Origin of the sequence: Pedobacter sp., assembly GCF_045627485.1 — a bacterium.
Classification (GTDB): domain Bacteria; phylum Bacteroidota; class Bacteroidia; order Sphingobacteriales; family Sphingobacteriaceae; genus Pedobacter.
This window is the reverse complement of record NZ_JAZQNU010000061.1, coordinates 1-43,478: the sequence shown is the minus strand read 5'-3', so window position 1 is coordinate 43,478 and position 43,478 is coordinate 1. Positions and strand designations below refer to the sequence as shown.

Genomic DNA, 43,478 nt, shown 5'->3' with positions numbered 1-43,478 from the left:
TGGCTGTATTGCTGTCGGAGCAAATGGCTCCATAAAGGCAGCAGCAGGCAAACTGGGGATAGACCTGGCTTGGCAAGACTTGCCAAATGGCATGAGGCAGTAAGACAGTCGGGCTTTAAGTCGTTTAACACCATATCAAGATCTATTCAATATCATTATCAAACCATATTGAATTACTTCGACGGCCGATCCACAAATGCCTCAGCTGAATCATTCAATGCAAAAATAAAAGCTTTCAGAAGTCAGTTTAGAGGAGTAAGAAGCATCGAGTTTTTCTTGTACCGCCTTACCCAACTTTATGCATAAAATCACCTTGCTCCACAAGTTTTTGACTTGATCCATTTTCATTGAGGGCCTTATAACACAAGCTGATGCCATATTTTTGGTAAACCTGTGGCAATTCTATTTAACTATCTTTTAATTAATCTAGGTGACCTTTTATGCGCTTTATATGCGCTACTGATGGAAGTATTTTATAAATTTGAAAGAAAAAATTATGGGCATAAGTGAAATATTAAAGAGTGCACACTCTGGTTGGCGTTACATCGTTATTGTATTACTGGTTGCAGCTATTGCTACAGCAATTTCAAGTTGGTTGAACAAGAAGCCTTATACTGAAGGTAACAGGAAGTTAAATGTATTTACATTGATCAGTGCACACATTCAGGCTCTATTGGGCTTGATTCTGTATTTTATGAATGGATGGTACAAAGTAGATAGCGCTGTTCCTATGGGCCGTTATTGGAAGATGGAACATATCAGCATGATGATTTTTGCAGTCATTTTAATAACTGTTGGAAATGCACGCTCTAAAAAGTTTTCTGACCCTGTAGTTCAACACAGAACGATTGCAATTTATTATACGTTAGCATTGATTATTATTTTTGGTGCTCTTTATGCAATGGTAAATGCAGATCCAACCAGAACTTTTTGGGGTATTTCTTAATATAATTTCGGTTTATAAGATTTATTTATAAATTTGTTCTACATGATTAACAAAAAACATACTTGGCAATGGCATACTAACTCTAAAAGGAGTTGCGTCGTAGCTTTGTGTACTTTATAGTTTATCAACCTAAACCAGAATCACATTGAAAAACCCGACGTATTACGTTGGGTTTTTTTGTTTTAAAGGAAATTGCATAATATTAATAAGCCTAAAGAAATAATAGGAAATAGATACGGTGCTGTTAATATAAGTTATATGATCAAAGAAAAATTTTCCATTCATACCACATTTAAAAAGAGATTGGCAGATACCATTACGCCAGTAAGTATCTATTTGCGATTGAGAGACGTTTATCCAAACAGCATCCTACTGGAAAGTTCAGATTACCATAGCAGGGAGAATTCTGTAAGTTACGTATGTGCTGATCCGGTGGCTGGCATTACCTTAAATGATGGTGTTTTATCAAGCTATTATCCGGATGGGAGCCAGGACGTAAAAACCGAATTTAACCTGTTAAAAGAAATTGATGCTTTTAAAGCCAGGTTTGAACGTAGTGGTACGTTAGACAAACGGTATATCTCCTCTGGTTTATTCGGATATTTTACCTGGGATACGGTACAGCATTTTGAAGATATTACCTTACAATCCAGCGTGCCAGATGGCGATCGCATCCCTTCCATGCAGTATCATGTATACAGGTATATCATTGCAATTGACCATTTCAGAAATGAAGTGACGTTATTTGATAATAATTTCGATGGTTCAGTAAATGCAGACCTGGAAAAGATAGAATACTTGATTCAAAACAAGAATTTTCCTGAATATAGTTTCAGGACCGTTGGTGAGGAAAGTTCTAACCTGAGTAATGAGGACTTTATTGGTGTGGTGGATAAACTGAAGAAACATATCCTTCGTGGCGATGTCTTTCAAATCGTTCCATCAAGAGCGTTTAAACAAAGTTTCTTGGGTGATGAATTTAATGTTTACCGTTGTCTGAGATCCATCAATCCTTCTCCATATTTGTTTTACTTTGATTATGGGAATTTCAAATTGTTTGGTTCATCGCCAGAGGCACAGATAACCATCAAAAACCAAACAGCTAATATTTACCCGATAGCCGGAACATTCAGACGTACTGGTAATGACGAAGAAGACGCCCTGTTGGCAAAACAACTTGAAGATGATCCAAAGGAAAGCGCGGAACACGTAATGCTGGTAGACCTCGCTAGAAACGACCTGAGCAGGCATTGCAACCAGGTAGAGGTTAAATCTTTTAAAGAAGTGCAGTACTATTCACACCTGATCCACCTGGTATCAAAAGTGTCAGGCAAGTTACAGACCGAGGTCTCTGCGATAAAGGTGGTAGCAGATACCTACCCTGCTGGAACCTTAAGTGGTGCCCCAAAGTATAAGGCCATGCAACTGATTGATGAATACGAAGGCCAGGGGCGTAATTACTACGCGGGGGCAATCGGTTATATGGGTTTTGATGAGGAATTTAACCATGCCATTATGATCAGGACCTTCATGAGTAAAAACAATGAACTTCATTACCGTGCGGGCGCCGGAATTGTTGCAGATTCTATTGCGGTGAACGAATTAAATGAAGTGAACAATAAAATAGCCGCCTTGCGCAAAGCCGTGGAAATGGCCGAAGGCATTTAAATGATAAAAGATATGCAAAAGAAAGTTTTAGTCATCGATAATTATGACTCCTTCACCTATAACCTGGTTCATTTAATCAACGAAATTGGTTACGAAGTAGAAGTATGGCGCAATGACAAATTTGAGCTTGAAGACGTGGCGCAGTATGATAAAATTTTGCTGTCTCCCGGGCCTGGCATACCTGAAGAAGCTGGTTTACTGCTGGATGTGATTAGGACTTATGCGCCCACAAAAAGCATCTTTGGCGTCTGTTTGGGCCAACAGGCTATTGCGGAGGCCTTTGGAGGTAAACTGCTAAACCTTGGCCGCCCCATGCATGGTATTGCAACCGCTATTGATGTACTGGATAAAGCTGAACTTACCTTTACAGATTGCCCTTCAGAAATCAATGTTGGCCGTTACCATTCCTGGGTGGTGGACAATAATGGCTTTCCTGCTTGTTTAAAAGTAACGGCTACAGATAAAGACGGACAGATTATGGCCCTACGCCATCACGAATTCGACGTACGCGGTGTACAATTCCATCCTGAAAGTGTTTTAACGGCCTTTGGCAAACAAATGATAAAAAACTGGTTAGATCATGAATATACTAGATAAAATCGTTCTTCGTAAGCGGGAGGAAGTAGCGTTAAGTAAAATGGAGGTTTCCATCAGGGAGCTGGAGGCTGCCGCAAATTTTAACCGTACTCCCTATTCTTTTAAAACATTTTTATTAGATAAAAATCGCAGTGGTATCATTGCAGAGTTTAAGAGGAAGTCGCCCTCTAAGGGCATTATTAATAATACCTCCACTGTGCAGGAGGTGACCACAGCTTATGCTGATGCTGGTGCTTCTGCACTATCGGTATTAACGGATACAGAGTTTTTTGGTGGTCACCGTGACGACATCATCAAAGCCCGTGCTGCAAACACTATCCCAATCCTGCGCAAGGATTTTGTGATCGACGAGTACCAGTTATTCGAAGCCAAAGCCATGGGTGCTGATATTGTATTGCTTATTGCGGCGATCCTCACCCCAAAAGAAATTATAAGCCTAACGGCCAGGGCAAAAAGTATGGGTCTAAATGTGCTTTTGGAAGTGCATAACGAGGTAGAATTGCAGCGCAGTGTTTGCGAGGGTTTAGATGCCATAGGCGTGAACAACCGTAACCTGGGCGATTTTACAGTCAACATACAAACCTCGTTTGACCTGGTTGACCAGATTCCTGCCGACTTTCTGAAAATTTCTGAAAGTGCAATTAGTGACACTGAAACGATTAAACAACTGAAAGCTGTTGGTTATCATGGCTTTTTGATAGGAGAGAATTTCATGAAAACAACTGATCCAGGGCTTGCTATGCGACGCTTTGTCAACGAATTAATCTCGGTATAACTTTTGTATCTTTGTAAAATACGATGGGAAAACAGAAAATTTATGATACTGCTGTTAAGCAGGAAAGAGCTGTACTTGTTGGTGTAATCAGACAGGGTGAAACAGAAGCAGAGACGAAAGAATATCTTGATGAGCTGGCTTTTTTGGTAGATACTGCCGGTGGAAAAGTAGAACACGTTTTTACACAAAAAATGATGCGTCCGGAACGCTCCACTTTTGTTGGGTCAGGAAAGCTTCTCGAGATACAGGCCTATGTGAAATCTGAAGAGATTGACATGGTGGTATTTGACGATGAACTTTCGCCGTCGCAACTAAGAAATATAGAAAGAGAACTACAGGTTAAAGTGCTGGACAGGAGTAACCTTATCCTGGATATTTTTGCCGGACGTGCTCAAACTGCGCAGGCAAAAACACAGGTAGAACTGGCACAACTTCAATACTTATTGCCGCGTTTAACACGTTTATGGACCCACTTGGAACGCCAGAAAGGTGGTATCGGGATGCGTGGTCCGGGTGAAACCCAGATTGAGAGTGACAGAAGGATGATTTTAGAAAAAATATCCTTGTTAAAAGAAAGGTTAAAGCTCATTGACAAACAGAATGAAACGCAGCGTAAAAACCGTACCCAATTAATTAGGGTAGCATTGGTTGGTTATACTAACGTGGGGAAGTCAACGATCATGAACATGCTTTCCAAATCGGAAGTATTTGCCGAGAACAAATTATTTGCAACACTGGATACCACAGTGCGTAAAGTAGTGATAGACAACCTGCCCTTTTTGTTATCAGACACCGTTGGTTTCATTCGCAAATTGCCGCATCACCTGGTAGAGTGTTTTAAATCTACGCTTGATGAGGTACGCGAGGCAGATATTCTGATCCATGTGGTTGATGTATCACATCCAAATTTTGAGGATCAAATAAATGTGGTTAACGAAACCCTTAAAGATTTAGGTGCCAGAGAGAAAGAAATTATTATGGTGTTCAATAAAATTGATGCCTATGCAAGTCCGGAGCCTTTAACATTAAGCGAATTTAAGAAAAGCTGGATGGCGCAACATAATGATCCAACCATGTTTATCTCGGCAACCCGGAAAGAAAATTTAGAAGAATTTAAGCAATTATTATATGATAAAGTTGTTGCTTTGCATACACAACGGTATCCTTATGATAAGTTGCTCTATTAATATAAGATCAGTAGAATATGGAAAGTAAAAGACAACAGAAATTTGCGGGCGTGCTGCAAGAAGAGCTCGCAGCAATTTTTCAAAAAGAGGGAGCCGCATATTTGCCGAATACACTGGTAACCATTACCAAAGTAAGGGTATCATCTGATCTTGGTGTAGCAAAAGTATACTTAAGCTTATTCAACACCAGCAATACCGCTTTGGCAATTGCTGAAATAAATTCACATGCAGGCGAGATAAGGTACAAGTTAGGTGCACGGATTCGTCACCAGGCCAGGATTATTCCGTCGTTAACTTTCTTCCTCGATGATACCAATACCTACGTGGAACAAATGGATAAAATTTTCGATAAGATTTCTAAGGAAAGAAAAGAAGATCCCAAAGACGACGAAGAGGCTTAACCAATGTCGCCGAGTACTGCATTCAACACCTATTTAAAATTAAACGGCCATCGTATTTCGAAGGTCGTTGATTTTAATACTGTTACAGACAAGCTGTATCCGTTTGATTTTACCAGTAAGAACACTTCCTTAACGGCCAACATTCTAGCGGATACGACAAGCTTCTCCAAATGGGTTAACCAGGAGCTTAGCGAAAATGATTGCAAGTATGGCATTGGTGGGTATAATGAACACCGTACCATTTATGCGCGCAGTGTGCATTTTGATACCGCTGAAGAGCCCCGGCGCTTACACTTGGGTGTAGATATCTGGGGGAAAGCTGCTACACCCGTATACAATTTTCACGATGCTACGGTGCACAGCTTTCAATTTAACGATCATTACGGTGATTATGGCGCAACTATAATCCTGAAATATAATTTTGATGGGTTAATTGTTCACGCTTTATACGGGCATTTGGACCTTGAATCCCTGAGTGGCTTACAGATGGGCCAGTCTATAGCTGCCGGAACGTTGTTTGCCCGTTTTGGTGCAGCCGAGGAAAATGGCCACTGGCCACCACACCTGCATTTTCAACTGATCTTCGATATGAAGGGGTTATATGGCGACTATCCTGGTGTATGCCGTCTGTCTGAAAGCGAACAATACCTGGCTAACAGTCCTGATCCTGCTTCCATATTACAATTTACTTTCCCCTCAAGCTTTGATTAAAAAATGAGTAAATTAGGGCATGAGAAAGATCTTTATTGCTGTTTTTCTGCTTTTAAATGTTACTGTATTTGCACAGCCTCAGCTAAAGGGAGGCCTGGAAGCTTATATCCTGTCAAATCTAATCTACCCGGCGTATTCGCTTCAAAATTGTATCGATGGCCAGGTAAAGATTGCGTTTAAATTGAACCAGGCTGGTGAAGTCACTTATTCGACCATACAAGCAGGCGTGGGTACTGATCTGGATGACGAGGCCTTGCGTTTAATTCGAAGCAGTACAGGTAAATGGATCATTCCTTCAGGCTACGACACCACTTCCCTTGCCGTGGTACCTGTAAATTTTAAATTAGACGCGGTTAATTGCCGTAATAAAACCAAGGCCTCTGTTAGACAGGCCATCGATACCTACCAGGCACAACAGGGGCTGGAGGACGCTATTTTAAACTATTATAGGAATAAAGAAAATGGGAAGGCCGATGCCGCTGAAGAGGAACGGTATATTGCCCTTAAAAAAGAGGGTGGTTATGATGAGGCTTACATGAAACACCGAATAGAAATGGGCCAAAAGAAGTTAAAGCAAAATGATAAACAAGGGGCTTGTGAAGACTTCCAGTTTGTGAAATACATGGGGTACAACCTGGCCGACGAACTGTTGAAACAGCACTGTGCCACCAATTTTACACAATAACCTTTATTGCATCTGGTATAATTTGGGCAGCAATGCGGTTTACTTTGCCCATATATTCTCCATCTACCTGAAAATGCACCTGGCGTTTAGTTTGAATGGTTAGCTCGCGGGTTTTAAATATTTCAATTTTTTCGTGGTTAAAGGGAAGAGAGGTAAAGTTGATTTTCAGGATTTCCATCACCGAATATTCTTTTATCAGGATAACCTCAAAAAAGTCATCGTCAAGTAGCCCATCCGGGTTAATTTTTATGCCTGTTCCATACATTGTTGCATTAGCTATCACAACCATTGCGGCCAACGATTTAATTTCCGTGTCGTCTGTTTTGAAGGAAACCTCCATTTTATGCCTTCTTCTGAATGCATACCATGCTGCCTTGGCGTATGCCCACATTCCCCTTTTAGGTAGGTCGTCAAAGCGTTTAACCACATAGGCATTGTAACCAATATCTGCAAGGTGTATACACAATTCACCATTCACAATCACTACATGTATACTTTTGGGTGTTCCAGTCAGGATCAGTTCGAAAGCTTCTTCAGGATTTGTAGGTATCCCTAATTCACGCGCCATTCCATTTGCAGAACCAGCAGGTACCAGCCCAAGGGGCGTGTTGGTGTTCAACAGACATTCTGCTACCAGTCGAAGGGTACCATCACCGCCTACGGCAATTACTTTTGTTGGGTTTGAATTTTTAATGGTTGCTTTGATGTCATCTATTTGGCAGCTAGGAGGGAGCTTAAAGATATCAAATAGCAGGTCTCTGCTAGAAAAAAAATCGGCGATAAGCGCATTGTAGTCGTTATCGTGGTTTCCCGAACTGGGATTCACTACGAACAGTAATTTTTGTTCCAAATGTGGTTATCGTTATAATTGTAAAATACAAACAACTGCGGGGTATACGCTGTTTTAAATATAATGAATAAATCTGTTAGTGTTAAAGTTTATCATGGGTACGGGCATACACATAATTTGGTGGTTTATGGCCACGTTTTTAAGTACAGGGCAAAGGTAAACCAGGTCTATAGTAACCACCTTATTGTTAATGTAATTAACCTCTTAAAGCTTTTTGTGGTTAAGCCGCTGCCATTTGCTAGGGTTAGGCTACACTTTGAAGGAGAAATCGTTGAGCGAAAAACAGAATACGACGGTTTTTTTAGATTTGAATGGGAAGCAAAAGAAAATGTGGACGCGGGCTGGCATACCGTTAAGGTAGAAACTTTAGGTGATGCGGGTGAGGTGGTTGCAGAATGCGATGGAAAGTTATATGTACCTCATATTACACAATTTGCCTTTGTGTCTGATATTGATGACACCGTAATGGTTTCTCATTCAGCCACAATTTTACGCAGGCTTCGCGAATTATTTATCAAAAATCCTCATACCCGTAAAACTTTTCTTGATACCCAGCTGCACTATTCCATGCTGGCAGAGTCTCATACCACCAAAGATCAGCCAAATCCCTTCTTTTATGTATCCAGCAGTGAATGGAATTTATATGATTACCTGATTGAAACTTTTACACACAATAAACTACCAGAAGGTGCTTTTCTACTTAACCAGCTCAAACAATGGAAAGACCTGCTTAAAACAGGCAAAACTGGTCACGACGGCAAGTTAGTCCGGGTTATGCGGATCATTGATGCATTTCCGAAGCAGCGATTTATTTTCTTCGGCGACAACTCTCAACAGGATCCTGCTATCTATACCACCATAGCAAATAAATACCCTGAAAACGTTACCGCCATTTATATTCGTAATGTGGTGGCGGGTAAAGCTGCCGTAACGGCGCAATTGCTTGAAGATGTTGAACGAAAAGGGGTGCGCACCTGCCTTTTCCAGCACAGCGAGGAGGCTATAGCACATTCAAAAAAAATAGGTTTGATCAATTAGCCAAAGCATATTGTGTAATATTGTACATGGTTTTCAGTTTGCCTCAAGATGCGCTTCTATTTCCCGATCCGGCACTTGCCGACCCTGATGGCTTATTGGCTATAGGTGGCGATTTGAGCCCAGAAAGGCTCATTATGGCCTACGAAAATGGGATTTTTCCGTGGTTTAGTGAAGGCGATCCTATTTGCTGGTTTTCTCCACCAGAACGTTGTGTCATCTTTCCAGAAGAAGTAAAGGTGAGTAAAAGCATGAAAAAAGTGTTTAAAGACGGTACCTTCAACATCAAAATGAATACTGCTTTTGCAGAGGTGATCAAACATTGTGCATCGGTGTACCGCAAGGGACAAGGGGGTACCTGGATCACCAATGATATGCAAAAGGCTTACATCAGGTTACATGAAGCAGGTGTGGCACATAGTGTAGAGGTCTGGCAGGGAAACGAGCTTGTAGGTGGATTATATGGATTGAAAATTAACCATGTATTTTGCGGCGAGAGTATGTTTAGCCTGGTCAGCAACGCCTCCAAAGCAGCACTCATCTGGTTATGCCGGAAACCCGAGTTTCAACTCATCGATTGCCAGGTGCCTAACGACCACCTGTTTAGTTTAGGCGCAAAACTAATTCCGCGTGCTGATTACCTTAAATATTTGAAACAAGTTTAACCTATTTTAGGAGTTCACTAATATCCTCTTTACTTAAAGATTTGAAAAAGCTTTCTTCTGTAGTAATCAATGAGCTGGCTAATCGTTTTTTTCTGTTTTGTAAAGACAGAATCTTCTCTTCTACTGTATCTTTAGCAATGAACTTATAGATAAAAACTTTTTTGTTCTGTCCAATCCGATGGGTTCTGTCTATAGCCTGTTGTTCAACTGCCGGATTCCACCAGGGATCTAAAATAAATACATAATCAGCCTCTGTTAGGTTCAAACCTACACCTCCAGCTTTAATGGAAATCAGAAATACCTTTAATTCCGGATCATTTTGAAAGCCAGCAACAATTTCCCCCCGGTTTTTAGTAGCACCATCTAAATAGGTATATGGAATGGTTTCCTGCTCCAGGTATTGTTTAAAAATGCTAAGGTGTTTCACAAACTGTGAAAAAATCAGCACTTTGTGACCGCCTTTTAAAACGTTATCAAGTGTGTTTATCACGTTTTCAAATTTCCCCGAGTCTGAAGTATAGTTATTATCTATCATGGCAGGGTGGTTGGCCAATTGTCTTAATGCCGTAAGGCCTTGCAGCAGCTGCACCTGCTTTTTTGCATAGGTGCCATCATCCATACTGCTAAGCAGGTCATTCCGGTAAGCCGATTTCGTTTTTTCATAATAAGCTGCCTGGTCTTCACTCATATCACAGTATATAACCTGTTCCGTTTTGGGAGGCAGCTCCTCGGCAACCTGCTCCTTGGTACGCCTCAGCACAAAAGGTTTAATAATGGCCTGTAACTTACGGGCCTTCTCTTCATCTTTTTTCTTCTCAATTGCCTGCACATATTGGTCGTTAAAAAACGCTTGTGTGCCCAATAAACCAGGGTTTAAAAAGGTAAGTTGTGTCCATAAATCGGCTACAGAGTTCTCCACTGGGGTACCGCTCAAAATTAGGCGGTGCTTAGCCTTCAGTGCTCTTACCGCTTTGAATGATTTGGACGAAGGGTTTTTGATATTCTGACTTTCATCCAGAATGATGTAATTGAAATAGAACTCTTTTAGTAAAGACACGTCCACACGGGTAATACCATAGGTGGTAATCACTACGTCGTATTTGATGAATTTGTCTACTGCTTTATCCCGGTTGGTGCCGGTATGCGCCAGGATTTTTAATTTGGGGGTAAACTTACGTGCTTCATTTAACCAATTGTAGATTAAGGAGGTTGGCATAATGATGAGGGATGTACCAGGTGTGTCGGCTTGCTCATTATCTTCCTTAAGTTTTTGCAACAAGGCAAGCGTTTGTATGGTTTTACCTAAACCCATGTCGTCGGCCAGGCAACCTCCAAAATTATAGGCCCGGAGGAAGCTAAACCAGTTATAACCGGCTTTCTGGTAACCTCTCAACTCACCTTTAAAATTAACAGGCATCTGTACGTCATCAATGTTTTCAAAGTCGTTCAAACGTTCCAATTTACGATTCAGGGTTACATTGGCCAGGCTATCATCCGAGAGGTCATTAAGCAGGCCGATGTGGTGTTTTTTAAGCTTTAAGCTTTTAGACCCGTCTGCCAGACTAAACAAACTTCCGTATTTAGTAAACCACTGTTCCGGAATAATGGCAATGCTGCCATCCGGTAAGGGGAACTCCCTCTTTTTATGTAAAATATATGGTTTTAACGCTAAAAACGGGATAGGGAAAATACCGAAATACACAATGGCGTTAATGTCGAACCAATCATTTTTTTCGCTAATCTCGAAGTCTATTTTATTCGTGGCAAATAAAAAGCGCTTATGACCAGTGGTCTGTTCAATTTCATAACCCTTGGCCTGTAAATCTTCCAGGTGTTCATTTACCCAGTTAATTACCCCATAGGCTTTATCTTCATCGGCATGTGGTTTACTTAATTCCAGGTTGTAAAAAAGCGCACTGGTTTTTTTTAGCCCGGCTTTAATCAATTCGTTAAATTTCGCTTTTTCCCAGTCGGCCTTGCGTTTAATGCGGGTAAATATATAGCTATCCTCATGTTTGGAAATCCGTACACTTACTTTACGTTCCGCATCCATCGGGAAAATATATTCACCGTACTTAAACAACAGCTGCAGTTGCGAGACTCCGCCTTCTACATAAATTACTTTAAGCAATGGCACGGGTTCATAATGTTCGGTTTTAATATCAAAACCTTCTGCATAAACATGGTACCGTTCAATCAGCGGCGCAACAAATTTCTCGAAATAAGCTTCTTCACTACTTTTTGGGATAGTGATATAGCGTTTATTTAAAAAAGGCTGCAGTTTTTTACCCTCAATATCCTGCTCAAAGAAGTAAAGCATATCCTCCAGCAGTAGCCATGCAGGCTGGTTGCTCACAACCTGGGCATCTTTAAACATAAAATCTATGCGCGTACCCTGGTACTTTATTGTAGGGAAATAACGGGTTTCAAAAGCATTTTTTCTGAAATGAAAGAGGACTGTTGCTGCATCTTCAGCAATTGTAATTTTTCGTTCTGCCGGCCAGCCATCTTTACCCATTAAATAAAGACCGTCTGTGATTGTTAATACAGATAAAACTTCTGCCAACCTTTTCTCTATTCTTGGCCGTACTTTATTGTAGAATTTATCATCAAAAAATTTACTGAAGAACTCGGTAGGTCTGATTTGTTTCTTATGGTACTTCTTGATAATAAAATCCTGTTCAATTTCATCGAGTGTTTTAATCAGCTTACGATCCAGGTCTGTCAGGTAACTTGAAAATTCTTCAGCTGTATGGCTAAACAAACGTTGGTGAGTTAGAGAAAAGTCGCCTTGAGGATTTAACTGAACCATGTGGGGCTCAATTAAATACCCCATATATTCATGTTTGCATAAAGAATAAACAATTTGGCATGGTTTGGCGCTATCTACACGTAACATATGAAAAGGTTAAAAATCAATAGAGGATTAGCAGATTAAAACCTTTAAACATACACAAATTGACAAGCTTTTTTAAGTCTTTCAACTAGAAATCGTAAAAAAAAATGGCGTTTCGCCAGGGAAAATATTATTAATGCAGGCGTCGGTTTTTTTAACTTAAATTTTTATTTAGAAGGGCCTTAGAAGGGGGTTAGAAGGGCCTTTCAAGGGCCTTTGAACGGCTACAGCCCTGCTAACACCCTTCTAACGGCGGCATATCACCCATTTATGGCCCCATAACCTGACAAGTCCTGTCTGAAATATGGTGCCCTGTAAACGGCAGTCAGGAAAACGCATGGTCCAGACATAACAGTTGCTTTACTGACAGTTAAGTCCTTGTCGTTTTTTGAAGGATGGAAAAGAAGGATGAGTGTGTGATGGAAAGTGGGTATTGGGCTTCCAACCCGTAGATCTATTAATACGGTTATATGACTGGTAAAGGCTTAATCTCCTTTGTCTGGCGTTAGCAACACCACCGGAAACCGGTGGTGTGCAACGTGCCTTAAATATGGAATTTTATTCCCTGTGCCAGGGGTAGAGTATCAGAATAGTTAATGGTATTGGTTTGGCGGCGCATATAACCTTTCCAGGCATCAGAACCACTTTCTCTGCCACCGCCGGTTTCTTTTTCGCCACCAAAGGCGCCACCGATTTCTGCACCTGAAGTGCCGATGTTTACATTGGCAATACCACAATCAGAACCACCTGCCGCTAAAAACAGCTCCGCTTCCCTTAAGTTTAAAGTCATGATGGCTGATGACAGACCTTGCGGTACGCCGTTTTGCAAACGGATCGCTTCGTCTAGCGTTTTATATTTGATGAGGTATAAAATTGGCGCAAAGGTTTCTTCCTGTACGATGTCGTAACTGTTCTCTACTTCAGCTACACAAGGTTTGACATAACAGCCTGAGGCATATTGTTCTCCTTCCAGCACGCCACCTTCAACGATGAAATTGGCACCTTCGGCTTTGCCTTTTTCAATAGCATTTAAGTACATGTCTACTGCTGCCTTGTCAATAAGTGGGCCTACATGGTTATTCTCATTCAACGGATTGCCAATTCGAAGTTGGCCATAAGCTTTAATTAACTTTTCTTTAAACGTCTCGTAAATATCCTCCTGAATGATCAGCCTTCGTGTAGAAGTACAACGTTGTCCGGCAGTACCTACGGCACCAAAAACAGCACCAATTAAGGACATGTCAAGGTCAGCATCTTTAGATATGATAATCGCATTGTTGCCACCTAGTTCCAGGATGCTTCGGCCAAAACGACCAGCAACGGCTGTGGCTACTTTTCTACCAACAGGGGTAGAACCTGTAAAGGAAACCAATGGAATTCTGCTGTCGTTATTTAACAAGTCGCCAATTGGGTTACCGATAACCACACTTGAAATTCCTTCGGGCATATTATTGGCTTTTAACACTTGTGCAAGAATGTGCTGACAGGCAATGGCACACACCGGTGTTTTAGACGATGGTTTCCATACACATACATTTCCACAAACCAGGGCAAGTGCTGCATTCCAGCTCCATACCGCAACCGGAAAATTGAAAGCAGAGATTATGCCTACAATACCCATTGGGTGCCATTGCTCGTACATACGGTGTTGCGGGCGTTCAGAATGCATGGTTAGTCCATATAACTGTCGGGATAAACCTACCGCGAAATCGCAGATGTCTATCATTTCCTGCACTTCACCTAAGCCCTCCTGTAAACTTTTTCCCATTTCATAAGAGACCAGGGTACCCAGGTCTTCTTTGTTGGCACGTAAGGCATCGCCCAGCTGGCGTACCACATCACCTCTTTTTGGTGCAGGAATATTGCGCCAGTATAAAAAAGCTTCCTGTGCGGTTTTTATCACATGTTCATAGTCTTGTTCGCTGGCAACCTGTATGCGCGCAATTTGTTCTCCACCAACCGGAGAATAACTGGTAATGGTGGCGGCACCTGAAATTGGTCCGTTCAGACTTCCCGTACTGAAAGCCGGGTTTTCTGCTAATACGCCTAAGTTTTGTAGTACGGTGCTGATTTCTTTTTGCATAGCGAGAATGGTTTTTATAACAAATGGATATAAACAAAGATGCTCATTTGAGGTGTATAAAAAAAAGGCAAAGCCGGTTTCTTGACCCCTGTATTACCAGTTTTAAAGATAACTTTGTTTATTTTTGTAAATAATTCTGAACAACCCAAAGGCATTTAATGCGAGTAAATAAATCTTTAAAATTCTAATAATTACTAATTTATAGGTTAATTGTAGCGTTAGGCATTTAAATATTGAAAATATTTTAGCCTTTTACGTTTAATTAGCGTAAACTTATAATGTGTTTTTAGACAACAAGGGAAATGTTCTTTAATTAATCAAATACATGGAAGAGGAATTTAACTTCGACTTTAACGATGATGCACAGCGATCGGTAGAACGTTACGAAGAAATGATACGTAATCAGGATCAGTATTTTTTCGATGCCCAGGCTTTTGAAAACATCATTGATTATTATATAGAGAAAAGTGATCCGGTTAAAGCATTGCAGGTAATCGAATATGCCTTAAACCAGCATCCTTATGCGGCGATATTTTTCGTCAAACAAGCACAATTATATTTTGTAACCAACCAGTTGGACCGGGCTTTTGAGTCTCTTGAAAAAGCAGAGTTGCTGGAAGCATCCGAAGCAGAGATCTTTATTCTACGCGGTAATATCTATTCCAGCCTGGATCAGCATGAACTGGCGTTGGAAAACTTTAAAAAAGCATTGGAATTCGCAGAAACGATTGACGATGTTTTGTTGCAGATTGCTTATGTCTACCAGAATATGCTGGATTACGAAAGCGCAATCATATATATTAAACGTAGCCTGGAAATCAATATGGAGAACAAAGACGGCCTCTATGAGCTTGCTTTTTGTTATGACATATTAGATAAGCAGGAGGAAAGCATCCAGTTTTATACGGAGTATATTGATAACGATCCTTATAGTTACGCGGCCTGGTATAACCTGGCGAATTCATATCACAAGCTTGATTTGTTCGAAAAAGCAATTGATGCCTATGATTATGCCATCTTAATTAAAGATAATTTCGCCTCTGCTTACTACAATAAAGGAAATGCCCTGGTGCAGCTGGATCGCTTTGCAGAAGCGATTGAAGTGTACAAACATACTTTCGAATACGAAAAGCCTAATGCTGATACCTATTGTGCCATTGGCGAGTGTTATGAAAAGCTTGAAATGATGGATGAGGCCCGTTCGTATTATAAAAAATCAGTAAAGATGGATCCGAAATTGGCTGATGCCTGGTTTGGTATCGGTGTAACACTGAACTTTGAAGAACGATATTTCGAATCATTACATTTTTATAAAAAGGCATTAGACCTGGATGGTGTTAACCCGGATTTCTGGTTCGCTATGGCTGATGCTTATTATAAACTTGGGCAAATGGACAAATCTGTAGATGCCTATCACCAGGTTTTATTATATAACCCTACAGATGTGGAAGCCTGGCTTGACTATTCTACTGTCCTTTACGAACAGGGAAAGCTGATCGATGCTTCAGAAATTATCATGGAGGGAATAAAAAATAATCCGGATGCCGCAGAACTATATTACCGCATGGTGGCCTATTTGTTTGCAATGAAGGAAAACGATGAAGGTTTCGCATACCTGGAGACGGCTTTAAGTATTGAGCCAGAAAAGCATTACATTTTATTTGAATACCTGCCTCAACTACAGGAAAACGGATTGATATTAGAAGTTATTAACCGTTATATCAAATAAAGAACGTCTTTTCGAAAATCATCTCTTAAAAAGTCTATTTTTTTTTCACCTTTGCAGTATATATGAATTACCCTTTAAATAATATACCCGAACGTCCAGTAAAACCTCGTAACAAAGGTATAACAATGGTTATGGACAAAGGTTTAAGCTTAAGACAAACAGAAGATTTTATTGATGTTGCCGGTGTTCACACTGATATTGTTAAATTAGGATGGGCTACTTCTTTTGTTACCCCAAACCTGAAAGAGAAATTAGCCATTTATAAAAGTGCAGGAATTCCTACTTATTTTGGCGGAACCTTATTTGAGGCATTTGTGATCAGAAACCAGTTTGATGATTATCGCCGCGTATTAGATCAGTTTGGAATGGAGTATGCAGAAGTTTCTGATGGCTCGATTTTTATTGAACACGAGGAGAAGTTAGAATATATCGCAAAACTGGCTAAACAGGTAACTGTAATTTCTGAAGTAGGCTCAAAGGATGCAAAGAAAATCTTCGCCCCATACAAGTGGATTAAACTAATGAATGCAGAAATTGAAGCTGGTTCATGGAAGGTGATTGCTGAAGCTCGTGAAGGTGGAAACGTTGGTATTTACCGTGAATCAGGAGAAGTTAGGGAAGGTTTAGTTGATGAGATCTTAACACAGATTCCTGAAGAAACCATCATTTGGGAAGCCCCACAGAAAGAACAACAAGTTTGGTTTATAAAACTGATTGGTACCAATGTAAATCTTGGAAATATTGCTCCTGCGGAAGTTATTCCATTGGAAACGATTCGCCTTGGCTTAAGGGGAGATACGTTTGACCATTTCCTTAATTTATCTAAATAAGCGTTTTAAACGTTTACCGAAACATTATGGTTAAAACATTTGGTTTAATCGGCTACCCTTTGTCACATTCTTTTTCTAAAAAGTTTTTTACTGAGAAATTTGATAAGGAGGGTATTGCAGATTGTCAGTATGAACTGTTCCCCCTTACCGACATTAGTATGCTTACGCAGCTATTAACTAATAAGGGGCTGACAGGCTTAAACGTGACGATCCCTTATAAAGTAGCCGTTATTCCATTTCTCAATGAAATGGACGATGCTGCACGCCATATTGGTGCGGTAAATTGCATTTCCATTAATCACGATAAAAATACACCCTATTTAAAGGGATATAATACTGATGCTTACGGTTTCGAAGAATCTTTGAAACCCTTGTTGTCACAATATCATCGTCAGGCTTTGATTTTTGGCAATGGTGGAGCGGCTAAAGCGGTTAAATATGTGCTCGATAAACTTGGAATTCCTTACCTGACCGTGGTAAGATCAGCTGCAGAAGGCTGTATCACCTATGAAGAGGTAACCGCTGACTTGTTGCAGGAATACCAGGTGCTGATTAACACCACCCCATTGGGTATGTCGCCGAGCCTGGATACTTGTCCGGCAATTCCATATGAGGCGCTCACCGATCGACACCTGGCATACGATTTAGTTTATAATCCTGCCGAAACATTATTTTTACGCATGGCGAAAGATAGATGTGCTAAAACTAAAAACGGATTAGAAATGTTGGAGCTCCAGGCTGAACGTTCCTGGACCATCTGGAATTCATAAACACTTATTGCTTATCATGATTAACATCAAGAAATTTACTTTTAATGCGTATCAGGAAAACACCTATGTGTTGTATGATGAAACAGGTGCCTGTGTGATTATTGACCCAGGAATGTATGAATCGTACGAGCAGAATGAGCTGGTTGCTTTTATTAAAGAGAATAATTTAACACCAACAGCTTTGCTCAATACACATTGCCACCTGGATCATGTGTTTGGTAATAAATTTGTTTTTGATCAGTGGGGTTTAAAACCCCAGTTCCATCGTGGCGAAATGAAAATTTTGCAGGCCATACCTAGTTACGCACCAGGTATGGGCTTTAGGTATGATATGGGGCCTGACCCGGACGTATTTCTGGAGGAGGGTGACCAGGTGAAATTTGGTGAAAGTGCACTCGAAGTGCTGCTTGCGCCAGGTCATTCGCCGGCACACATTTGTTTCTATGCGAAACAAGAGAACTTTTTAATAGGTGGCGACGTGTTATTTTATGGCAGTATTGGCCGCACAGATCTACCAGGTGGAAATCATGAGCAGTTATTACAAAGTGTTAGGGAAAAGTTGTTTACCTTGCCAGTTGATTGTGAAGTTCATCCCGGCCATGGAAAGTCAACTTTCATTGGTTTTGAAAAAGAAAATAATCCATTCTTTTAACGCAGGTTAACCATTTACCCAATGAACACAGCCTTTTATATTGCCCGCAGGTATCTTTTTGCTAAAAAATCCACCAATGCGATCAATATAATTTCCACTATTTCTGTGTTGGGTGTTTTTGTTGGAAGTGCTGCGCTGATCATTATTTTATCCGTTTTTAACGGCTTCGAAGAGGTTGTGTTGAAAATGTATAATACTTTTACGCCCGAGGTGGTGGTAGTGCCTTCGCATGGCAAAACCTTCGACCCGGATACCGATACCTTTAAGCAGATAAAGGGAGACTCCCGTATTTATTCCTATACAGAAGTATTGGCCGAAAATGCCTTACTCCGCTATGGGGATCGGCAGTCTGTAGGTTTGGTAAAGGGCGTTAGCGACCAGTACCTTAAAAATCAAAGTCTCGATAGCATTACCGTGCAGGGTAGTTTTGTGCTGGAAAATTCGTCTGGTCCACAAGCAGTAATTGGATCGGCTATCCAGAATTACCTGATGATCAACACTAACGATCCATTTACCCCCTTGCAGATATATTCTCCAAAAAAGGGAAGTAATGCAAGTTCAATCAATCCAGCTGATGACTTTACTATGGCTACCATACCTGTGGCTGGTGTATTTGAACTGCAGCAGGATTTCGATGACATGACCATTGTGCCCTTATCTTTTACACGCGAACTGCTTCAGGAGCCGAAAAATATTTCATCTATTGAAATAAATCTTCTTCCTAACGTAAGTGCCGAAAGTTTCAAGAAAGAGATTGAAAGACAGTTAGGGGAGGGATTTGTTGTAAAAGACAGGTTACAACAAAATCAGGTCTTGTATAACATACTGGGTTCAGAAAAATGGGCTGTATACATCATACTGACTTTCATTTTAATCATCGCGATTTTTAATATTATTGGCTCACTCACGATGCTAGTGCTGGATAAACTAAAAGATATAGCGGTTTTAAGCAGCCTTGGCGCAAGCAAGCGCTTAATAAAACGAATATTTCTGATGGAAGGGATGATGATTACCATGACAGGGTGTATATTTGGCCTATTAGTCGGGTTTCTCTTTTGTTGGGCTCAAAAGGAATTTGGTTTCGTACAGATGTCACAGGAGAATCTGATGATTCCAAGTGCCTACCCCGTTGCTTTTAAAGGGATGGATTTCGTGCTGGTTTTTATTACCGTCAGCGTATTCTCTTTTATTGCGTCGGCCTTGTCGTCTAACTTAAGCGTAAAGAAGATTAACCATATTAACAAAGATCTATAACTATGATGCATACCAAAAAAATAACGTTGTTATCTATTGTTCTGGCCTTGGCTGTTATAGCTTGTAACCGCACACCTGTAGAGGGTGACAATAGCGAGGTTAAAGTGATAAAAGGACTTTATAGCTATGGCCCAGAACTTCGTGCTTTTACCGATTGCGACGAAGGCAGGGAGTATTGGGTAGCAGACAGTGCCAAAACTCTGGAACTTGCCTATAACGAACTAAACTTCGAAAAGCCATATGTGCCGGTTTATATTGAAGTGGAAGCACGTGTGGTAAAATCAGACAGCAGTACGGTAACCGCTAACTTCGATTCAACCCTTGTAGTAACCAAGGTGTTGAAGGTAACAACCGAAATTCCTGATGGGCCTTGTAATTAATTATTTATCCTTCCACATATAGATTCTTCCTGCGTACCGGAATAATTTCTTTTGATTCTGCGATACTAAACAATTTATCGATGGCTTTACGGCCTTCCAAGCCCAGGTCAATAGTGTATTGGTTTACGTAAAGCTCAATATGTTTATACATGACGGCTTCGTCCATGGCCTGCGCATGTTCTTGTATAAATTCCAGTCCTGATTTAGGATTGGCAAATGCAAACTCAACAGATTTTCTTACTATTCTGTTCAACTTTTGCTGTACTTCTAACGGTAATTGTCTGTTAGCTACGATGCCGCCCAGGGGAATGGCACAACCAGTAAGGGTTTCCCAATAATTACCCAGGTCGATGATTTTGTGAAGTCCCTTTTCGCCGTAGGTGAAACGGTTCTCATGAATGATGAGGCCCACATCAATCCGGTCCTCTAATAAAGCGTTCTCTATGTCAGAGAATACCAACTCCTGTTTATTGGTTAGTTGTGGATAGGCAATTCCTAATAAAAAATTGGCTGTAGTAAACTTACCTGGAATACCGACGCGCAGATCGGCTGAAAGTTCCTGGTTGAGTAATGCCGGGTTTTTGCAAATTAACAATGGGCCAACGCCGAAGCCCAGCGCACTGCCCGCATTAAGTAAAGCATATTGTCCGCTGACGTAAGCCAGGGTATGAAAGCTTAACTTAGTGATGTCTAAAGTGCCACAGAGTGCTTTTTGATTCAAGGTTTCCACGTCATCAAAAGTTACTTCAAAGTCTAAACCCTCCGTATCTATCTTATGGTGAATCATGGCATCGAAGATAAAGGTGTCGTTGGGGCAGGGCGAAAATCCTAATGTAAGTTTCATGGGGTAAAATTAAGTAAAAATTCAATGGCCCATTGGTTGAGGTTTTGAATAGCCAAACCAACCTTCCAGCTTTCTTTATTTCTTTCTTCGACATAGTTAGAAATGGCTCGAACCTGCAAACATGGCAGTGCAGCCTGTTCGCAGGCATAAAATACAGCAGCACCTTCCATACTTTCCGTTGCAGGATGCAGGCGGTTTACAACAGAATCTATAGAAGTGCGGTTTCCATGAACCATGTTAACGGTGATGCCTTTAACCTTGGGAAGGATGTTGAGCAAGGAGTGGTGAGCGTTGTAATTACACGCATAGGTGGTTTTACCAAAACCCAGTTCACTAAGGCTTAAAAAGGAATCTTTGTCTTGAGCGCCCAGTTCCGAAAATTCGTCCTCGATTACCTGTACCAGGGAGCCTAACGAAATACTGCGGTCAAAAGAACCTGCAATACCCAGGTTTAACACGAGCTGGTAATCTGCGGAGAGGGTTTTACCCAGGGCAAAAGCCGTAGCGGTCATGCCGACACCGGTAATAAGGATATCGAACACAGGGCATTGCATAAAAGCTGCCGGCGGACAGTCGTAATGCTCATAGATGCCCTTTACTTCTGCAAAGGTGGCGGCTACAACAAGTATTTTCATTCACCTAAGGTAATAAATCGCTTTCAGTTCGTTTCTATGTATATTTGTAGTCAATTTTAGAGAAATGATTTATATAACACGCAAAGCGTCATTTAATGCTGCACATAAATTAGCCAGGCCAGATTGGTCTGATGATGAAAATGCAGCGGTGTACGGAAAGTGTGCTAATCCAAATTGGCACGGGCATAACTACCAATTATATGTTACTGTTAAGGGAGAGATTAATCCGGAAACGGGGTTTTTAGTTGACCTTAAATGGCTAAAAGATATAACTAACAAGTATGTTGTCGATAAAATCGATCATAAGAACCTAAACCTGGATGTAGACTTCATGCAAGGTAAACTTGCATCTACAGAGAACCTGGCAATAGCCGTTTGGGATGAATTGCTGCCACATATAGAAAATGGGGGTGCTACCTTACACAGTATTAAAATTTATGAAACCGAGAATAACTTTGTTGAGTATTTCGGATAATTACATAGCTTGATGGATAATAAAACACAAACGTTTACCGAAGAGGAAAACGAAGGGTACTTAAAAATTGACCGTTACAACGAAGATAAAATTGCCTCTTTAGCTGATCATTATAAAGATATTTTAAAACAGCTGGGAGAGGATCCGGCGCGCGAAGGCTTATTGAAAACTCCGGAACGTGTAGCAAAAGCGATGCAGTTTCTTACCCACGGTTATGATACCAAACCGGAAGAGATTTTACGCTCAGCCATGTTTAAAGAAGATTATAGCCAGATGGTGGTGGTTAAAGACATTGAAGTGTTCTCGATGTGTGAACACCACATGCTTCCTTTTTTTGGTAAAGCACACATCGCTTACATACCAAACGGACATATAGTTGGTTTAAGCAAGATTCCGAGGGTTGTTGATGCATATGCCCGCCGTTTACAAGTTCAGGAACGTCTAACCAATGAGATTAGAGACTGTATACAAGAAACGTTAAAACCTGCAGGAGTAGCGGTTGTTATAGAATGCAAACACTTGTGCATGGCCATGCGTGGTATTCAGAAACAAAATTCAGTAACAACAACATCTGCTTTTACTGGTGAATTTGCTAAGGACAAAACCAGGGCAGAATTTTTAAGATTAATTACGGCAAATTTACATTAGAACATGATGAAAGCATATTTATTTCCAGGTCAGGGAGCACAATTTTCGGGAATGGGAAAAGAACTTTACGAAAATCAGGAGGCCAAAGCCTTATTTGAACAAGCCAATGAAATTATTGGATTTCGCATTAGCGACATTATGTTTTCCGGGTCGGACGACGAATTAAAACAAACTAACGTTACACAACCGGCTATTTTTCTACATTCTGTAATTCTAGCAAAGTCTTTAAAAGAGGCATTCCAGCCTGACATGGTTGCGGGACATTCCCTTGGCGAATTTTCTGCTTTAGTTGCTGCTTCCGCCTTATCTTTTGAAGATGGCCTTCGCCTGGTAATTGCCCGTGCAAATGCCATGCAGAAAGCATGTGAATTACAACCTTCTACCATGGCAGCAATTTTAGGATTGTCTGATGACGTGGTAGAAATGATCTGCGCACAGATTGATGAAGTTGTTGTGCCTGCGAATTATAATTGTCCAGGTCAGTTGGTGATTTCCGGAAGTATAGCGGGAATTGATATTGCTTGTAAACAATTAACGGAAGCTGGGGCAAAAAGAGCTTTAAAACTTAACGTGGGCGGTGCATTTCACTCTCCGTTAATGGAGCCGGCCAAAGTAGAGTTACAGTCAGCCATTGAAAATACACTTATTTCTGCGCCAAGGTGTCCAATTTACCAAAATGTTGATCCACTACATCCTACGACAGATCCGGCACAGATTAAAGCCAACCTGATTACCCAGTTAACGGGTGCAGTTAGGTGGACACAAACGATTGAGCAAATGCTTGCAAACGGCGCTGAGGAATTTGTTGAAGTTGGTCCTGGCAATGTTTTGCAGGGCTTAGTTAAAAAAGTGAACAGAGCCGCTATTACCCGTGCTGCTGCGGTTGCTGTTTAATAAGTTTTACCTAAAATAATTGCTGTGAGCATAGGCGTTAAAATTAGAATTCTACTGGTTGTTTTGAGCGTATGCTGTATTGTTACAGCCATTACGTTAAAGCACACGGTATCTGAAAACGACTATCTACGGCACCAGGCGGCAACATTACAAGATAATCTTGCTAAAAACGAAGAATTGGTTTTCAGCCTTCTGAATAATCCACAGGAGGTTGAAAAACTAAAAAATATCCATGAAAAGCCAGATTTAGCCTTAGCTTTTATCGATACCTACCCTGTAGAGGAAATCAATGTAATTACATACAAGGGTTATGAGGTGAAATTCTGGAGTTCATACTTGATTAATCCACCACCAGTTAATTTCGTGAAAGACGGGGTGTCTGTGGTTCAGCTGTCAAATGGTTGGTATGAAGCGATTAAAAAAACGGAGGGGGATTTTGCCGTCGTTTTTTATATCAAAATAAAGAGCCAGTTTCTCATTGAAAATAACTTCCTGAATAACGAAATTTCAAAGAAATTACTGCCTTCAAATACCTTAACATTCGCTTCTTTTATTGATAACGATGTGGTGACGATTAAGAGCACTACCGGTAAACCATTATTTGAAGTTAAACTCCGTTCGGAAAACCCCAGCAACCATTATTCTTCTCTGGAGATCTGGTTATGGGTTGTTGGTATTTTAAGCTTTTCATTGTTTGTCAATTCGCTCTGTTCATTAATTGCAAAAAATGGACGTTTAGCGCTAGCTACCCTGTTGCTGTTTTCTTATTTCCTGGTCCTTCGGCTAACCGACCTGCAATATGGCTGGCTTAACCACCAGTTTAACCTTGCCATTTTTAGTCCTGCCGTTTATGGACAGAGTTTTTTTCTCCCTTCACTTGGCGATCTCCTGTTAAATGTTATATGCGCTACATGGGTGTTGTTTTTCATTTATACTTATAAAGAAAAATACAGTTTTCCAGATTGGCTTACGCAAAATAAGACCGCAGGCTTGGTAGTACACACACTTATGCTGGTGGTACTTTCTTTAATGGCCTTCCATATCGACCGGCTTTTTTCTGGACTGGTTTATAATTCAAAGATTAATTTCGACATCACTAATATCATCAATCTGGGTTGGGCAAGCTGGATCAGTATTGGTATTTTATGTTTGGTGTGGTTTAACGTATTTCTGTTGGCCTATATCTTCATGCAGTGGACCAAGAAGCTTAATGTCACCAACAAAGAACGTCTGTTGTTATTCTTGTCAGCATTTCTAGGTTACCTGATCTTTAGGATTATCACAGAATTTACGGTTTTCTTTATAGTCTATGCTTTGTTTTTATTTGTTCTAGGCTGGAATATTTACGTAGAAAAGGCGAAATTTTCCATTCGTACCTATGTAACACTCTTTTTCTGTCTGGCACTTATATCCTCCATTAAATATGTGAAATACCAGGATATTAAAGAACGGAATAAGCGGCTTACAATCGCACAGAAGTTATTATCGACAGACAATCCCCGGGTAATCAGCTCCATTGAAAGTCTTGAAAAAGGTGTTTCATCAGATGAATACGTATTGAATTTTTTTAAGGCGCCTGACGTGGAAAAAGAAGCAGTGCTGGAAAGTATGGTGGATAAGAAATACCTGGACAGCTACCTGGCACAGTACGAATACAACCTGCTACCATACAGTGTAACAGCCTCTAGCTACGAAAATGGCGATGCAAGTCCTTTACAGCATTACAAAGAATTGGTGCAATCGGGTTCTGTGAAAGTTTCTAACTACTTCTACAGGCTAAATGATACGTTCGGCTACCAAAGTTATTTTGGAATCATCCCCATATTTGATAATAAGCAAATGGTAGGCACCCTTGTGCTGGAGCTAAGATCACAACAGTATAATTATAATAACCAATTTCCGGAACTTCTTGTGGATGGTAAAGTGAAAAGTGAAGAAGACTTTAAAGATTATTCCTTTGCTTTTTATAATTACGGCAGTTTAATTAACCAGGCAGGGAAGTTCACTTATCAGTTAAGTGACGGGGATTATAATAGTCGTAATGACGAGGTGTTTTATATTAACGATGATGAGACTGGTTATAACCACATGGTTTATAAACCGACTTACACCAGGACCATCGTGATCAGTAAGGAGAAAACGTCGTATGTAAGCCGGTTGTCTATCTTGTCATTCTTTTTTCTGGTGTTTATCCTTTTTTCCGTTGGCTTACATAGTTTATTATGGCTTTCTAAAAACATTGATGATAAGTGGGGAGGCTGGTTTAACATTAATCGTTCATTGATGATTAATGCTAATAAAATTCTGTATAAAACCCGCATACAGTTTTCTATTGTTTTATCAGTGGTGGCTACTTTACTTATTGTGGGGTGGACCACATTCTTTTATATCAGTTCGGAATACAGGCGGCAACAGGATGATTTTATCAGAGACAAGCTGCGTAAGGTACAGTTGCTTTATGGAAAAAAAGTATATGCCAGCGGAAGTCTTCCTACCGTTACCGATTTATCCATACAGGAATTTAATCAGTTTTCTGATGTAAATTCCACCTATTTGAACTTGTTTGATACCAATGGTAACCTGGTTTATACCTCTATACCTAAGATATACGAGTATGGGATTTTGTCAAAAAACATGGCGCCTGATGCTTACATCTACCTTAATAAATTCCAGCGAGCTGAATATATCAGTCCTAATCAAAAGATAGGGGATTTTACGTATTCTGCTGCTTATGGAGCCGTACGGAATTCACAAAACCAGACCATTGGTTATATCGGACTACCATACTATGGTAATGAAGGTGATTTCCAGAGTAAAATTGGTTTATTTATCAATACGCTGATTAATATCTATGCCTTGGTATTTGTTGCCATCGGAGTGCTGGCCGTATTTCTTGCCAATCAGATAACAAATCCACTAACCTTTATACAGGAAAGCATTCGAAAGACAAAACTCGGACAGAAAAATCAACCTATCGTGTGGTCGAGACACGATGAAATAGGCTCTTTGATTAAAGAGTATAATAAAATGCTTGCCGCACTTGAAGATAGCGCGGTAAGACTGGCAAAATCGGAGCGGGAAAGTGCGTGGCGTGAAATGGCAAAACAAGTGGCGCATGAAATTAAAAACCCACTAACGCCATTAAAACTTGGGGTGCAATTACTCGAAAAGTCATGGAAGGAAAAAGATCCTAATTTTGAACGCAAATTTGAGCGCTTTAATAAATCGTTCGTCGAACAAATAGACAGCCTGGCAACAATAGCTTCAGAGTTTTCGAATTTTGCTAAAATGCCCGATACGAAGCTGCAACGCCTCCAGTTGCTGCCCATTTTGCAACAAGCCAGTGATATTTTCGTGAACACTAATGGTGTCGAGATACACCTTGTTGATCAAACTACCATGGCGATTTTTGTGATGGGAGATAAGGACCAGCTTCTCAGGACTTTTAATAATTTACTAAAAAATGCTATTGAGGCTGCCAGCAACATGGAAGCGTGTGTAATTTATATAAAGCTACGTAACGATCACAAAATGGTGTGGATAGAAGTGTCTGATAATGGTAAGGGAATTGATTTTTACTTGCAGGATAAAATCTTCGCACCTAATTTTACGACAAAATCGTCAGGTACCGGTTTAGGATTGGCCTTTGTAAAACAAGCGGTAGAGAACGCAGGAGGAACAGTAGCTTTCAAGTCTGTGCTGGATAAAGGGACTACCTTTTACCTTAGTTTCCCATTAGCTTAAGGTCGTTTATTTGAGGGTAACCGATGCTTTGCCCATGGTAAAGCCATCAGCATATAAAATCACAGCGTAGGTTCCTTTAATGAATTCCTCTGGATTAACCCAGGATATGGTGTACGATTCCTTTTGATCGTCATATTCCAGTGTGGTCATTTCACTGTATTGCATCTGCTGGTTATTTGCATCAAACATGTTTTTTTCGTCGGCAATTAAATTTCCAGCCGGATCAAATACACGGATGTATATTTTGTAATACTTCTTTTCGGCCAGCTCGTTAGGAGCGATACCAAAAGTGATATCTAATTTTTGCGCAGGACCTGCATTTTTAACCGCCACCTGCTTACCGCTGTTTTTTACCCGGAATGCAACAACTTCCATGTTAATTGCCTTTAAGGCCGCGCCCTCTTTAACCTTTTTACTTAATTCCTGATTCTTTTGGATCAATTTCTCGGCCTTTTTAGTCACCTGGTTCACAGAATTGACAAGGCTATCCCGTTCAGATTTTAAAAGGATATTTTCCTGATTGAGTTTTGTGATCTGTTCATAATGGTTTTTAACAAACTGTCGGAGTTGCTTCACCTCCTTTTGTGCAGCAGTAAGTTCGATTTGGCTTAGTTGGCTCTTTTCGAGGGCATTTTTAAGCTCCTGGATTTTGTTGCGGGCCAGTTGCTGTTCCTGTTTTAGTTCCTCTGATAAGGCGATATTGAGGTTATTTACATTGTCTAGTTCTACTTCTATTTTTTCGACCTCTAATTTTAATCTGTCTTTTTCGGTGTTAACGCTTATAAAGCGCTCGCCTTCATGTTTGTCTCTAAAATAGAGATAAGCATTTGTGCCTAACAAAGCTACGATAACGATGATCAGGAAATAGATCTTGTTTCGGTCGCCTGTATTACCTGTAATTTTTGGGTCTAACATTTCAAAATAAGATTCAGCTTTTTATGTCAAAGTTTCTTCAGTTTAAGAAAGAAAGGTCTAACATAAAGATTAAATTATAATATTTGGGCAAAAAAACCGCAAATTTGTATAAGAGTGACGAAAAATTCGTTTACTTGCTAATGGTGGTAAATGCGCTTATACGCATAATGGCCATGAAATAACACACTTACGAAACACAACTTTCCAAGAATGTTTAAGATCCTTATTGTTGCAATAACACTTGTATTTACGTATTCCTTTTCTTCTTTAGCACAACAAACAGCAAAAAACGCTCCAAAACGTGAGTTCAGAGGCGTGTGGGTAGCAACAGTAGCTAATATTGACTGGCCATCAAGACCAGGGTTAACTGCCGACCAGCAAAAACAAGAACTTATTGGTTTATTAGAGAAGCATAAAGGGAACGGGATGAATGCAATTATACTGCAGGTGCGTCCTGCAGCCGATGCTTTTTATGGCAAATCAAGGGAGCCCTGGAGTCAATGGTTAATGGGAAAACAAGGCTTAGCGCCCGCCGAAGGTTATGATCCACTGGAATTTGCTATCCACGAAGCACATTTTCGAGGGATGGAGCTTCACGCTTGGTTTAATCCATACCGTGCAACAACGAGTGCCAATGCGGTGTTAAGTAAGGACCACATGGTGGTAAAACGACCGGATTTATTTTTTACCTATGCGGGAAAAAAACAGTTTGATCCGGGCATGCCCGAAGTTAGGGAATATATTATACAGGTAGTTCTGGATGTGGTGAAGGGTTATGATATAGATGGGATACACTTCGATGATTATTTTTATCCATATCCGGTATCTGGTCAGACGATAAGAGACGCCAATACTTTTGCTCAACATTCCAATGGCTTTACCAATGTAAATGACTGGAGAAGAAATAATGTGGACCTGTTGATCGAGCAACTTGACGATAGCATTCACCATTATAAAAAACATGTTAAATTTGGGATCAGTCCGTTTGGCATTTGGAGAAACCTTCGTGAAGACAGTCTTGGCTCTGCAACCAACGGACTTTCTAATTACTCGGAACTTTATGCTGATTCAAGGAAATGGGTTAAAGAGGGCTGGGTAGATTATATCAATCCGCAGGTTTATTTCAGTTTTACCCGTAAAGCTGCCCCATTTGGCACTTTGGTAGATTGGTGGAGTGAAAATACCTATGGCAGGCATTTATACATAGGACAGGCCGCTTATTTGATGAATCAGAAAATGGAGGCAGCGTGGCGATTGCCAACCCAGATACCTGACCAGATTAGGTATATGAGAGAAAATAACAGGGTACAGGGCAGTGTTTTTTTTAGTTCTAAATCCTTTTCTACGGTTGCCCGCGAAACGGGTGATTCGTTGCGATTGGATCTATACAAATATCCTTCCCTGCCACCACAGATGCCTTGGTTAGATGATATAGAACCAAACATTCCATTGAACATACGTGCTGAAGCAAAAAGTGACGGGATACACCTTTCATGGGAGCAGCCCCTGGTTGCTGCAGATGGCGAAACGGCATCCGGTTACGTAATTTACCGATTCGAAGAAGGGGAACCCATCACTATTTTAAAGCCAGAAAATATTATTAAGATCAGCTTTCTGACCTATACTAATTTCATTGATACCGATGTGGTTAGTGGTAAACGTTATACCTACCTTGTTACTGCCCTTGATCGTCTGAAAAATGAAAGTGAAGCTGGTAGCCCTGTAGGGCTAGCGGCGCGGTAACTTAAACTTTAATGATGATTTTCTTTTTATACATGATATATAATATGATGTACCAAAACAAAATTTGGGTAACAGCCCAAGCTAGGGAAGCATTTACGGGAGAAAAGTTGGCGCTATAATAAGTTTGATAAATCCAGTTCTGAAGCCCTATTTCTTTGCCACCGGGCATACTAATGGTAAACATATTTAAAGTGCGCGGAAGCAAGCCTGATAAAAAGAATACGGTAATTGCATTAACACCATAAACCACAAAAGGGGTTGTAAATTTATTATACCGTTGTATATCTATTATCCAATAACTCAATGACAGGATAACGGTTGCCATACCTCCTGTATACAACACAAAGGAGCTTGTCCAAAGAGATTTGTTGATCGGGAATTGTAAATCCCACAACAAGCCCAGGCCTATCGCTGTGAAACCAGTGGAAAATAACCATGCAATTTTCGTGGCCGCATCCATGTCTTTACGCTTTAAGAAAACGCCAACTAACACGCCGAATAAGCCAGTTGCTATAGCGGGAATTGTGCTAAACAGGCCTTCAGGATCCCAGGTTTTGGCTGATTTCCATAAATGAGCCTCTGTTAAAATAGAGCGGTCGATCCATGCACCCAAGTTAGTTTCTTTTTCAAGGTTTGGATAGCCCACACCAGGAACAGGTACAAAGGTCATCATGGCCCAGTAAAACACAAGAAGCCCAATAAAGATTCTAAAGATGTTTTTCTCGGTGTTTTTTAAGAAAATGACGGCTGATATAAAGAATACCAGGGCTATGCGTTGCAATACCCCTGGTATTCTTACCGTTTGCAAAGCTTCAACTGGTGACGTAAAGATTTTTGGGTACAAGGAAAGGAATAGTCCTAGTCCAAATAAAATCAGGGAACGCTTGAAAGCTTTGATAAGGATTTGCCGATGTAAAGATGGGTCAGCTTTTTTGCTACCCATGGCATAGGCAATGGAAACGCCCACAATGAAGAGGAAAAACGGAAAAATTAAGTCGGTGGGAGTGCAACCATTCCATTCAGCATGGCGTAATGGCGCGTATATATTACCCCAATCACCAGGGTTGTTAACCAAAATCATTGCGGCTACTGTCGCACCTCTAAAGAAGTCTAACGACAATAGTCGCTGTGGGCTGTTTTCCATATTTATTTTAAAATTTCCATCTTACAAATGCTTCCATCGCTTCGTATTCAGCTAAGCCTAGGTCATCATAGGCTTTCGCTGTCTCACGGTTACGGTCTTCAGCACGTTTCCAGAATTCTCGGGAATCGTCGCCAGGGAAAACTGCGCGGTCTTTCTGACTTTGGTGTTTGAAAATAGCGTATTTCTTTTTTTCAAGTTCCTGCGGACTAAGCGGTACTGCCATTTCGATTTCATGAGTAGGAAACTCATGCCATGCCCCTCTGTACATCCATAACCAGCAATCTTGTGCCCAACTTTCCGTCTTGCGCAGCTCGGTTAATGCAGCAAGAATGATGTTAAAGCAAACGATATGTGTTCCATGTGGATCTTCGAAGTCGCCGGCAGCGAATACCTGTTGTGGTTTTACTTTCTGCAATAAGTCGATGGTCAATTGAATATCCAGGTTAGTTACCGGGTTTTTCTGGCTTTTTCCGGACTCATAAAATGGAAGTGCCATGAAATGGATGTGATCGTCTTCAAGGCCGCAGTAACGTGCACCGGCTATCGCTTCTCCTTTTCTGATTAAACCTTTAACGGATTGAATTTCGGGAGTGTCTATTTGATTAGGTAGTTTATGCTCAATGAAGGTACGCATGTTATCATAGATACTCTGTAACGCATCCTGTCCTAATCCCATTTTTTTGGAGAAATCTATGCTGAACTCAACAAAGCGCAAAGCGTCGTCATCCCAAACTGCTGTATTACCGGAAGTTTGATAAGCCACATGAACATCGTGATGCTGATCTACCAACCTGATAAAGGTTCCACCCATGGAGATGACATCATCATCGGGGTGTGGTGAAAAGATCAGAACACTTTTTTTAGCGGGTTCGGCACGTTCAGGTCGCTGGCTATCATCGGCATTGGGTTTGCCACCTGGCCAACCTGTGATGGTGTGCTGAAGTTTGTTGAAAATATGGATGTTAATATTGTATACAGGACCTTTCTCCAGGGCAAGCTGTGCCATACCATGGTTGTTGAAGTCGTCTTCTGTTAATTTTAGGATTGGTTTTTTTAGTATGTTTGCTAACCAGATTACTGCTTTGCGTGTAAGCATTTCATCCCAAACACAGTCTTTAACCAACCAAGGTGTATCAAAGCGGGTTAATAAAGAGGCCGCGTCTTTATCAAGTATAAATTCAACATGTTCTGACAATTGCAGGTAAGTTGCCGGTACTTCACTAGAAATTTCACCTTCAACAGCCTTTTTAATGATAGAAGCTTTTTTTCTGTTCCAGGCCATGAGAATGATTTCTCTGGCTTTGAAAATGGTGCCAATACCCATTGTAATGGCTTTTGATGGAACAAACGATTTACCACCAAAATCTCTGGCGGCATCTCTTTTCGTCAGATCATCTAAGGTTACTAACCTGGTGCCCGAGTTTGGTGCAGAGCCAGGCTCATTGAAACCAATGTGACCAGTACGGCCAATTCCCAGTATTTGAATGTCTAAACCTCCAACTTCCCCAATTTTTCTCTCGTAATCCAGACAGAATGCCGGGATTTCTTCAAGCGTTAAAGTTCCATCAGGAATATTGACGTTGTTAGGATCAATATCAATGTGGTTAAACAGGTTTTCATTCATGAAGGTTACGTAACTCTGTGCAGCATCAGGCTGCATCGGGTAGTACTCATCCAGATTGAAGGTCACAACATTTTTAAAACTCAGCCCTTCTTCCTTATGTAGGCGAACAAGTTCTGCGTAAACAGCGATGGGTGTGGCTCCTGTTGCTAGGCCAAGTACGGCTATCGCATTTTGTGACTGTTTAAGTTTGATCAGGTCAGCGATGCGATGTGCAACACTAAGCGACGCTTCATTTGGGTTTTCAAAAACAGAAACGGGCAGTTTTTCAAAGCGCGTTTCTTCTAATAGATTTAATCTAGCCATGTATTAGGTTTTGTTAAAATTGGTACGGAGCAGTAAATATAGCATTCAATTTCGGGTTTTTGGGGTGTTAGAGGCATGTTTTAAAGAATTTTTAATGACCTAATCCGGTAATCATTTAGTGCTCTGTGCGATGCGTCGAGCTCTGTGATGAGAAAATTGAAGTTTTCAAGAGATGCTACTTTAAGCCTTTGCGTAGTGTTTAATTTTTCGGAAATACATAAAATAGCGGCCTGTTTACTTGAACTCAGCATTTTTTTCTTAAGCTGGTTTATTTCCCAGTCAGTGTCGGTTAAGCCGTCTGAAGGATGCACTGCACTGGTGCCGATTAAACAGAGATCGGCATTGATTTCTGCAAGTTGGTTGATCACATGGCTGCCATAAGTAACCTGTGAGTTCTTGGAGAAGAGGCCACCTATTAAAATCACTTCCAGCTTTTCATATTTGGCCAGTTCTATGGCTACATAAGGGCTTACGGTAATAAAAGTAGCGCTCAGATCAGCAGGGAGTAATTTAGCCAGCTCAATCAAGGTAGTTCCGCCACCTGTTAAAATCACCATGCCGTCTTTAATGAGGGCAATGGCTTTATTGGCAATACACCTCTTGGCATCTCGTGCGTATACATTAACGTCGTCAAAGGAGCTTTGATATGATGTAGAAAGTGCACCCCCATGTACTTTAATGAGTCTTTTATCTTCACTTAATTCCTGTAGGTCTCGTCTGATGGTGTCTTCAGATACGTTTAAAAGCGTAACCAGATCAGAGGTAAGCACCCGATTATGCAAATTTATTTGACGCATAATCAAATCATGCCGTTCTTTCTTTAACATGTGAGTAAATTTTAGCTAATGTAATAAAGCTTGTGGTAATAAATTCACTTTAAATGATAAATTGCGGGTTTTTGCAGTTGTGTGCAATAATAGTCGGCTTTTTACAATTAAAATAGTTGTTTATTTCTTTTGTTTAACGGAAAACATTGTGATATTTACTCTGTGAAATTTTTTTTGCGTGTTTTTGCGGGGTTTAGAAAATTTGCACAATTTTAAATATTAGATAACCAAGTCAGCCATTTATGAAAAAAAAACTACTCCTATTTATTCTAGGTAGTTTATTTGTTTTTGCTCATGCCTTTGCTCAGCAAAAGACAGTTTCGGGAAAAGTGATTTTCTCTGATGATAAACTCCCGATTCCAGGGGCTTCCGTAAAGATTAAGGGAAGTTCTACCGTTGTACAATCAGGTCCTGATGGTACCTATACCATTAAAGCCTTACCGACAGATGTGTTGGTGTTTAGTTATGTATCTATGGCTACGCAGGAGCGTCCGGTAGGTACTAATAGTACCATTAATGTGGCACTGAAAACAGATAATAATGACTTGAATGAAGTTGTTGTTGTAGGTTACGGTACACAAAAGAAAGCAAACTTAACTGGTGCGGTAACTACCGTAGACACTAAAATGTTGCAAGCGCGTCCAATTACAGACGTAGGTAGAGGTTTACAGGGCGTGGTACCTGGATTAAGCATTACGACCGCTAGTGGCGATTTGGGAAGAGATCCTAAAATTACATTAAGGGGTGTACGTGGGTCTTTAAACGGCGGTGGTGCACAGCCCTTGATCTTATTAGACAACGTAGAAATTGAAAGTATCCAGATGATTAATCCGGACGACATTGAAAGTATCTCGGTATTGAAAGACGCCGCATCAACCTCCATTTATGGAACAAGGGCCGCATGGGGTGTTGTTTTAATTACATCTAAATCTGGTAAAAAGAACCAGCCTAACAGGGTTTCTTATACCAACAACCTTTCTTGGTCTACGCCAACAGAAATGCAAAAAGTTGCGGGTACAGCAGAGGGGGCAGAATTTGCGCTTTCCGCTTTGCAAAGGGCGAATCCTAACGTGACACAGCCAGGTGTTGTGGGCATGTATATCGATGATATCGCTATACAAAAAATGCGTGAATGGGAGCAGTTATATGGTGGCCAGCAACTAAGTGACGAGATGGTAATGGGCCGTGATTTTGAAGTTCGTGATGGTAAATTGTTTTTTTACCGTCCATGGGATGCAGGTGATAAATACCTGAAAGATTGGTCTCCACAGCAAAATCACAACTTAAGTGTAAGTGGCGGAAGTGAAAAAACAACTTACAATTTAGGGTTGGGTTATTTAGATCAAACGGGTGCTTTAAAAGTCAACCCTGATAAATTTAGCCGTTATAACTTTTCTGCAAGTATCAATACGGCGGTTAACGATAAAATTGATTTGAGGGCAAAAGTTTTCTATACCAATACCACGTCCACTACCCCTTTTATTTTTAGTGGTGCACAATATGGCCCATTTTATTATTTATACCGCTGGCCTAAGTTTTATCCATATGGAACATACTAAGGTACTTCGTTTAGAAATGCGGTTACTAAAGTAGAACAGGCTAATATGAATGAAAGTAAAACCGGATTAACAAGGATACAAACAGGTGCTACATTCAAACTGGCAAAAGGTTTGACTTTTGATGCGGATTACACCTTTTCATCAACCAATAATCATTATAATAGTGTGGGTGGTGGTACCGCTGCATGGGACTTCTGGGCAGGATGGCCAGCGGCACCGTCAACAAATTACCAGTCGGCTGCTTACGATAACACTTTCGTAAGTTCACGCTGGAAAACGGTAAATACCGGAAAGGCTTATGCAACCTACGTTAAAGAGATTAATGATCACTCTTTTAAAGCCATTGTTGGTGGTGATTTAGAGTATTTTCAAAATGATTTTCACAGTTCAAAGCGTAATACCTTATTAGACCCAGGAGTGGGTGCCATCCCTGGCGCAATTGGCGACCAGTTTGTGGATGGAAGTAACCTTCACTGGGCTACTTTAGGTGGTTTTGGGCGTATTAACTATACTTTTAAAAATAAATTTTTATTAGAGTTAAATGGAAGGTTTGACGGTTCTTCGCGTTTTCCGAAGAATGAATTGTGGGGCTTTTTCCCATCCATGTCTGCTGGTTATATTTTAACAGAAGAGGCTTTTATGAAAGAACTGGCACCAGCTGTTTCTTTCTTTAAATTAAGAGCTTCCTATGGTTCTATTGGTAACCAGGATGTAGGTGCTGTCGGCTCATTTTATCCATTCATTCCTACCATGGCAACCGCTAATTCTAATTGGTGGATAGGTGGAAAAAACATGGTGACCATTGGTACACCAGGTGCTGTTTCAAGGTCATTAACCTGGGAAACGGTAACTACACTTGATTTTGGTTTTGATGCAAGGTTTTTCAAAAATGCTTTGGGTGTATCATTTGATTGGTACAACAGAAAAACCACCGACATGTTAAGTGCCGGCGTAACTTTACCAAGTTCATTTGGTGCAACATCGCCAAGACGGAATTACGGAGAAATTGAAACCAAAGGATGGGAATTAGCTATTGACTATAACCACGATTTCGAAAATGGTTTAACGTTGAACCTAACAGGTACTTTAGCCGATTTCCAGGACAGGATTACCAAGTTTGCCAATACCACAATGACCACTACGGGTAATTACCAGGGCAAAGTTCTTGGTGAAATCTGGGGTTACGAAACGGATCGCTTTTTTACAGAAGATGATTTTGTGGGCAGAGATGCCAATAACAAATGGGTGTTAAAACCTGGTATTCCATCGCAGTCTAGGTATGAAACGGCTAGTTTCAACTATGGTCCTGGAGATGTTAAATACAAAGACCTAAATGGTGATGGTGTGATTGACAATGGTTCCAATACCGTAGACGATCATGGCGATTTAAAAGTAATTGGTAATAATACACCAAGGTACCAATATGGTTTCAGGTTAGGTGGAACGTTCAAGGGGGTTGATTTTAATGCCTTTTTCCAGGGTGTGGCTAAAAGAGATTTTTGGGCTTCGGGACCGGTATTTGTTCCGGGATGGAATCCTGTAGAAGCTGCATATGAGCACCAGATGGATTACTGGACGCCAACTAATACTGATGCATTTTATCCGCGTCCAACCAACCAGGGGCAGTCTAACAATACCCTTAATTTCTTAACACAATCCAAATATTTATTGGACATGTCGTATTTAAGGGTTAAGAATATCACCTTAGGTTACACCTTGCCGACCAAAGTGAGCAGCAAAGTGAACATCGATAAATTGAGGTTCTATGTAAGTGGTGAAAACCTATTCACCAAAGCCAATATCGGTATTCCAATTGACCCCGAGGTTGATTATACGGTAGAGCAGACTGACCAGGCTTCATTTGGTCGCGTGTATCCTTACCGCACCACCTTGTCATTTGGATTGCAGTTAACACTTTAATTTTACAACAATGAAAAAGATATATATATTAATATTTACAGTTTGCCTGCTGACTACAGTAGGGGGGTGTAAAAAGTTTTTAGATAAAGGGCCAATAGATTCCTTCTCTGACGACAACTACTGGCAAACAGAAGCCGAGGTGAGAACTTTTGCCTGGGGATTTTATTCGGCATATTTTACAGGTTATGGTTCAGGTTTTACCTGGGGGAAATATTTCTCTGGTGAAACATTAAACGATGATTTCGCGCCAAATACACCAACTGCTTTTACCAGAATTGTACCTACCTCTTCTACGGCCTATAGTTTTACCTGGGTGAGAAAGGCGAATATTTTTTTAGCGGGTGTAAACCGTTCGCCTTTAAACGAAGAGTCGAAAAAACACTGGGGTGGTATTGCTAGATTTTTCAGGGCTTTAGAATATAATGACCTGGTAAAATCTTATGGTGATATGCCTTGGTACGAAACCGTATTAGAGGAAACAGACCCTGAGCTTTACAGACCAAGGGATCCTCAGGTTTATGTGTTGGATAAAATGTTAGCGGATTTTAAGTACGCTGCTGAAAATGTAAGGGTTGCCGATGCGTCTACTGGTCCGAAGGGCCAGGTTGTAAATAGAAGCGTGGTATTGGCCATGATGTCGAGGGTGTTTTTGTACCACGGTACCTTGCTGAAATACCAGAATATCGATCCATCAAAAGCAACGGAATACCTGGAGGCTGCAAAATGGGCAGCCAATGAAGTGATGACAACTGGTGGTTTTTCTTTGGGATCAAACTACAGAGGATTATTTAATGCGGTTGACCTGGTAGGAAATCCTGAAATGATCATGTTCAGACAATATGAAGCCGCACAAATTACCCATAGCTTACATGGTTATGTGAATAGAGAGCCCCAGTCTGGCGCTTCTAAAGATGCAATTGATGCCTATCTATATGCCGATGGTTTACCAGCATCTTTGTCACCGCTTAATAAAGGGGATAAAACCATCGCTAATGTAATGAGTAGCCGTGATCCTCGTATTAAGGAAACTTTTGCCAGTGAGCTTCGCCTGAACGGTATTGCTGCAAATTACTCTTCCAGCGGTTATGCTATTGTTAAGTTTTTCAATGAATCACTTAAGGATGTAGCTGGCGGATTATCAAATACCGGTATTACCGACGCACCGATTATCAGGTACGGTGAAGTGTTAATGAACTATGCAGAAGCTTGTGCAGAATTAGGAACATTAACGCAAAGTGATCTGGACAGGTCTATAAACTTGCTGAGAAAGCGTAATGGTATTAATATGCCGAAGTTAGAAGTGATGGGTGTACAGCCTGCTGTAAACGGTGTTGTTTACGATGATCCACTTCGTGACCCTACAGTTCCTTCCTTGATCTGGGAAATTCGCAGGGAGAGAAGAGTTGAGTTGATGATGGAAGGGTTTAGAAATGACGATTTAAAACGTTGGAGAAAATACACCTATATTGATACACAGAAGAAACCGAACATTAATAAAGGAGCGTGGATTAAGAAATCTGATTATCCGAAGGCCGCAGTAACACTTGATGGCGGAACAGAAGGATATATTGTTCCAGCTGCCAAAGCGGAAACACAACGCCTTTTTGAAAGTGACAAGGTGTATTTAAATCCTTTACCTATCGATCAAATCAAATTGTATAAAGATCAGGGAGTTGATTTGAAACAAAACCCGGGTTGGTAAAAACTAATCATAACCAGGCCGCATCATTTATTTGATTGCGGCCTTTTTTATAACAAATATTTATAGTTTTGTGTATGGCAAATTTTACTCTGACACCTGAAACCGCAGCAAAAGTTAAAATCAAGTTTTTACGGAAATACAGGGATTTAACAAACGCAAATTTATCCTTTACACCAGGTCAGGAAGAGGAATTGGTTGAACAACTGATGTTGCTTACCAAACGGGACCGGAAGTATGTTGAATTTACGATTAACAAAGCCTTAGCTGATCCGGAAGGAAACAGATTATAGATTTTAAATGCATAAAAAAAAGCATCCTTTTGGGATGCTTTTTTTTATGCTGTTTTTCTACTTAGTTTAAGCCGTCGTGTAGCTTTACGGTTAAGCCGTCGAGTTCAGGGGCCAACTTCAATTGGCAGGACAATCTGGAGTTAGGCAACACATCAGGCAAGGTGTCTAACATGGCATATTCATCATCTGACATTTCATGTAGCTTTTCTTCGCCCGCAAGTACATCCACGCAACAGGTAGCACATAAGGCCATACCGCCACATGTGGCTAAAATATCGTACTCACAGGCCTTTAAAAACTCCATTAAGCTTAGTCCCATATCCACCGGAGCTTCTAAGGTAGTGATGCTGCCATCAGGGTTTTGAACGTGTATATTGATGTTATTATCTTCCATAATTAAAATTCACTTACTCCGTTTACGGTAGTATATTTCATGGTGTATTTAACACCTGGATTCATGTATTGATATGCGCTGTGGCTCATTAATGCTGCCTCATGGAAGCCACATAGAATCAATTTTAACTTGTTTGTATAAGTATTGATATCACCAATGGCATAAATGCCCGGGATGTTGGTAGAATAGTCGTCAGTATTTACCTCTATCGCACTTTTATGGATATTTAAATTCCATTGTTCGATAGGGCCTAATTTAGGGCTTAATCCGAATAATGGAATTAAATGGTCGGCCGCTACATTGGTTGTTTCCAGTGTTTTGTTATGAATAATTTCTACATTTTCCAGTTTGCCATTACCAGTTACCGAATTAAGGTTGCTGTTTAAAATAAGGTTAATGCGCCCGCTTTCAGCCAATGCCATCACTTTATTTACTGAATCAGGTGCACCCCTGAAGCTTTCGCTGCGGTGAACCAAAGTCAATTCTTCTACAACGTCGGCTAAAAATATAGTCCAGTCTAAGGCAGAATCACCACCACCAGCAATAACCATTTTCTGTCCACGGTATTGTTCAGGATCCAGGATCATATAGTTTACACCTCGACCGTTTTCAAATTGTTCCAATCCGGCAACAACAGGTTTTCGAGGTTCAAAACAACCTAGTCCGGCGGCAATTACAACTACCTTAGCTTCAATGATGGTACCCATGTTTGTTGTCAGCACAAAGTCGGCTTCCCCACGCTTTTCCAGCCCTTCAATGCGTTCGCCCAAAGTAAAGCCTGGATGGAATGGCTTGGCCTGTTCCATCAGGTTATCAATAAGTTCCTGAGCTAAAACTGTTGGATAGCCTGGGATGTCATAAATAGGTTTTTTAGGATATATTTCTGAAAGTTGACCGCCAACTTGTGGTAGGTAATCAATTAAATGACAGCGCATTTTAAGTAGTCCTGCTTCAAATATGGCAAATAAACCTACGGGTCCGGCGCCAATAATGGCTATATCTGTAGAAATCATGTAATTAAATTTATGGCGAAAATACAAACTTTTGTTCTAATATTGGTGGTGTTCATTAATAATCTACATGTTTTGTAGTACTTTATTTGTAAGGCTACAATTGATTTTAATTTATCTTTGTTGCTATCGATGATAAAAAATATATACTTCGCATCTGATTTTCATCTGGGCGCTCCCAGCTACGAGCAAAGTCGTGTGCGCGAGCGCCGGATCGTTAGTTGGCTGAATCAAATAGAACCAAGCTGCAGTGAACTCTTTTTAATGGGTGATATCTTCGACTTCTGGTATGAATACCGCCTGGTGGTGCCAAAGGGCTTTATCCGTTTGCAGGGGAAACTTGCGGAAATGTCTGACAGCGGTATAAAGATTTACTTCTTTAAAGGTAATCATGACATGTGGGTGAACGATTATTTTACCAAGGAAATGGGTATCCAGGTGATTAGTGACGAATATATCATCGAAAGGAATGGCAAGCGCTTTTATTTACATCATGGCGATGGTTTGGGTCCCGGCGATGAGAAATATAAATTGCTACGCAAAGTATTCAGAAATCCGGTTTGTCAATGGCTTTTTTCATTGGTTCCTCCACAAATCGGACTGGGCATCGGTAGCGCCTGGTCGGCAAAGAGCAGGAGAGATGGGCTTGAAGAGCAGGTGTTCATGGGTGAAGAGAACGAATGGCTGGCTATTTATTCGAAAGAGCTATTAGCAAAAGAGCATTTTGATTATTTTATTTATGGTCACCGGCACTTGCCTTTAGATCTCCAGTTAAATGAAAATAGCCGTTATGTTAATCTTGGTGAATGGATGAAATATAATTCATATGCCGTTTTCGATGGCAATGAGCTATCCCTTAATTATTTTGAGGCTAAATAATTAAGCTAAAAAGCCTATTTTTGTGTCCAAATAGATCGCTGGTTTTCAAAATCAGGGTTTCGGCATGTGCCTGTACCGCTGAAAAACGAGTGATTTTAATTTTCTGAAAAAAAGATATGTTAGAAAAATTAGAAGCAATTAAACTGCGGTGGGAAGATGTAGAAGAGCAGTTAAGTAATCCTGACACGGTGCAGGATATGAAGCGTTTTGCAGCGTTAAATAAAGAATATAAAGACTTAGGCAAAATTGTAGATCAATATAAAATCTACAAAAACGTAATGAGTAATATTGAAGCAAACAAGGAAATCTTAAGCACTGAAAAAGACGCAGAAATGCGTGAAATGGCTAAAGAAGAATTAGATATGTTGCTTAAAGAGCAGGAAGAACTGGAAGAAAAAGTTCGACTGATGCTGATTCCAGTAGATCCAGAAGATGCTAAAAATGCCGTTTTTGAGATTAGAGGTGGTACAGGAGGGGATGAAGCCGCGCTATTTGCCGGTGATTTATACCGGATGTATAGCCGTTTTTTTGAGCAAAAGGGCTGGAAGGTAGAAACAATTGACGTAACTGAAGGTTCGGCCGGGGGTTATAAAGAGGTGATATTGAAAGTAAGCGGAGAGGATGTTTACGGTCAGCTGAAGTATGAGTCTGGTGTACATCGTGTTCAGCGTGTACCCGATACAGAAACGCAGGGTAGGGTACATACCTCTGCTGCCTCGGTAGCGGTGCTGCCGGAAGCAGAAGAAATTGATTTGTATATTAATCCCGCAGATATAGATTTGCAAACATCTCGTTCAGGTGGTGCAGGTGGGCAGAATGTGAACAAGGTGGAGACTAAGGTTCAGTTAACGCACAGGCCCTCTGGAATCGTTGTAGTTTGTCAGCAGGAGCGTTCTCAATTAGGTAACCGGGTTATTGCGATGGAAATGCTTAGAAGCAAGCTGTATGACATTGAGCTGCAAAAGAAAAACGGTGATATTGCTGCAAGGCGTAAAACGATGGTTTCTACAGGTGACCGGTCGGCAAAAATCAGAACGTACAATTATCCACAGGGTAGGGTTACAGATCATCGTATCGGTTTAACCTTATACAACCTGAATAATGTGCTTGATGGTGGGGTGCAGGAATTGATTGATGCGCTTCAGTTTGCTGAAAACGCAGAAAAGATGAAAGAAGGTGCTGGGAATTAAGTACTTAAAAAATAACTAAAATAAAGTTTGCAAGTTTGGATTTTCGCCTTATATTTGCATTCCCGAAAGGGACAAAGGATCCTTACCAGGATCAACGGACCGGTAGTTCAGCTGGTTAGAATGCCGCCCTGTCACGGCGGAGGTCGCGGGTTCGAGTCCCGTCCGGTCCGCAAAGCCACTCCAACGAGTGGCTTTTTTGTTTGCCATTAATATTGGTATTGAAATTAAATAAAAAAAAAGGCGGTGTATTGATATATAACGCTATATTTGCACTCCCGCAAGGGGAAACGATCTTAGAAGATCAACGGACCGGTAGTTCAGCTGGTTAGAATGCCGCCCTGTCACGGCGGAGGTCGCGGGTTCGAGTCCCGTCCGGTCCGCTAGTTAAATTAACAAATCATTTAAAAGCCTGTTATCGTATCATGACAGGCTTTTTTGGTTAAAACCACCGACAAGCTTTATGGCCTGGCAAGACTTGCCAAATGGGATCAAGTCAAAAACTTGTGGAGCAAGCCTTATATTTTTAGCTTTGCTGTTTTAGATTTCTTACTTCATGCAGGACGGTTACCATTCTTTAATAAGCTTATTGCTCCCAGATTTCATTCTTGATTTTTTTGAACTTAA

Annotated in this window: 38 protein-coding genes, 2 tRNA genes and 1 pseudogene; 30 read left to right on the top strand and 11 right to left on the bottom strand. The window is 40.7% G+C overall.

Annotation, left to right across the window (positions count from 1 at the left end):
* The 9 genes from ACR2F3_RS04670 to ACR2F3_RS04630 form a co-directional block, all read left to right on the top strand.
* Positions 1–306, top strand: a 306-nt coding sequence (locus ACR2F3_RS04670) for a transposase (protein WP_432708816.1), incomplete at its 5' end; no start/stop codon positions are given.
* A gap of 175 nt (positions 307–481) precedes the next feature.
* Positions 482–946, top strand: a complete 465-nt coding sequence (locus ACR2F3_RS04665) for a cytochrome B (RefSeq protein ID WP_432708815.1) — start codon at positions 482–484, stop codon at positions 944–946.
* A gap of 258 nt (positions 947–1,204) precedes the next feature.
* A complete protein-coding gene (locus ACR2F3_RS04660) occupies positions 1,205–2,614 on the top strand; it encodes an anthranilate synthase component I family protein (protein WP_432708814.1) in 1,410 nt (469 codons plus the stop codon).
* Positions 2,615–2,626: 12 nt separating this feature from the next.
* The gene (locus ACR2F3_RS04655) at positions 2,627–3,211 is read left to right on the top strand and encodes an anthranilate synthase component II (protein ID WP_432708813.1); all 585 of its coding nucleotides are present in this window, start codon (positions 2,627–2,629) and stop codon (positions 3,209–3,211) included.
* A complete protein-coding gene (trpC, locus tag ACR2F3_RS04650) occupies positions 3,195–3,986 on the top strand; it encodes an indole-3-glycerol phosphate synthase TrpC (RefSeq protein WP_432708812.1) in 792 nt (263 codons plus the stop codon). The genes ACR2F3_RS04655 and trpC overlap by 17 nt, the downstream gene beginning before the upstream one ends.
* Positions 3,987–4,009: 23 nt before the next feature.
* On the top strand, positions 4,010–5,173 hold the full coding sequence (gene hflX, locus ACR2F3_RS04645; protein ID WP_432708811.1) for a GTPase HflX: 1,164 nt from the start codon (positions 4,010–4,012) through the stop codon (positions 5,171–5,173).
* A 17-nt stretch (positions 5,174–5,190) separates the two neighbouring features.
* Positions 5,191–5,574, top strand: a complete 384-nt coding sequence (rbfA, locus tag ACR2F3_RS04640; protein ID WP_432708810.1) for a 30S ribosome-binding factor RbfA — start codon at positions 5,191–5,193, stop codon at positions 5,572–5,574.
* Between the two features lie 3 nt (positions 5,575–5,577).
* Positions 5,578–6,285, top strand: a complete 708-nt coding sequence (locus ACR2F3_RS04635; protein WP_432708809.1) for a peptidoglycan DD-metalloendopeptidase family protein — start codon at positions 5,578–5,580, stop codon at positions 6,283–6,285.
* A 19-nt stretch (positions 6,286–6,304) separates the two neighbouring features.
* Positions 6,305–6,970: a TonB family protein gene (locus tag ACR2F3_RS04630; RefSeq protein ID WP_432708808.1), complete on the top strand. Its 666-nt coding sequence runs from the start codon at positions 6,305–6,307 to the stop codon at positions 6,968–6,970.
* Here the strand turns inward: ACR2F3_RS04630 and ACR2F3_RS04625 are convergent.
* Entirely contained in the window at positions 6,960–7,820 is an 861-nt protein-coding gene (locus ACR2F3_RS04625; RefSeq protein ID WP_432708807.1) for a diacylglycerol/lipid kinase family protein, read from the bottom strand. The genes ACR2F3_RS04630 and ACR2F3_RS04625 overlap by 11 nt on opposite strands.
* Positions 7,821–7,883: 63 nt before the next feature.
* Here ACR2F3_RS04625 and ACR2F3_RS04620 point away from each other — a divergent pair, with 63 nt between their 5' ends.
* Positions 7,884–8,858, top strand: a complete 975-nt coding sequence (locus ACR2F3_RS04620; protein ID WP_432708806.1) for an App1 family protein — start codon at positions 7,884–7,886, stop codon at positions 8,856–8,858.
* A 26-nt stretch (positions 8,859–8,884) separates the two neighbouring features.
* Positions 8,885–9,520, top strand: coding sequence for a leucyl/phenylalanyl-tRNA--protein transferase (aat, locus tag ACR2F3_RS04615; protein WP_432708805.1), 636 nt, complete (start codon positions 8,885–8,887; stop codon positions 9,518–9,520).
* A gap of 1 nt (position 9,521) precedes the next feature.
* Here aat and ACR2F3_RS04610 read toward each other — a convergent pair whose 3' ends face one another.
* Together ACR2F3_RS04610 and amaB are read right to left on the bottom strand one after the other, a co-directional pair.
* Complete coding sequence (locus ACR2F3_RS04610) at positions 9,522–12,419, bottom strand: DEAD/DEAH box helicase (RefSeq protein WP_432708804.1); 2,898 nt, start codon at positions 12,417–12,419, stop codon at positions 9,522–9,524.
* 541 nt (positions 12,420–12,960) lie between these two features.
* Positions 12,961–14,499 (bottom strand): L-piperidine-6-carboxylate dehydrogenase, encoded by a 1,539-nt coding sequence (gene amaB, locus ACR2F3_RS04605; protein WP_432708803.1) that lies wholly within the window; start codon positions 14,497–14,499, stop codon positions 12,961–12,963.
* A 325-nt stretch (positions 14,500–14,824) separates the two neighbouring features.
* On the opposite strand from amaB, the gene ACR2F3_RS04600 reads away from it, so the two are divergent.
* The 6 genes from ACR2F3_RS04600 (at position 14,825) to ACR2F3_RS04575 (ending at position 20,114) form a co-directional block, all read left to right on the top strand.
* Positions 14,825–16,228, top strand: coding sequence for a tetratricopeptide repeat protein (locus tag ACR2F3_RS04600; RefSeq protein ID WP_432708802.1), 1,404 nt, complete (start codon positions 14,825–14,827; stop codon positions 16,226–16,228).
* A gap of 62 nt (positions 16,229–16,290) precedes the next feature.
* A complete protein-coding gene (locus ACR2F3_RS04595; protein WP_432708801.1) occupies positions 16,291–17,058 on the top strand; it encodes a phosphosulfolactate synthase in 768 nt (255 codons plus the stop codon).
* A 26-nt stretch (positions 17,059–17,084) separates the two neighbouring features.
* On the top strand, positions 17,085–17,828 hold the full coding sequence (locus ACR2F3_RS04590) for a shikimate dehydrogenase family protein (RefSeq protein ID WP_432708800.1): 744 nt from the start codon (positions 17,085–17,087) through the stop codon (positions 17,826–17,828).
* 16 nt (positions 17,829–17,844) lie between these two features.
* Positions 17,845–18,480 (top strand): MBL fold metallo-hydrolase, encoded by a 636-nt coding sequence (locus ACR2F3_RS04585; RefSeq protein ID WP_432708799.1) that lies wholly within the window; start codon positions 17,845–17,847, stop codon positions 18,478–18,480.
* 21 nt (positions 18,481–18,501) lie between these two features.
* The gene (locus tag ACR2F3_RS04580) at positions 18,502–19,734 is read left to right on the top strand and encodes an FtsX-like permease family protein (RefSeq protein WP_432708798.1); all 1,233 of its coding nucleotides are present in this window, start codon (positions 18,502–18,504) and stop codon (positions 19,732–19,734) included.
* Positions 19,735–19,736: 2 nt separating this feature from the next.
* Positions 19,737–20,114, top strand: a complete 378-nt coding sequence (locus ACR2F3_RS04575) for a hypothetical protein (protein WP_432708797.1) — start codon at positions 19,737–19,739, stop codon at positions 20,112–20,114.
* A gap of 4 nt (positions 20,115–20,118) precedes the next feature.
* Here the strand turns inward: ACR2F3_RS04575 and ACR2F3_RS04570 are convergent, their stop codons facing one another.
* Both ACR2F3_RS04570 and mqnB read right to left on the bottom strand, forming a co-directional pair.
* The gene (locus ACR2F3_RS04570) at positions 20,119–20,958 is read right to left on the bottom strand and encodes a menaquinone biosynthesis family protein (RefSeq protein WP_432708796.1); all 840 of its coding nucleotides are present in this window, start codon (positions 20,956–20,958) and stop codon (positions 20,119–20,121) included.
* Positions 20,955–21,593 carry a futalosine hydrolase gene (gene mqnB, locus ACR2F3_RS04565; protein ID WP_432708795.1) on the bottom strand — a complete coding sequence of 213 codons (639 nt, stop codon included), beginning with the start codon at positions 21,591–21,593 and terminating at the stop codon, positions 20,955–20,957. The genes ACR2F3_RS04570 and mqnB overlap by 4 nt, the downstream gene beginning before the upstream one ends.
* A 64-nt stretch (positions 21,594–21,657) precedes the next feature.
* Between mqnB and ACR2F3_RS04560 the strand changes: the two genes are divergently transcribed.
* Genes ACR2F3_RS04560 through ACR2F3_RS04545 form a run of 4 tightly spaced genes read left to right on the top strand, consistent with a single transcriptional unit; the run spans position 21,658 to position 27,354 of the window.
* Complete coding sequence (locus ACR2F3_RS04560; RefSeq protein ID WP_432708794.1) at positions 21,658–22,068, top strand: 6-pyruvoyl trahydropterin synthase family protein; 411 nt, start codon at positions 21,658–21,660, stop codon at positions 22,066–22,068.
* A gap of 12 nt (positions 22,069–22,080) precedes the next feature.
* Entirely contained in the window at positions 22,081–22,716 is a 636-nt protein-coding gene (folE, locus tag ACR2F3_RS04555; RefSeq protein WP_432708793.1) for a GTP cyclohydrolase I FolE, read from the top strand.
* A 6-nt stretch (positions 22,717–22,722) separates the two neighbouring features.
* Positions 22,723–23,610 carry an ACP S-malonyltransferase gene (fabD, locus tag ACR2F3_RS04550; protein ID WP_432708817.1) on the top strand — a complete coding sequence of 296 codons (888 nt, stop codon included), beginning with the start codon at positions 22,723–22,725 and terminating at the stop codon, positions 23,608–23,610.
* Between the two features lie 24 nt (positions 23,611–23,634).
* On the top strand, positions 23,635–27,354 hold the full coding sequence (locus ACR2F3_RS04545) for an ATP-binding protein (RefSeq protein ID WP_432708792.1): 3,720 nt from the start codon (positions 23,635–23,637) through the stop codon (positions 27,352–27,354).
* A gap of 6 nt (positions 27,355–27,360) precedes the next feature.
* Here ACR2F3_RS04545 and ACR2F3_RS04540 read toward each other — a convergent pair whose 3' ends face one another.
* A complete protein-coding gene (locus ACR2F3_RS04540; RefSeq protein ID WP_432708791.1) occupies positions 27,361–28,269 on the bottom strand; it encodes a hypothetical protein in 909 nt (302 codons plus the stop codon).
* 210 nt (positions 28,270–28,479) lie between these two features.
* On the opposite strand from ACR2F3_RS04540, the gene ACR2F3_RS04535 reads away from it, so the two are divergent.
* A complete protein-coding gene (locus ACR2F3_RS04535; RefSeq protein WP_432708790.1) occupies positions 28,480–30,012 on the top strand; it encodes a glycoside hydrolase family 10 protein in 1,533 nt (510 codons plus the stop codon).
* Between the two features lies 1 nt (position 30,013).
* Here ACR2F3_RS04535 and ACR2F3_RS04530 read toward each other — a convergent pair whose 3' ends face one another.
* The 3 genes from ACR2F3_RS04530 to ACR2F3_RS04520 form a co-directional block, all read right to left on the bottom strand.
* Positions 30,014–31,156 (bottom strand): acyltransferase family protein, encoded by a 1,143-nt coding sequence (locus tag ACR2F3_RS04530; protein WP_432708789.1) that lies wholly within the window; start codon positions 31,154–31,156, stop codon positions 30,014–30,016.
* A 7-nt stretch (positions 31,157–31,163) separates the two neighbouring features.
* Positions 31,164–33,083, bottom strand: a complete 1,920-nt coding sequence (gene nagB, locus ACR2F3_RS04525) for a glucosamine-6-phosphate deaminase (protein ID WP_432708788.1) — start codon at positions 33,081–33,083, stop codon at positions 31,164–31,166.
* An 80-nt stretch (positions 33,084–33,163) separates the two neighbouring features.
* Entirely contained in the window at positions 33,164–33,910 is a 747-nt protein-coding gene (locus ACR2F3_RS04520) for a DeoR/GlpR family DNA-binding transcription regulator (RefSeq protein WP_432708787.1), read from the bottom strand.
* A 242-nt stretch (positions 33,911–34,152) separates the two neighbouring features.
* On the opposite strand from ACR2F3_RS04520, the gene ACR2F3_RS04515 reads away from it, so the two are divergent.
* The 4 genes and pseudogenes from ACR2F3_RS04515 (at position 34,153) to ACR2F3_RS04500 (ending at position 39,381) form a co-directional block, all read left to right on the top strand.
* Positions 34,153–35,469, top strand: a complete 1,317-nt coding sequence (locus ACR2F3_RS04515) for a TonB-dependent receptor plug domain-containing protein (RefSeq protein ID WP_432708786.1) — start codon at positions 34,153–34,155, stop codon at positions 35,467–35,469.
* 27 nt (positions 35,470–35,496) lie between these two features.
* Positions 35,497–37,389, top strand: a pseudogene (locus ACR2F3_RS04510) (SusC/RagA family TonB-linked outer membrane protein); the annotation flags it as partial.
* Between the two features lie 10 nt (positions 37,390–37,399).
* Positions 37,400–39,091, top strand: coding sequence for a RagB/SusD family nutrient uptake outer membrane protein (locus ACR2F3_RS04505; protein ID WP_432708785.1), 1,692 nt, complete (start codon positions 37,400–37,402; stop codon positions 39,089–39,091).
* A gap of 74 nt (positions 39,092–39,165) precedes the next feature.
* The gene (locus ACR2F3_RS04500) at positions 39,166–39,381 is read left to right on the top strand and encodes a hypothetical protein (RefSeq protein WP_432708784.1); all 216 of its coding nucleotides are present in this window, start codon (positions 39,166–39,168) and stop codon (positions 39,379–39,381) included.
* Positions 39,382–39,442: 61 nt separating this feature from the next.
* On the opposite strand, the gene ACR2F3_RS04495 is transcribed toward ACR2F3_RS04500, so the two are convergent.
* Both ACR2F3_RS04495 and ACR2F3_RS04490 read right to left on the bottom strand, forming a co-directional pair.
* Positions 39,443–39,775, bottom strand: coding sequence for a 2Fe-2S iron-sulfur cluster-binding protein (locus ACR2F3_RS04495; RefSeq protein ID WP_432708783.1), 333 nt, complete (start codon positions 39,773–39,775; stop codon positions 39,443–39,445).
* Between the two features lie 2 nt (positions 39,776–39,777).
* Positions 39,778–40,788, bottom strand: coding sequence for an NAD(P)/FAD-dependent oxidoreductase (locus ACR2F3_RS04490; RefSeq protein ID WP_432708782.1), 1,011 nt, complete (start codon positions 40,786–40,788; stop codon positions 39,778–39,780).
* A 129-nt stretch (positions 40,789–40,917) separates the two neighbouring features.
* Here ACR2F3_RS04490 and ACR2F3_RS04485 point away from each other — a divergent pair, with 129 nt between their 5' ends.
* The 4 genes from ACR2F3_RS04485 (at position 40,918) to ACR2F3_RS04470 (ending at position 43,234) form a co-directional block, all read left to right on the top strand.
* Positions 40,918–41,664 carry a UDP-2,3-diacylglucosamine diphosphatase gene (locus tag ACR2F3_RS04485; RefSeq protein WP_432708781.1) on the top strand — a complete coding sequence of 249 codons (747 nt, stop codon included), beginning with the start codon at positions 40,918–40,920 and terminating at the stop codon, positions 41,662–41,664.
* A 116-nt stretch (positions 41,665–41,780) separates the two neighbouring features.
* Positions 41,781–42,854, top strand: coding sequence for a peptide chain release factor 1 (gene prfA, locus ACR2F3_RS04480; protein ID WP_432708780.1), 1,074 nt, complete (start codon positions 41,781–41,783; stop codon positions 42,852–42,854).
* A 96-nt stretch (positions 42,855–42,950) separates the two neighbouring features.
* Positions 42,951–43,024: transfer RNA gene (locus ACR2F3_RS04475), tRNA-Asp, on the top strand.
* Between the two features lie 136 nt (positions 43,025–43,160).
* A tRNA-Asp gene (locus tag ACR2F3_RS04470) sits at positions 43,161–43,234 on the top strand.
* Positions 43,235–43,478: the final 244 nt, after the last annotated feature.

What these genes read in the sequence shown, in the direction of transcription:
- ACR2F3_RS04575 (WP_432708797.1), top strand. Translation starts at nt 19,737, where the DNA reads ATGATGCATACCAAAAAAATAACGTTGTTATCTATTGTTCTGGCCTTG.
- ACR2F3_RS04655 (WP_432708813.1), top strand. Translation starts at nt 2,627, where the DNA reads ATGCAAAAGAAAGTTTTAGTCATCGATAATTATGACTCCTTCACCTAT.
- ACR2F3_RS04590 (WP_432708800.1), top strand. Translation starts at nt 17,085, where the DNA reads ATGGTTAAAACATTTGGTTTAATCGGCTACCCTTTGTCACATTCTTTT.
- ACR2F3_RS04595 (WP_432708801.1), top strand. Translation starts at nt 16,291, where the DNA reads ATGAATTACCCTTTAAATAATATACCCGAACGTCCAGTAAAACCTCGT.
- trpC (WP_432708812.1), top strand. Translation starts at nt 3,195, where the DNA reads ATGAATATACTAGATAAAATCGTTCTTCGTAAGCGGGAGGAAGTAGCG.
- folE (WP_432708793.1), top strand. Translation starts at nt 22,081, where the DNA reads ATGGATAATAAAACACAAACGTTTACCGAAGAGGAAAACGAAGGGTAC.
- rbfA (WP_432708810.1), top strand. Translation starts at nt 5,191, where the DNA reads ATGGAAAGTAAAAGACAACAGAAATTTGCGGGCGTGCTGCAAGAAGAG.
- nagB (WP_432708788.1), bottom strand. Translation starts at nt 33,083, where the DNA reads ATGGCTAGATTAAATCTATTAGAAGAAACGCGCTTTGAAAAACTGCCC.
- ACR2F3_RS04570 (WP_432708796.1), bottom strand. Translation starts at nt 20,958, where the DNA reads ATGAAACTTACATTAGGATTTTCGCCCTGCCCCAACGACACCTTTATC.
- ACR2F3_RS04540 (WP_432708791.1), bottom strand. Translation starts at nt 28,269, where the DNA reads ATGTTAGACCCAAAAATTACAGGTAATACAGGCGACCGAAACAAGATC.
- ACR2F3_RS04485 (WP_432708781.1), top strand. Translation starts at nt 40,918, where the DNA reads ATGATAAAAAATATATACTTCGCATCTGATTTTCATCTGGGCGCTCCC.
- ACR2F3_RS04515 (WP_432708786.1), top strand. Translation starts at nt 34,153, where the DNA reads ATGAAAAAAAAACTACTCCTATTTATTCTAGGTAGTTTATTTGTTTTT.
- hflX (WP_432708811.1), top strand. Translation starts at nt 4,010, where the DNA reads ATGGGAAAACAGAAAATTTATGATACTGCTGTTAAGCAGGAAAGAGCT.
- ACR2F3_RS04580 (WP_432708798.1), top strand. Translation starts at nt 18,502, where the DNA reads ATGAACACAGCCTTTTATATTGCCCGCAGGTATCTTTTTGCTAAAAAA.
- prfA (WP_432708780.1), top strand. Translation starts at nt 41,781, where the DNA reads ATGTTAGAAAAATTAGAAGCAATTAAACTGCGGTGGGAAGATGTAGAA.
- ACR2F3_RS04560 (WP_432708794.1), top strand. Translation starts at nt 21,658, where the DNA reads ATGATTTATATAACACGCAAAGCGTCATTTAATGCTGCACATAAATTA.
- ACR2F3_RS04630 (WP_432708808.1), top strand. Translation starts at nt 6,305, where the DNA reads ATGAGAAAGATCTTTATTGCTGTTTTTCTGCTTTTAAATGTTACTGTA.
- ACR2F3_RS04660 (WP_432708814.1), top strand. Translation starts at nt 1,205, where the DNA reads ATGATCAAAGAAAAATTTTCCATTCATACCACATTTAAAAAGAGATTG.
- aat (WP_432708805.1), top strand. Translation starts at nt 8,885, where the DNA reads ATGGTTTTCAGTTTGCCTCAAGATGCGCTTCTATTTCCCGATCCGGCA.
- ACR2F3_RS04635 (WP_432708809.1), top strand. Translation starts at nt 5,578, where the DNA reads ATGTCGCCGAGTACTGCATTCAACACCTATTTAAAATTAAACGGCCAT.
- ACR2F3_RS04490 (WP_432708782.1), bottom strand. Translation starts at nt 40,788, where the DNA reads ATGATTTCTACAGATATAGCCATTATTGGCGCCGGACCCGTAGGTTTA.
- ACR2F3_RS04600 (WP_432708802.1), top strand. Translation starts at nt 14,825, where the DNA reads ATGGAAGAGGAATTTAACTTCGACTTTAACGATGATGCACAGCGATCG.
- ACR2F3_RS04535 (WP_432708790.1), top strand. Translation starts at nt 28,480, where the DNA reads ATGTTTAAGATCCTTATTGTTGCAATAACACTTGTATTTACGTATTCC.
- ACR2F3_RS04530 (WP_432708789.1), bottom strand. Translation starts at nt 31,156, where the DNA reads ATGGAAAACAGCCCACAGCGACTATTGTCGTTAGACTTCTTTAGAGGT.
- amaB (WP_432708803.1), bottom strand. Translation starts at nt 14,499, where the DNA reads ATGCAAAAAGAAATCAGCACCGTACTACAAAACTTAGGCGTATTAGCA.
- ACR2F3_RS04610 (WP_432708804.1), bottom strand. Translation starts at nt 12,419, where the DNA reads ATGTTACGTGTAGATAGCGCCAAACCATGCCAAATTGTTTATTCTTTA.
- ACR2F3_RS04520 (WP_432708787.1), bottom strand. Translation starts at nt 33,910, where the DNA reads ATGTTAAAGAAAGAACGGCATGATTTGATTATGCGTCAAATAAATTTG.
- ACR2F3_RS04585 (WP_432708799.1), top strand. Translation starts at nt 17,845, where the DNA reads ATGATTAACATCAAGAAATTTACTTTTAATGCGTATCAGGAAAACACC.
- ACR2F3_RS04500 (WP_432708784.1), top strand. Translation starts at nt 39,166, where the DNA reads ATGGCAAATTTTACTCTGACACCTGAAACCGCAGCAAAAGTTAAAATC.
- fabD (WP_432708817.1), top strand. Translation starts at nt 22,723, where the DNA reads ATGAAAGCATATTTATTTCCAGGTCAGGGAGCACAATTTTCGGGAATG.
- ACR2F3_RS04495 (WP_432708783.1), bottom strand. Translation starts at nt 39,775, where the DNA reads ATGGAAGATAATAACATCAATATACACGTTCAAAACCCTGATGGCAGC.
- ACR2F3_RS04620 (WP_432708806.1), top strand. Translation starts at nt 7,884, where the DNA reads ATGAATAAATCTGTTAGTGTTAAAGTTTATCATGGGTACGGGCATACA.
- ACR2F3_RS04505 (WP_432708785.1), top strand. Translation starts at nt 37,400, where the DNA reads ATGAAAAAGATATATATATTAATATTTACAGTTTGCCTGCTGACTACA.
- mqnB (WP_432708795.1), bottom strand. Translation starts at nt 21,593, where the DNA reads ATGAAAATACTTGTTGTAGCCGCCACCTTTGCAGAAGTAAAGGGCATC.